This window comes from Winslowiella iniecta, assembly GCF_001267535.1.
Taxonomy (GTDB): Bacteria; Pseudomonadota; Gammaproteobacteria; order Enterobacterales; family Enterobacteriaceae; genus Erwinia; species Erwinia iniecta.
This window is the reverse complement of record NZ_JRXE01000026.1, coordinates 1-57,671: the sequence shown is the minus strand read 5'-3', so window position 1 is coordinate 57,671 and position 57,671 is coordinate 1. Positions and strand designations below refer to the sequence as shown.

General features: G+C 54.0%; 44 protein-coding genes and 3 pseudogenes (1 of these 47 running past the window's edge). 38 read left to right on the top strand and 9 right to left on the bottom strand.

Features of this window, described 5'->3' with window-relative positions; all coding sequences use genetic code 11:
* The 7 genes from lepA to acpS all read left to right on the top strand — a co-directional run.
* A protein-coding gene (gene lepA, locus NG42_RS17135; RefSeq protein ID WP_052901316.1) for a translation elongation factor 4 crosses the window boundary here: on the top strand, positions 1 to 1,257 show its 3' portion. Its footprint begins 543 nt before the window's first position; only the last 1,257 of its 1,800 coding nucleotides appear in the window; the start codon falls outside the window, past its left edge; it ends in the stop codon at positions 1,255 to 1,257.
* Between the two features lie 12 nt (positions 1,258 to 1,269).
* Positions 1,270 to 2,244: a signal peptidase I gene (gene lepB / locus NG42_RS17130; protein WP_052901314.1), complete on the top strand. Its 975-nt coding sequence runs from the start codon at positions 1,270 to 1,272 to the stop codon at positions 2,242 to 2,244.
* A gap of 146 nt (positions 2,245 to 2,390) precedes the next feature.
* A complete protein-coding gene (gene rnc / locus NG42_RS17125) occupies positions 2,391 to 3,071 on the top strand; it encodes a ribonuclease III (RefSeq protein ID WP_052901312.1) in 681 nt (226 codons plus the stop codon).
* A gap of 56 nt (positions 3,072 to 3,127) precedes the next feature.
* Positions 3,128 to 4,033 carry a GTPase Era gene (era, locus tag NG42_RS17120; RefSeq protein WP_052901310.1) on the top strand — a complete coding sequence of 302 codons (906 nt, stop codon included), beginning with the start codon at positions 3,128 to 3,130 and terminating at the stop codon, positions 4,031 to 4,033.
* Between the two features lie 7 nt (positions 4,034 to 4,040).
* Positions 4,041 to 4,778: a DNA repair protein RecO gene (gene recO, locus NG42_RS17115; RefSeq protein ID WP_052901308.1), complete on the top strand. Its 738-nt coding sequence runs from the start codon at positions 4,041 to 4,043 to the stop codon at positions 4,776 to 4,778.
* A 74-nt stretch (positions 4,779 to 4,852) separates the two neighbouring features.
* A complete protein-coding gene (gene pdxJ, locus NG42_RS17110; protein WP_052901306.1) occupies positions 4,853 to 5,584 on the top strand; it encodes a pyridoxine 5'-phosphate synthase in 732 nt (243 codons plus the stop codon).
* Entirely contained in the window at positions 5,584 to 5,964 is a 381-nt protein-coding gene (gene acpS / locus NG42_RS17105) for a holo-ACP synthase (protein WP_052901304.1), read from the top strand. Before pdxJ ends, acpS begins: the two co-directional genes overlap by 1 nt.
* 43 nt (positions 5,965 to 6,007) lie before the next feature.
* On the opposite strand, the gene NG42_RS17100 is transcribed toward acpS, so the two are convergent.
* The gene (locus tag NG42_RS17100) at positions 6,008 to 6,262 is read right to left on the bottom strand and encodes a YfhL family 4Fe-4S dicluster ferredoxin (RefSeq protein ID WP_052901303.1); all 255 of its coding nucleotides are present in this window, start codon (positions 6,260 to 6,262) and stop codon (positions 6,008 to 6,010) included.
* A gap of 358 nt (positions 6,263 to 6,620) precedes the next feature.
* Here NG42_RS17100 and NG42_RS17095 point away from each other — a divergent pair.
* A pseudogene (locus NG42_RS17095) lies at positions 6,621 to 7,502 on the top strand (Rpn family recombination-promoting nuclease/putative transposase).
* 121 nt (positions 7,503 to 7,623) lie between these two features.
* On the opposite strand, the gene NG42_RS17090 reads toward NG42_RS17095, so the two are convergent.
* Positions 7,624 to 8,463 (bottom strand): MurR/RpiR family transcriptional regulator, encoded by an 840-nt coding sequence (locus NG42_RS17090; RefSeq protein WP_052901301.1) that lies wholly within the window; start codon positions 8,461 to 8,463, stop codon positions 7,624 to 7,626.
* 246 nt (positions 8,464 to 8,709) lie between these two features.
* Here NG42_RS17090 and yfhb point away from each other — a divergent pair, with 246 nt between their 5' ends.
* Complete coding sequence (gene yfhb / locus NG42_RS17085; protein WP_052901299.1) at positions 8,710 to 9,348, top strand: phosphatidylglycerophosphatase C; 639 nt, start codon at positions 8,710 to 8,712, stop codon at positions 9,346 to 9,348.
* 108 nt (positions 9,349 to 9,456) lie between these two features.
* Complete coding sequence (gene tadA / locus NG42_RS17080; RefSeq protein WP_052901297.1) at positions 9,457 to 9,948, top strand: tRNA adenosine(34) deaminase TadA; 492 nt, start codon at positions 9,457 to 9,459, stop codon at positions 9,946 to 9,948.
* 27 nt (positions 9,949 to 9,975) lie between these two features.
* Here the strand turns inward: tadA and mltF are convergent, their stop codons facing one another.
* Complete coding sequence (gene mltF / locus NG42_RS17075; RefSeq protein WP_052901295.1) at positions 9,976 to 11,433, bottom strand: membrane-bound lytic murein transglycosylase MltF; 1,458 nt, start codon at positions 11,431 to 11,433, stop codon at positions 9,976 to 9,978.
* A 268-nt stretch (positions 11,434 to 11,701) separates the two neighbouring features.
* On the opposite strand from mltF, the gene purL reads away from it, so the two are divergent.
* The 5 genes from purL (at position 11,702) to glnB (ending at position 20,207) form a co-directional block, all read left to right on the top strand.
* Positions 11,702 to 15,592 carry a phosphoribosylformylglycinamidine synthase gene (gene purL, locus NG42_RS17070; RefSeq protein WP_052901293.1) on the top strand — a complete coding sequence of 1,297 codons (3,891 nt, stop codon included), beginning with the start codon at positions 11,702 to 11,704 and terminating at the stop codon, positions 15,590 to 15,592.
* A gap of 601 nt (positions 15,593 to 16,193) precedes the next feature.
* Positions 16,194 to 17,621, top strand: coding sequence for a sensor histidine kinase (locus NG42_RS17065; RefSeq protein WP_052901291.1), 1,428 nt, complete (start codon positions 16,194 to 16,196; stop codon positions 17,619 to 17,621).
* Positions 17,622 to 17,625: 4 nt separating this feature from the next.
* The gene (gene qseG / locus NG42_RS17060) at positions 17,626 to 18,396 is read left to right on the top strand and encodes a two-component system QseEF-associated lipoprotein QseG (protein ID WP_072133257.1); all 771 of its coding nucleotides are present in this window, start codon (positions 17,626 to 17,628) and stop codon (positions 18,394 to 18,396) included.
* On the top strand, positions 18,393 to 19,730 hold the full coding sequence (gene glrR / locus NG42_RS17055; protein ID WP_052901290.1) for a two-component system response regulator GlrR: 1,338 nt from the start codon (positions 18,393 to 18,395) through the stop codon (positions 19,728 to 19,730). Before qseG ends, glrR begins: the two co-directional genes overlap by 4 nt.
* 138 nt (positions 19,731 to 19,868) lie before the next feature.
* Positions 19,869 to 20,207, top strand: a complete 339-nt coding sequence (gene glnB / locus NG42_RS17050) for a nitrogen regulatory protein P-II (protein ID WP_052901288.1) — start codon at positions 19,869 to 19,871, stop codon at positions 20,205 to 20,207.
* 85 nt (positions 20,208 to 20,292) lie between these two features.
* Here glnB and hmpA read toward each other — a convergent pair whose 3' ends face one another.
* The gene (gene hmpA, locus NG42_RS17045) at positions 20,293 to 21,477 is read right to left on the bottom strand and encodes an NO-inducible flavohemoprotein (protein WP_052901286.1); all 1,185 of its coding nucleotides are present in this window, start codon (positions 21,475 to 21,477) and stop codon (positions 20,293 to 20,295) included.
* Positions 21,478 to 21,819: 342 nt separating this feature from the next.
* On the opposite strand from hmpA, the gene glyA reads away from it, so the two are divergent.
* Positions 21,820 to 23,073: a serine hydroxymethyltransferase gene (gene glyA, locus NG42_RS17040; RefSeq protein ID WP_052901283.1), complete on the top strand. Its 1,254-nt coding sequence runs from the start codon at positions 21,820 to 21,822 to the stop codon at positions 23,071 to 23,073.
* A 122-nt stretch (positions 23,074 to 23,195) separates the two neighbouring features.
* Positions 23,196 to 24,353 (top strand): 3-phenylpropionate MFS transporter, encoded by a 1,158-nt coding sequence (locus tag NG42_RS17035; protein WP_052901280.1) that lies wholly within the window; start codon positions 23,196 to 23,198, stop codon positions 24,351 to 24,353.
* Here the strand turns inward: NG42_RS17035 and csiE are convergent.
* A complete protein-coding gene (gene csiE / locus NG42_RS17030; RefSeq protein WP_052901391.1) occupies positions 24,339 to 25,607 on the bottom strand; it encodes a stationary phase inducible protein CsiE in 1,269 nt (422 codons plus the stop codon). The genes NG42_RS17035 and csiE overlap by 15 nt on opposite strands.
* A 138-nt stretch (positions 25,608 to 25,745) precedes the next feature.
* On the opposite strand from csiE, the gene NG42_RS17025 reads away from it, so the two are divergent.
* Together NG42_RS17025 and NG42_RS17020 are read left to right on the top strand one after the other, a co-directional pair.
* Positions 25,746 to 26,396 carry a DUF1007 family protein gene (locus NG42_RS17025; RefSeq protein WP_052901388.1) on the top strand — a complete coding sequence of 217 codons (651 nt, stop codon included), beginning with the start codon at positions 25,746 to 25,748 and terminating at the stop codon, positions 26,394 to 26,396.
* The gene (locus NG42_RS17020; RefSeq protein ID WP_052901277.1) at positions 26,387 to 27,391 is read left to right on the top strand and encodes a nickel/cobalt transporter; all 1,005 of its coding nucleotides are present in this window, start codon (positions 26,387 to 26,389) and stop codon (positions 27,389 to 27,391) included. Before NG42_RS17025 ends, NG42_RS17020 begins: the two co-directional genes overlap by 10 nt.
* A gap of 38 nt (positions 27,392 to 27,429) precedes the next feature.
* On the opposite strand, the gene suhB is transcribed toward NG42_RS17020, so the two are convergent.
* The gene (gene suhB, locus NG42_RS17015; protein WP_052901275.1) at positions 27,430 to 28,233 is read right to left on the bottom strand and encodes an inositol-1-monophosphatase; all 804 of its coding nucleotides are present in this window, start codon (positions 28,231 to 28,233) and stop codon (positions 27,430 to 27,432) included.
* A 122-nt stretch (positions 28,234 to 28,355) separates the two neighbouring features.
* Here suhB and trmJ point away from each other — a divergent pair, with 122 nt between their 5' ends.
* The 5 genes from trmJ (at position 28,356) to sseB (ending at position 33,474) form a co-directional block, all read left to right on the top strand.
* Complete coding sequence (gene trmJ / locus NG42_RS17010; RefSeq protein WP_052901273.1) at positions 28,356 to 29,084, top strand: tRNA (cytosine(32)/uridine(32)-2'-O)-methyltransferase TrmJ; 729 nt, start codon at positions 28,356 to 28,358, stop codon at positions 29,082 to 29,084.
* A 173-nt stretch (positions 29,085 to 29,257) separates the two neighbouring features.
* On the top strand, positions 29,258 to 29,764 hold the full coding sequence (gene iscR / locus NG42_RS17005) for a Fe-S cluster assembly transcriptional regulator IscR (RefSeq protein ID WP_052901271.1): 507 nt from the start codon (positions 29,258 to 29,260) through the stop codon (positions 29,762 to 29,764).
* 131 nt (positions 29,765 to 29,895) lie between these two features.
* On the top strand, positions 29,896 to 31,068 hold the full coding sequence (locus NG42_RS17000) for an IscS subfamily cysteine desulfurase (protein ID WP_052901269.1): 1,173 nt from the start codon (positions 29,896 to 29,898) through the stop codon (positions 31,066 to 31,068).
* Between the two features lie 265 nt (positions 31,069 to 31,333).
* Positions 31,334 to 32,620: an aminopeptidase PepB gene (pepB, locus tag NG42_RS16995; protein ID WP_052901267.1), complete on the top strand. Its 1,287-nt coding sequence runs from the start codon at positions 31,334 to 31,336 to the stop codon at positions 32,618 to 32,620.
* An 86-nt stretch (positions 32,621 to 32,706) separates the two neighbouring features.
* Complete coding sequence (gene sseB, locus NG42_RS16990; protein WP_052901265.1) at positions 32,707 to 33,474, top strand: enhanced serine sensitivity protein SseB; 768 nt, start codon at positions 32,707 to 32,709, stop codon at positions 33,472 to 33,474.
* 40 nt (positions 33,475 to 33,514) lie between these two features.
* Here the strand turns inward: sseB and sseA are convergent, their stop codons facing one another.
* Entirely contained in the window at positions 33,515 to 34,363 is an 849-nt protein-coding gene (gene sseA / locus NG42_RS16985) for a 3-mercaptopyruvate sulfurtransferase (RefSeq protein ID WP_052901262.1), read from the bottom strand.
* Between the two features lie 265 nt (positions 34,364 to 34,628).
* On the opposite strand from sseA, the gene NG42_RS16980 reads away from it, so the two are divergent.
* The 11 genes from NG42_RS16980 (at position 34,629) to der (ending at position 51,960) form a co-directional block, all read left to right on the top strand.
* A complete protein-coding gene (locus tag NG42_RS16980; RefSeq protein ID WP_052901259.1) occupies positions 34,629 to 39,593 on the top strand; it encodes an alpha-2-macroglobulin family protein in 4,965 nt (1,654 codons plus the stop codon).
* A 37-nt stretch (positions 39,594 to 39,630) separates the two neighbouring features.
* Positions 39,631 to 41,952: a peptidoglycan glycosyltransferase PbpC gene (gene pbpC / locus NG42_RS16975; protein ID WP_052901257.1), complete on the top strand. Its 2,322-nt coding sequence runs from the start codon at positions 39,631 to 39,633 to the stop codon at positions 41,950 to 41,952.
* A gap of 240 nt (positions 41,953 to 42,192) precedes the next feature.
* Positions 42,193 to 42,624, top strand: a complete 432-nt coding sequence (gene ndk / locus NG42_RS16970) for a nucleoside-diphosphate kinase (RefSeq protein ID WP_052901254.1) — start codon at positions 42,193 to 42,195, stop codon at positions 42,622 to 42,624.
* 193 nt (positions 42,625 to 42,817) lie between these two features.
* Entirely contained in the window at positions 42,818 to 43,984 is a 1,167-nt protein-coding gene (gene rlmN, locus NG42_RS16965; protein ID WP_052901251.1) for a dual-specificity RNA methyltransferase RlmN, read from the top strand.
* A 95-nt stretch (positions 43,985 to 44,079) separates the two neighbouring features.
* Positions 44,080 to 44,814: a type IV pilus biogenesis/stability protein PilW gene (pilW, locus tag NG42_RS16960; protein WP_052901248.1), complete on the top strand. Its 735-nt coding sequence runs from the start codon at positions 44,080 to 44,082 to the stop codon at positions 44,812 to 44,814.
* Positions 44,804 to 45,814: a cytoskeleton protein RodZ gene (gene rodZ / locus NG42_RS16955; RefSeq protein WP_052901245.1), complete on the top strand. Its 1,011-nt coding sequence runs from the start codon at positions 44,804 to 44,806 to the stop codon at positions 45,812 to 45,814. Before pilW ends, rodZ begins: the two co-directional genes overlap by 11 nt.
* 39 nt (positions 45,815 to 45,853) lie before the next feature.
* A complete protein-coding gene (gene ispG, locus NG42_RS16950) occupies positions 45,854 to 46,975 on the top strand; it encodes a flavodoxin-dependent (E)-4-hydroxy-3-methylbut-2-enyl-diphosphate synthase (protein ID WP_052901242.1) in 1,122 nt (373 codons plus the stop codon).
* Between the two features lie 192 nt (positions 46,976 to 47,167).
* The gene (gene hisS, locus NG42_RS16945) at positions 47,168 to 48,442 is read left to right on the top strand and encodes a histidine--tRNA ligase (RefSeq protein ID WP_052901385.1); all 1,275 of its coding nucleotides are present in this window, start codon (positions 47,168 to 47,170) and stop codon (positions 48,440 to 48,442) included.
* A 34-nt stretch (positions 48,443 to 48,476) separates the two neighbouring features.
* Positions 48,477 to 49,094: a YfgM family protein gene (locus NG42_RS16940; RefSeq protein ID WP_052901239.1), complete on the top strand. Its 618-nt coding sequence runs from the start codon at positions 48,477 to 48,479 to the stop codon at positions 49,092 to 49,094.
* Positions 49,095 to 49,113: 19 nt separating this feature from the next.
* A complete protein-coding gene (gene bamB / locus NG42_RS16935; RefSeq protein ID WP_052901236.1) occupies positions 49,114 to 50,295 on the top strand; it encodes an outer membrane protein assembly factor BamB in 1,182 nt (393 codons plus the stop codon).
* Positions 50,296 to 50,460: 165 nt separating this feature from the next.
* On the top strand, positions 50,461 to 51,960 hold the full coding sequence (gene der / locus NG42_RS16930) for a ribosome biogenesis GTPase Der (protein ID WP_052901233.1): 1,500 nt from the start codon (positions 50,461 to 50,463) through the stop codon (positions 51,958 to 51,960).
* Positions 51,961 to 52,013: 53 nt separating this feature from the next.
* Here der and xseA read toward each other — a convergent pair whose 3' ends face one another.
* Positions 52,014 to 53,375, bottom strand: a complete 1,362-nt coding sequence (gene xseA / locus NG42_RS16925; protein WP_052901230.1) for an exodeoxyribonuclease VII large subunit — start codon at positions 53,373 to 53,375, stop codon at positions 52,014 to 52,016.
* A gap of 169 nt (positions 53,376 to 53,544) precedes the next feature.
* Between xseA and guaB the strand changes: the two genes are divergently transcribed.
* The 3 genes and pseudogenes from guaB to NG42_RS16910 form a co-directional block, all read left to right on the top strand.
* A complete protein-coding gene (gene guaB, locus NG42_RS16920; RefSeq protein ID WP_052901228.1) occupies positions 53,545 to 55,011 on the top strand; it encodes an IMP dehydrogenase in 1,467 nt (488 codons plus the stop codon).
* Between the two features lie 78 nt (positions 55,012 to 55,089).
* Positions 55,090 to 56,670 (top strand): glutamine-hydrolyzing GMP synthase, encoded by a 1,581-nt coding sequence (gene guaA, locus NG42_RS16915; protein WP_052901225.1) that lies wholly within the window; start codon positions 55,090 to 55,092, stop codon positions 56,668 to 56,670.
* Between the two features lie 308 nt (positions 56,671 to 56,978).
* A pseudogene (locus tag NG42_RS16910) lies at positions 56,979 to 57,590 on the top strand (tyrosine-type recombinase/integrase); the annotation flags it as partial.
* Here the strand turns inward: NG42_RS16910 and NG42_RS22145 are convergent.
* Positions 57,590 to 57,671, bottom strand: a pseudogene (locus NG42_RS22145) (helix-turn-helix domain-containing protein); the annotation flags it as partial. The pseudogenes NG42_RS16910 and NG42_RS22145 overlap by 1 nt on opposite strands.

Genomic DNA, 57,671 nt, shown 5'->3' with positions numbered 1-57,671 from the left:
GCACCGGAAGGCGATGCAGATGCACCTCTTCAGGCGCTGATCATCGACTCCTGGTTCGATAACTACCTTGGCGTAGTCTCGCTGGTTCGTATTAAAAACGGCACCATGCGTAAAGGCGACAAAATTAAAGTGATGAGCACCGGTCAGGTGTATAACGCCGACCGTCTGGGTATTTTTACTCCGAAACGTGTCGATCGCGATGTGCTGAACTGCGGCGAAGTGGGCTGGCTGGTCTGTGCGATTAAAGACATTCTCGGCGCGCCAGTGGGGGATACCCTGACTCAGTCGCGCAATCCGGCGGATAAAGCGCTGCCAGGCTTCAAAAAAGTGAAGCCGCAGGTTTATGCCGGTCTGTTCCCAATCAGCTCTGACGATTATGAAGCCTTCCGCGATGCGCTGGGCAAACTGAGCCTGAACGACGCTTCACTGTTCTATGAGCCAGAAAGTTCTACCGCGCTGGGCTTCGGCTTCCGCTGTGGCTTCCTCGGCTTGTTGCATATGGAGATCATTCAGGAGCGTCTGGAGCGTGAATACGACCTGGACCTGATCACCACCGCACCAACGGTCGTGTATGAAGTGGAAACCACCAGTGGCGAAACGGTTTATGTCGACAGCCCATCGAAGCTGCCTGCGCTGAACAATATCGCTGAACTGCGTGAACCAATTGCAGAGTGTCATATGCTGCTGCCGCAGGAGTTCCTTGGCAACGTCATTACTCTGTGTATTGAGAAGCGTGGCGTGCAGACCAATATGGTTTATCACGGCAACCAGGTGGCACTGACCTACGAAATTCCGATGGCGGAAGTGGTTCTCGACTTCTTTGACCGTCTGAAATCCACCTCACGGGGTTATGCGTCACTGGATTATAACTTCAAGCGTTTCCAGACTTCTGACATGGTGCGTGTCGACGTCCTGATTAACGCCGAACGTGTTGATGCGCTGGCGTTGATTACTCACCGCGATAACTCGCAGTACCGTGGTCGTGAGCTGGTGGAAAAGATGAAAGATCTGATTCCGCGTCAGCAGTTTGATATCGCCATTCAGGCGGCGATTGGCACGCATATTATTGCCCGCTCAACCGTTAAGCAGTTGCGTAAAAACGTGCTGGCGAAATGCTACGGCGGCGACGTCAGTCGTAAGAAGAAACTGTTGCAGAAACAGAAAGACGGTAAGAAACGTATGAAGCAGGTCGGTAACGTTGAGCTGCCACAGGAAGCGTTCCTCGCTATTCTGCATGTCGGAAAAGATAGCAAATAAGGAAATCGGTTAATGGCTAATACTTTCGCCCTGATTCTGGCGCTGGCAACTCTGGTGACCGGCATTATCTGGTGTATCGATAAGTTCAAATGGGCGCCTGCGCGCCGTGCGAAGCAGGCTGAAGTTCGGGCACAAACCGGTACTGCCGTTGATGATAAAACGCTGGCCAAAGTGGCTAAACAGCCGGGTTGGGTCGAAACGGCCGCCTCGGTATTTCCGGTGCTGGCAGTGGTCTTTATTGTGCGTTCGTTTGTTTACGAACCCTTTCAGATCCCTTCCGGTTCAATGATGCCGACACTGCTGATCGGTGACTTTATCCTGGTGGAGAAATTCTCCTACGGGATTAAAGACCCGATCACCCAGACCACGCTGATCCCAACCGGGCATCCTAAACGCGGCGATGTTGCGGTGTTTAAATATCCGAAACAGCCCAGTGTGGATTATATTAAACGCGTGATCGGCGTGCCTGGCGACCGGGTCAGCTACGATCCGGACAGCAAAACGCTGACGATTAATCCGGCGTGTGACAACGGTCAGGCTTGTGACAAAGCGCTGGCGGTAACTTACACCGATGTTCAGCCAAGCGGCTTTATTCAGACCTTTAGCGGTTTTGATGGCAACGAGTCCGGCAGTGGATTCTTCCAGGTACCGCAGGGCGAATCGATGAAAGGTGGCCTGCGCCTCGCCACGCGTGATGAAACGCTGGGCGACGTGAAGCACCGCATTCTGATGACCCTTGAAGTGCCAAGCCAGCCGGGCGCGTACTATCGTCAGCCAGGTCAGCCACAGTCAACGTGGGTGGTGCCGCAGGGCCAGTACTTTATGATGGGCGATAACCGTGATAACAGCGCAGACAGCCGTTATTGGGGCTTTGTTCCGGAGAAGAATCTGGTCGGAAAAGCGACAGCAATCTGGATGAGCTTTGAGAAGCAAGAAGGTCAGTGGCCGACCGGCGTTCGCTTAAGCCGTATTGGCGGTATTCATTGATCGCGCCCGCAGTGATGCGGGCAACGAAGATTTAAAGGTTGGCTTCCTGCGGGAAGCCACTGCAAACGAAACTGTTTAGTGTTGGTCATTCAGTCAGCCCTGTTCCGTGTGCAGAATAATTGACGCATTCTTGAAATTGGTAACGCATGAACCCCATCGTAATTAACAGGCTGCAGCGAAAGCTGGGCTACACTTTTACTCATCAGGAATTGTTGCAGCAGGCCTTAACCCACCGTAGCGCCAGCAGCAAACACAATGAACGACTTGAATTCCTGGGTGATTCCATTCTTAGTTATGTGATTGCCAACGCCCTTTATCACCGTTTCCCGCGGGTGGATGAAGGTGATATGAGTCGTATGCGCGCCACTCTGGTGCGGGGAAATACCCTGGCGGAGATGGCACGCGAGTTCGATCTCGGTGAGTGCTTACGCCTGGGGCCGGGTGAACTTAAAAGCGGCGGCTATCGCCGTGAGTCGATTCTGGCGGATACCGTCGAAGCGCTGATTGGCGGCGTATTCCTGGATAGCGATATTCAGACCGTCGAACAACTGATCCTGAACTGGTATCAGTCGCGCCTTGACCAGATTAGCCCGGGCGACAAACAGAAAGATCCAAAAACGCGTCTGCAGGAGTATCTGCAGGGTCGCCATCTGCCGCTGCCATCCTATCTGGTGGTGCAGGTACGTGGCGAAGCGCATGACCAGGAATTTACTATTCACTGTCAGGTGAGCGGAATGGCAGAACCGGTGGTGGGCACCGGATCAAGCCGTCGCAAAGCAGAACAAGCAGCGGCCGAACAGGCGCTGATCAAGCTAGGACTTGAATAGGTGAATAACACACAAAAATCAGCAGCCACACAGGCGCTGATCAAGCCAGGACTCGAATGAGCGAACAACAGACCCATTGCGGCTTTATTGCTATTGTAGGCCGCCCAAACGTTGGTAAATCGACACTGCTGAACCAGTTACTGGGGCAGAAGATTTCCATCACCTCGCGTAAACCGCAAACCACCCGTCACCGTATTATGGGTATTCACACCGAAGGCGCTTATCAGGCGATCTACGTGGATACGCCGGGCTTGCACATGGAAGAGAAGCGCGCCATTAACCGTTTAATGAACCGCGCCGCCAGCAGCTCCATCGGTGATGTTGAGCTGGTGATCTTCGTGGTTGAAGGCACGCGCTGGACCGCTGACGATGAAATGGTGTTGAATAAACTTAAAGATGGCAAAGTGCCGGTACTGTTGGCGATCAACAAAGTTGATAACGTCACCGATAAAAGCATTCTGCTGCCCCATATCCAGTTCCTCTCTCAGCAGATGGACTTTATGGATCTGGTGCCAATCTCTGCCGAAAGCGGCAAAAATGTCGATACTATTGCCAGCATCGTGCGTAAACGTCTGCCGGAAGCGATTCATCACTTCCCGGAAGACTACATTACCGACCGTTCGCAGCGCTTTATGGCCTCTGAAATCATCCGTGAAAAACTGATGCGTTTCCTTGGTGCTGAACTGCCGTACTCGGTCACGGTTGAGATCGAGCGTTTTGTTACTAACGAACGCGGTGGCTATGATATCAATGGCCTGATTCTGGTAGAGCGTGAAGGCCAGAAGAAGATGGTGATTGGTAACAAAGGCGCCAAGATCAAAACTATCGGTATCGAAGCACGTAAAGATATGGAAGATATGTTTGAGGCGAAAGTACACCTTGAACTGTGGGTGAAAGTGAAGTCTGGCTGGGCGGATGACGAACGTGCATTGCGCAGCCTGGGCTACGTTGACGATCTGTAAACATTAAATGGAAGGCTGGCAACGTGCGTTTGTCCTGCATGGACGACCTTATAGCGAAACCAGTCTGCTGTTAGACCTGTTTACCGAAAGTCACGGCCGTGTGCGGGTACTGGCCAAAGGTGCCCGCTCAAAACGCTCCAGCCTTAAAGGTGCCTTGCAGCCGTTTACCCCGCTGCTGATCCGCTGGGGCGGACGCGGCGAAGTGAAAACGTTGCGCGGTGCCGAAGCGGTGTCGCTGGCGTTGCCGTTAAGCGGCATCACGCTCTACTGCGGCCTGTACGTCAATGAACTGGTCTCGCGCGTGCTTCAGCACGAAACCGCCTTTTCTGAGCTGTTCTTCGATTATCTTCACTGTATTCAGTCTTTAGCCGCATCCAGCGGTTCACCTGAACCCGCACTGCGTCGCTTTGAGCTGGCGATGCTCGGCCATCTTGGCTATGGCGTCGATTTTCTTCACTGTGCCGGCAGCGGGGAAGAGGTGGCCGATGAGATGACTTACAGCTACCGTGAAGAGAAAGGTTTTATCGCCAGTATGGTGATTAATAACCGCAGTTTTACCGGCCGCCATCTGCGCGCGCTGTCCGAGCGTGAGTTTCCCGATGCCGACAGTTTACGCGCCGCGAAACGCTTTACCCGCATTGCATTAAAACCCTATCTTGGCGGCAAACCGCTAAAAAGCCAGGAGCTTTTTCGCCAGTTTGTGCCGAAAAAACGTGCAGACGCAGCGCCACCCGCCGGGGAATAGCAGCAGGTCATACCGCCTCAGGCGCTGAACGTTGTAAACTGCATTTAACGTTGGCAAAAAATTTGAGGACTGTCATGGCTGAGTTGTTGTTAGGCGTCAATATCGATCACGTGGCTACCGTGCGTAATGCGCGTGGCACCAACTATCCCGATCCGGTTCAGGCGGCGTTTGTTTCCGAACAGGCTGGTGCAGACGGTATTACCGTGCATCTGCGTGAAGATCGTCGTCATATTACCGACCGCGACGTGCGCATTTTGCGTCAGACCATCCAGACGCGGATGAATCTGGAGATGGCAGTCACCGACGAAATGGTCGATATTGCCTGTGAAATCAAACCCCATTTTTGCTGCCTGGTGCCGGAAAAACGTCAGGAAGTCACTACGGAAGGCGGGCTGGATGTTGCCGGTCAGCTGGAAAAAATTACCGCCGCCGTGGCGCGTCTGCATGCTGTCGGCATTCTGGTTTCGCTGTTTATCGATGCTGATAAAGCGCAAATCGACGCCGCTGTCGCCTCTGGCGCGCCCTATATTGAGATTCACACCGGTGCCTATGCGGAAGCCGAAGAGGGCGCGGCGCGTGACGCTGAGCTGGCCAGAATCCGCGAAGCGGCTACCTATGCGGCAGGTCAGGGTCTGAAGGTGAATGCCGGACACGGTCTGACCTACCACAACGTGTTGCCGATTGCTGCGCTGCCGGAAATGCATGAACTTAATATCGGCCATGCAATTATTGGTCGGGCGGTAATGAGTGGACTGGCGGATGCGGTGAAAGAGATGAAGCAGCTGATGCGGGAAGCGCGTCGCTAATGGCTATTCTTGGCCTTGGCACCGATATCGTCGAGATTGCGCGCATTGAAGGGGTGATCTCCCGTTCTGGCGATCGTCTGGCTCAGCGCGTGCTGAGCGCGAACGAGTGGGCGCAATATCAGGCGCATAAGCAGCCGCTACGCTTTCTTGCCAAGCGTTTTGCCGTCAAAGAAGCCGCCGCCAAAGCCTTTGGCACCGGTATCCGCGGGGGTTTAGCGTTTAATCAGTTTGAAGTGTATAACGATGAACTGGGCAAGCCGGGGCTGCGTTTTTTCCAGCATGCGGCGGAAGTGGCAGAAAAGCTTGGCGTCAAATATGTACATGTGACGCTGGCGGATGAGCGCAACTATGCCTGTGCGACGGTGATCATCGAAAACTGACTGCAATCTCTGGAGCGGCGTTCGCGCCGCTGTTGCTAAGCCATCAAACCGGGTGATGCATCACCACAAACTTCTCCCACAGCGCTTCCCGGGCTTCGATATGTTGCGGATCGATAATAATTGTGTTGTCGATCGGACACACCTGCTGGCAGGTCGGCGTATCGTAATGGCCAACGCATTCGGTGCAGCGATCGGCATCGATCTGATAGATCTCATCTCCCATCGAGATCGCCTGATTCGGACACTCCGGCTCGCACATATCACAGTTGATACAGCGCTTGGTTATTAATAAAGCCATTTCAGTTGTTTACGCTTTAATTTATTTAAAATCAGTGAGTAGATGGTGAACTTCCTGTTGAAAAAACTTCTGTAGCAACCCACACGGAAAAATCTCGTCGGGTCACCTTTATGCGTGAGCACAATGGTTAAGCCGGCAAAGAACAGGAAGTTTCTATGTTGCGAACCATAACACAAAAAGAAAATGCCCCCCAATGATCCCCGTCATAAGGCAGTGACTTCACGCCGGGATGAGTGTAAGCCCGCAAACACAAGCAACGAAGATGTTTTATGTCTGCCAGACGCACTGAACATATTTTACCCACTGATGAACTGTGCCAGGGTCATTACATGTCAAACTGGATGACAGGTTACGGAAAATGGGCTCCACTCCAACCCCGCATGATGCTGTATTTAAATACTTTCTTTCTGATGTAGAAACGGCGCGTGACTTTCTGCAAATTCATTTGCCTCCGGCACTGCTGCAGCGTTGCAATCTTGATACGCTGCAAATCACCTCTGGCAGTTTTATTGAGGATGATCTGCAAGCGTTTTGCTCGGATATCCTGTATTCACTGAAAGCGGGTAGCCGCGAAGGGTATATTTACTGCCTGATTGAACATCAGAGTTCCGCCGATAATCAGATGAGCTTTCGTTTGATGCGTTATGCCATCGCGGCCATGCATCAGCACCTCAGGGCCGGGCATAAACAGCTGCCGCTGGTGATCCCGATTCTTTTCTATCATGGGGAAAAAACGCCCTGGCCGTATCCGATGAGCTGGCTACAAGGCTTCAGCGCTCCGGAGCTGGCCGGACAGATTTATGGCGGCGACTTTCCGCTGGTGGATCTCACGGTTATTCCTGATGATGAAATCATGACTCACCGGCGTATGGCGGCGCTCGAGCTACTACAGAAACATATTCGTTTGCGCGACCTGTCGGAGTTGTGCAAGCCTCTGGCAACGTTGTTTTGCAGCTAATACACTACTAACAAGCAGCTGGACGTGTTGATAAATTACATGATCCAGGCAGGAGAAACGGCTGACCTGAAATCTTTTCTCCGGGAGCTGGCAGAACGTTTACCGCAACATAAGGAAACACTGATGACTATCGCAGAGAAGCTTCAACAGGAAAGCCGCCAGCAAGTAAAACAGGAAGGAAAACAAGAAGTGGCGCGTAAGATGCTGGCGAAAGGGATGGATTTTTCGGTGGTTCAGGAAATGATCGGCCTGACAGCAGATGAGCTGAAACAGCTTCACTGATAAATAAGCCCGGCGGACTTGCTAAATCAGCACAATAGTACTGCGCGGTCGGCTTAGAATGTCCCTCAGCGCAAAGCATGTCAGATCGTCCGCAGTTGTTTATAGTTTTATCAATAACTTATCAGACCAGCTTTTTCACCAGCGCTTCGCTGTGCCGAATATGGCTGGAGGCTCGCTCCGGATCGTTCTGGATCAACGCCATAAACAGCAGATCGGTCAGCGCCAGCTGAGCCGTGGTTGACGAAATGGCCGCGCTGCGCGTGCTTTGCTCTTCCGCCACGGTGTACAAACAGTGGGTGGCACACTGCTGCAGGGTATTGGGCGTAAAGCCGGTAAACGCCAGCACACTCGCCCCGGCACGCTGGGCTTCCTGGGCGGCAAGATTGATTTCACGTCGTTCTCCGGTGTAGGAGATCGCCAGCAGTAAATCGCCGGTTGTCAGCGCCTGCACGCTGGCCAGCAACGCGTGCATATCCTGCTCCGCCACCGCGCTGATACCAATTTTCATCAGCTTCCATGAAAAATCCTTTGCCACCAGGCCGGACGCGCCGATGCCGACCAGCACAATACGCTGAGCCGATTTCAGCAGCCGCAGAGTTTCCAGCAGCTTCTCTTCACTGTTGATATCCAGTGTGGCACGTATCGCCGACTGCTTTTCAGCAAACAATTTTTCGCCCACCACTTTCAGCGGGTCATCGCTCAAAATCTGATTGTGTACGGTAATGGCATCTTTATCGGCCAGCGATTCACTTAGCGCCAGTTTCAGCGCCGGAAAGCCTTTATATCCCAACTTTTGTGCAAACTTCACCACGCTGGACTGGCTGACGCCGGACTCTTCCGCTAATTTTTGCGAACTGAGATGACGTGCGCGATCCGGCTGTGACAGCAAAAAATCCGCCAGCCGCCGTTCGTTCAGCGCCAGTCTGGGATACAACTGACGAATGCGCAGCAGTGAACTCATTCTGTTTTCCTCTGATTGATGCTACGTGATGATAATCATGATGCCCTGAATATGAATAACTTAGTCTAACGGGCCACACTGTGCGATCCATGATTAAAGCAGGTAAAAAGCTTCAGTGGTATGGAAAACATCATCGGCATAAACCCCGGCCAGCTTTACGGCTTCTGACTACACTTGTTACTGTAACCCTGGCGACGGCAACGCAGATTGCCCGATTAATGGATTCATTATCCTGAGGAGAGATGCTTGACTAAGGGAACACCAAGGCGCGTAGTATTTTTTGATTTAGATGGCACGCTACATCAGCAGGATATGTTTGGCACCTTTATGCGCTACTTGCTGTGGCGTCAGCCGATTAACCTGTTGTTAGTGGTGCCTTTGTTACCCGTCATCGGTCTGGCGCTGTTAATTAAAGGTCGTGCGGCCCGCTGGCCGATGAGCCTGCTGTTGTGGTCGATCACTTTTGGCCATAGTGAAGCACGATTACAGCAGCGTGAGAAAGCCTTCGCGCAGTGGTTCCGCCAGCGCGTGACGGCCTTTCCGGTGGTACAACAACGCCTGACGGACTATCTTAGCAGCGAAGATGCCGATGTCTGGTTGATTACCGGCTCACCGCAGCCGCTGGTGGAGCAGGTTTACTATGATTCGGCGTTTCTGCCGCGAGTGAAGTTGATCGCCAGTCAGATGACACGCGGTTATGGCGGACGGGTACTGTCAATGCGCTGTTTAGGCCATGAAAAAGTTGCCCAGCTGGAAGATCAGATTGGTACACCGCTACAGCTTCACAGTGGTTACAGCGACAGCAAGCAGGACAACCCACTGCTGTTCTTCTGCCAGCATCGCTGGCGCGTCACGCCGGAAGGTAAGCTGCAACAGCTGGAATAAAGAAAACTCCCGATGGGCGGCGTTCTCGTCGCCCGTAACAGGTTTCAGTCAGTCTCCCCGCCGTTTTATGTATAATGCCCCGCGCTTTTTGCCCCACTGGAGACTCAGGTGACCGATTACAACGATGAATTTTGGATGCGTCATGCCTTAACGCTGGCACAGCGTGCCTGGGATGAGGGCGAAGTGCCGGTCGGCGCAGTGTTGGTGCAGGGCAATCGGGTGATTGGCGAAGGCTGGAATCGTCCTATCGGACATCACGATCCTACTGCGCATGCGGAAATTATGGCGTTGCGTCAAGGGGGGAAAGTGCTGGAGAACTATCGTCTGATCGATACCACGCTGTATGTCACCCTCGAACCTTGCGTGATGTGTGCCGGAGCTATTGTACACAGCCGCATCGGGCGTCTGGTGTTTGGCGCGCGCGATGAGAAAACCGGTGCTGCCGGTTCGTTACTGGATGTGCTGGGGCATCCCGGTATGAATCATCAGGTGAAAATGACCGAAGGGATTCTGGCGCAACAGTGCGCTGGCATGTTAAGTGATTTTTTCCGCATGCGTCGCGAGCAGAAAAAAGCGCTACGCAAGTCGGTGAAGCAGTAAAGCGGCACCGTCGCGCCGCCTTAATAATCAATGCATGGCAATATCCGGTTGTACCGCCGGATAACCTTTACCCAGTTCCGCTTCCAGCGCCGCACGCTGAGCAATTTTCCGCTCCTGCTCCTGCAGATATCCCACCAGGCTAATCTGATATTTACGGATATTTTCTACATACGCATAGGCTTCATGCCCGCGCGCATAGCCGTAAGTCGTCTGGCTGTAATAGCGTTTCTGGCTCAGCATCGGCAGGCGCGTTTTTACGTCGGCCCAGCTGTCGGGGTTACCTTTTTGTTTTTCGGTCAGTCGGCGGGCATCCAGCATATGCGCGTATCCCATATTATAAGCCGCCAGCGCAAACCAGATACGCTCATCCTCCGGGATGGTCGACGGCACTTTTTCCATCATGCGCTGTAAATATTCGCTGCCCCCGCGAATGCTCTGCTCGGGATCAAGCCGGTCATCGACATTAAGACTGTCGGCGGTGTTGCGCGTCAGCATCATCAGACCACGCACGCCGGTAGGAGAGGTTGCCTGCGGGTTCCAGTGTGACTCCTGGTACGAGATCGCGGCCAGCAAGCGCCAGTCAATATTATTGGCGTAACGTTGAAACAGCGGCTTGATATCCGGTAAAACCCCGTCAATGGCGCGCAGGAAAGTACGGGTATCGACATAGTCAAAGGTGCCGACATGGCCGAGATACTTCTCTTCCAGCCGCGCCATGCTGCCTTCTTCACTCATCTGGCTAAAGAAGTCCAGCATCGCCGCATTGAGACTGTCATCCTGATTGCGCTGCATATACCAGGTGACCGGCTCTTCATCGGTAATATCAAACGCCACCGCCAGCTGCGGATGAATGCGTTGCAGCAATCCGATGGTGACGGAATCGGCAACGGTGTATTCAAGTTTGCCGTCGGCTACCGCTTCCAGCAGCGCTTTTGGGCTTTGATCGGTTGAAATGGCCCAGTCGAGATCGGGAAACTGGCTCTGTTTCATGGTGCGCAGTGTGGATAAGTAGGCGGAGCCGGAAGCCACCGTCAGACGTCCTTTCAGGTCGCCGAGACTTTTTGGCCGCGGCTTACCGAGGCGGTACACCAGCTGTTGTGAAACCGAATAGTAAGCCGGACCGGCACGGAATCGTTCCAGTCTTTCACTGTTGTAAATCAGTCCGGCGGCCAGCACATCCGCTTTATCATCATCAAGATCGTCAAACAGGTCGTTAAGGTTCTGACGAACCGTCACTTCCAGCCTGACACCAAGATAATCGGCGAAGCGCTTTGCCAGCTCGTAATCCATACCCGCCGGTGATTTATTGATGGTGAAATAAGTTAGCGGGGAATTTATGGTGCTGATGCGTAATACGCCCCGCGATTTTATCTGTGCAATTCGGTCTTCCGAACTCCCGTACCAGGGGATCGACGGCCACAGCGCAAGCGCGAGCAGCACGGTGATCAGCCCGATCAGCAGATAATTAATTTTTAGGCGTTTCAAATAGTTATCTCTCGGTAGCCCGCGGGCCTCTGTCTCTTACGGCAGTATTAGTTATGGTAGATTTCCCAGAGCGTGGGGCATTTTGCGCAACAAAGTGCCGCGCCGCAACTTATTCAGCAGGATTTGCGCAAATTTAAGCCGATTCTGGTATCCGAGAAATTATGCGCAAACGGTTTCGTTGGCAGCGCGGATTCTTTATAATAGCGCCCGTTTTCCCTGTTGCGCCCAAAGAAGCGTCGCCCGGCGCTTCGAAGACGAGAGATCTTTGATGATGGAAATTCTGCGTGGTTCGCCCGCTCTGTCGGCATTTCGTATTAACAAACTGCTGACCCGCTTTCAGGACGCTCACCTGCCGGTGAGTGATATTTACGCCGAGTACGTCCATTTTGCTGATGTCAGCGCGCCGCTAAACGCTGACGAAAAGAGCCGCCTTCAGCGTCTGTTGAAGTACGGTCCGTCTCTCGCTGAGCATACGCCGGAAGGGCGCTTATTGCTGGTGACCCCGCGTCCAGGCACGATTTCTCCCTGGTCTTCTAAAGCGACCGATATTGCCCATAACTGCGATTTACCGCAGGTGTTGCGTCTTGAGCGCGGTCTGGCTTTCTATATTCAGGCACCGAAACTGACCGAAGCTCAGTGGTCACAGCTGGCCGGATTACTGCATGACCGCATGATGGAAACGGTATTTGTCGAACTGGAGCAGGCGCAACAACTGTTTGCTCATCATCAGCCACAGCCGCTGCAAAGCGTGGATGTGCTGGGTGAAGGCCGCAATGCGCTGGTGCAGGCTAACCAGAAGCTCGGTCTGGCGCTGGCCGACGATGAAATTGACTATCTGCAGGCTGCATTTGAAAAACTGGGGCGCAACCCGAACGACATCGAGCTGTATATGTTTGCCCAGGCAAACTCCGAGCACTGTCGTCATAAAATTTTCAACGCCGACTGGATTATTGATGGTCAGCAACAGCCTAAATCGCTGTTTAAAATGATTAAAAACACCTTCGAGAAAACCCCGGACTACGTGCTGTCAGCTTATAAAGACAACGCCGCAGTGATGGAAGGCTCGCAGGTTGGCCGCTTCTACGCCGATGCGGATAAAGGTGTCTACGACTTCCATCAGGAAGACGCCCATATCCTGATGAAGGTAGAAACCCATAACCACCCAACGGCGATTTCGCCATGGCCGGGTGCCGCGACCGGTTCCGGTGGTGAAATTCGTGATGAAGGTGCAACCGGACGTGGCGCGAAACCGAAAGCGGGCCTGGTCGGTTTCTCGGTATCTAACCTGCGTATTCCGGGCTTTGAACAGCCGTGGGAAGAAGATTTCGGTAAGCCCGATCGCATCGTGACCGCGCTGGATATTATGACCGAGGGCCCACTGGGCGGCGCGGCGTTCAATAACGAATTTGGTCGTCCGGCGCTGACGGGCTACTTCCGTACCTATGAAGAGCGGGTTAACAGCCATAACGGCGTTGAGCTGCGCGGTTACCACAAGCCGATTATGCTGGCGGGCGGTATCGGCAATATCCGTGCTGACCACGTGCAGAAAGGTGAAATCACCGTCGGTGCCAAACTGATTGTACTGGGTGGCCCGGCGATGAATATCGGTCTCGGCGGCGGTGCGGCGTCATCAATGGCCTCAGGCCAGTCTGATGCCGATCTTGATTTCGCCTCCGTGCAGCGTGATAACCCGGAAATGGAGCGTCGTTGCCAGGAAGTGATCGACCGCTGCTGGCAGCTGGGCGAAGATAATCCGATTCTGTTTATTCATGATGTCGGTGCGGGGGGGCTTTCCAACGCCATGCCTGAACTGGTCAGCGATGGTGAGCGCGGTGGTCAGTTTAACCTGCGTGATATTCTCAGTGACGAAGCTGGCATGAGTCCGCTGGAAGTATGGTGTAACGAGTCGCAAGAGCGCTATGTGCTGGCGGTTGCACCGGAAAAACTGGCGCAGTTCGACCGCCTGTGCAAACGCGAGCGCGCACCTTATGCGGTCATCGGTGAAGCCACCGAAGAACTGCATCTGACACTGTCTGACAGCCATTTCGATAACAAACCTATCGATATGCCGCTGGACGTGCTACTGGGCAAAACGCCGAAAATGACCCGCGATGTCACCAGCCAACAGGCGAAAGGCGACACGCTGGTACGTGATGGCATCACCGTTGCCGATGCGGTTAACCGCGTGCTGCATCTGCCAACTGTTGCTGAGAAAACCTTCCTGATTACCATCGGTGACCGTAGCGTGACCGGTATGGTGGCACGCGATCAGATGGTCGGGCCGTGGCAGATTCCGGTGGCGAACTGTGCCGTGACCACCGCCAGCCTCGACAGCTACTATGGTGAAGCGATGTCACTGGGCGAACGTGCGCCTGTGGCACTGCTGGACTTTGCCGCATCAGGCCGTCTGGCGGTAGGCGAAGCGCTGACTAACATTGCCGCGACCCAGATTGGTTCGCTGAAGCGCATCAAACTGTCGGCAAACTGGATGGCGGCGGCCGGACATCCTGGCGAAGACGCGGGTCTGTACGAAGCGGTGAAAGCGGTGGGCGAAGAGCTGTGTCCGGCGCTGGGGATTACCATTCCGGTGGGCAAAGATTCCATGTCGATGAAAACCCGCTGGCAGCAGGATAGCGAACAGCGCGAAATGACCTCGCCACTGTCGCTGGTGATCACCGCGTTTGCCCGCGTCGAAGATGTGCGCCGCACCGTAACGCCACAGTTGCAGCCGCAGCAGGATAACGCGCTGCTGCTGATCGATTTAGGTCAGGGCCAGAATGCACTGGGCGCTACCGCGCTGTCACAAGTCTATCGTCAGTTGGGTGATAAGCCTGCCGACGTGCGCGATGCACAACAGCTGGCTGGCTTCTTCAACGCCATTCAGACGCTGGTTGCCGATGAGAAACTGCTGGCATACCACGACCGCTCCGACGGCGGCCTGCTGGTGACGTTGGCCGAAATGGCCTTTACCGGCCACTGCGGCGTTGATGTGGATATTGCCGCGCTGGGCAGCGATGCGCTGGCGGCGCTGTTTAACGAAGAGCTGGGTGCGGTGATTCAGGTTGCTGCGCAGGATCGTGCACTGGTCGAAAAAGTGCTGGCGGACAACGGTCTGGCAGCTTGCGTACACTACCTGGGTCACGCGCAAACCGGCGACCGTTTTGTTATCCGTTCTGGTGACAGCGCGGTGTACAGTGAAAGCCGTACCACGCTGCGTACCTGGTGGGCAGAAACCACCTGGCAGATGCAGCGCTTGCGTGACAACCCACAGTGTGCCGATCAGGAACACGACGCGAAGAAAGATGACAACGATCCGGGTCTGAACGTTAATCTGACCTTTAAACCGGAAGACGATATTGCCGCTCCGTTTATCGCCACCGGTGCGCGTCCTAAAGTGGCCGTGCTGCGTGAGCAGGGCGTTAACTCCCATGTTGAAATGGCTGCGGCCTGGCATCGTGCCGGTTTTGATGCCGTCGACGTGCATATGAGCGATCTGCTGGCGGGACGTCGTGGTCTGGAAGATTTCCAGGCGCTGGTGGCCTGTGGTGGATTCTCTTATGGCGACGTGCTGGGTGCGGGTGAAGGCTGGGCGAAGTCGATTCTGTTCAACAGCCGGGTACGCGACGAGTTCGAAACCTTCTTCCATCGTCCACAGACGCTGGCGCTGGGCGTTTGTAACGGTTGTCAGATGATGTCTAATCTGCGTGAACTGATTCCGGGTAGCGAAAACTGGCCGCGTTTCGTGCGCAACCAGTCAGAGCGTTTTGAAGCGCGTTTCAGCCTGGTAGAAGTAGCCGCCAGCCCGTCGCTGCTGCTGGAAGGCATGGCCGGTTCGCGTATGCCAATCGCCGTCTCTCACGGCGAAGGTTTTGTTGAGGTGCGTGATAATGCGCATCTGGCCGCGCTGGAACATCAGGGACTGGTGGCGCTGCGCTATGTCGATAACTTCGGCAAAGTAACGCAAAACTATCCCGCGAACCCGAACGGTTCACCAAACGGCATTACTGCGGTATCCAATGAAAGTGGTCGTGTGACCATTATGATGCCGCATCCGGAGCGCGTGTTCCGTACCGTCAGCAACTCCTGGCATCCGGCCGAGTGGGGCGAAGACAGTCCGTGGATGCGTATTTTCCGTAATGCGCGTAAGCAGCTGGGCTAAGTCACCAGCGCAATAAAAAGGCCGGATTTCCGGCCTTTTTATCGACTGAAACCCGGCGGGTGTTGCAGATTTGCGACAATTAACGCTGTTACCTGTCTCCAGAAGGTGACACTTAAATTATTGAAATAAATCGCTTTTCACTGATTTGCTGGTTGTTGTTTCTTTTTGGCGACACTTTGTCAGACCATCTGGTAAAACTTCGCAGCGTGGCAACGTTGATTTTATTTATTAATCAATAAAATCAGGTTGTTATAATTTAATTTTAAAGTTGGCACGACGATTGCAATATTGTTGTCAGTGGCTCATTCACCCTGTTATGACAGCCCTGCGAAAGCGGACAAGCGCTTCATAAAACTTCGAATGACGCACAATACGGTGCCTGCCGTCCACCAAACCGATAACAGATCACTTTGTGACTTTATCAAGCATCGGACGCAACGTTGAGTTAGGCACCACCTCTTCAGTTGCGGTGACCAATGTGTCATCGTGATAAAAAAGGCAGATTCCTTGAATCTGCCTTTTTTCTTTTCCGCTCTCACGCTTTCCTCAGGCTGCGCACTCAGCTAGCATCAACAGCAGAATGTGCTCAGGAATCAACTTCGTGAAGAAATGGCGTCTCTTTCCGCGTTCGCTGCGGCAACTGGTTTTAATGGCTTTTCTGCTGGTGCTGTTACCGCTGCTGGTATTGGCATGGCAGGCATGGGAGAGTCTGGCGGCGCTGAGTGACCGCGCGGCCGATACCAACCGAACCACGCTCACTGATGTGCGTCGTAGCGAGGCGATGGCGCGTACTGCGCTGGAGCTGGAGCGTAGCTATCGCCAGTATTGCGTGCTGGATGACCCGATGCTGGCGCGCCTGTATCAGACTCAGCACAGCCGCTATTCACAAATGCTTGATGCGCATGCACCGGCGCTGCCTGATATTCGTTATTACCGTAGCCTGCGACAATTTCTTACCCAGCTGTCACAGTTACATTGCCAGAACAGCAATCCGCGGCAGGAAGCAGCGGAGAATCTGGACGGTTTTTCCAATGCGAATGCGCAAATGGTGCAGGCGACGCGTGAAGTGGTGTTCTCACGCGGTTTGCAGTTGCAGCGTGAGATTGCCGATCGTGGCCAGTATTTTGGCTGGCAGGCGCTGATTCTGTTTCTGGTCAGCCTGGCGCTGGTGCTGCTGTTTACCCGCATGATTATCGGCCCGGTAAAAGGGGTGGAGCGCATGATCAACCGGCTGGGGGAAGGGCGGCCACTGGGCAACAGCGTGTTGTTTAAAGGCCCGCGTGAGATCCGTTCCCTGGGGCAGCGTATTATCTGGCTAAGTGAACGTCTGGCGTGGCTGGAGTCGCAGCGCCATGAGTTTTTACGTCATATCTCGCATGAGCTAAAAACCCCGCTGGCCAGCATGCGCGAGGGCACCGAACTGCTGGCCGATCAGGTGGCCGGCCCACTGACAGCCGATCAGCAAGAGGTCGTCAGTATTCTTGATCACAGCAGCCGTCATTTGCAGAAGCTGATTGAGCAACTGCTGGATTACAACCGCAAACTGGCGGATGGCCCGACCGAACTGGAAGACGTGGCGTTGGATGAAATTATCGATATTGTGCTCTCGTCACACAGCCTCACCGCACGCGCTAAGCTAATTCACACTGCAATCGATCTGCAGGTGACCCGCTGTCGCGCGGAGCCAACCTTATTAATGCGCGTCATCGATAATCTCTACTCTAACGCGGTGCACTACGGTAGCGAATCCGGTAACATCTGGCTGCGCAGTTACCAGCAGGGGCAGCGCATTTTTATTGATGTGGCGAATACCGGCACGCCGATCCCGCCCGAAGAGCAGGCGATGATTTTTGAACCCTTTTTCCAGGGAAGTCTGCAACGCAAAGGTGCGGTGAAGGGCAGTGGTCTGGGGCTGAGTATTGCCAAAGATTGTATACGGCGAATGCAGGGTGATCTTCACCTGGTGGCGGCAGACGATGCAGATGTCTGCTTCCGTATCGAATTGAATTTAACCGCCGGGAAAGAATAATCGAATGAAATTTCAATTTTTTTCTGCCGTGGTCTTGCGCCGGTTTGGCAGGATCACGGCGATGTTTGTGCCAGCACTGCTGGCCGCATGCAGTCAGCAGCCTCACCAGCCGCAATTCAACAGTAAAAAAAATGCGGTGGTGGAGCCGGAAATCAAAATCGTCGACTATCTGGCAGTAGGCTGCGATCGTGTCTGGCAAATAGAAGACGAAGAGAGCATGAAAAACCCGCTTTACTGGATGCGGGCGATGGATTGTAGCGCCCGGCTTACGCCTGCCGAAGCGCGCACGCAAGCACGCAAGTGGCCGGCAGAAAGCTGGCAAAATACCTTTAAACAGGGTGTGTTGCTGAGCAACGGTAATGTGACGCCGGTGGAGCGCCGCCAATATATGGTACGGCTGGACAGCTACAGCTTCGATTATCCGTCATCGATCCGGCCATTACTGCAACTGTGGCGCGACAATCAGGCGGCGCAGTTACAGCTGTCTCAGGAGCGAACCCGCTACTATCATCTGCAACAAACCAGCGACAGCGAGCTTGATGCTTTGCGACAGCATCAACATCTGCTGGCGCGTGAACTGGCTGATACGCGGCGTAAACTGGAAACGCTGACCGATATTGAACGCCAGCTGTCATCCCGTAAATCTGCTGATGTTTCTGATAACAGTCACGTGACAGAGAAGGAGAACACCCCAGGCGCGGTGCAGGCGGATGAGACCTATGTGCCGTCGACATCCGATAACACAGCGAGCGCAGCGGAGAGTGAGACCCCATGATTCAAGGTAAATCAGCCCGTTTACTGCTGGTCGATGATGACCCGAGCTTACTCAAACTGCTCGGCATGCGCCTGACCAGCGAGGGATTCCAGGTGACTACGGCGGCCAGCGGCCCGGAAGCCCTGCGCCAGTTAGCCAAAGAGAAAGTGGAACTGGTGATTAGCGATCTGCGTATGGACGAAATGGACGGACTGGCGCTGTTCAGTGAAATCCAGAAGCTGCATCCAGGGATGCCGGTGATTATTCTCACTGCCCACGGCTCGATTCCCGAAGCAGTCTCTGCCACTCAGCAGGGCGTGTTCAGCTTTCTGACTAAACCGGTCGATCGTGACGCGCTATATAAGGCGATTGATGAAGCGCTGGCACATAGCGCGCCCGCTTCCGACGATACCTGGCGCGACTCGATTGTGACGCGCAGTCCGTTGATGCTGAAGCTGCTTGAGCAGGCGCGGATGGTGGCGCAGTCGGATGTCAGCGTATTAATTAACGGCCAGAGCGGCACCGGTAAAGAGGTGCTGGCCCAGGCGATTCATGCTGCCAGCCCGCGCGCCGGAAAGGCGTTTATTGCGATTAACTGCGGCGCTCTGCCCGAACAATTGCTGGAGTCGGAGCTGTTTGGTCACGCGAAAGGCGCATTTACCGGCGCGGTCAGCGCCCGTGAAGGGTTGTTCCAGGCGGCAGAAGGCGGCACGCTGTTTTTAGATGAAATTGGTGATATGCCGCAGGCGTTGCAGGTGAAATTACTGCGCGTATTGCAGGAGCGCAAAGTGCGGCCGCTGGGCAGTAACCGCGATCTGGATATTAATGTCCGCATTATTTCCGCCACCCATCGCGATCTGCCGAAAGCGATGGAGAAGAAAGAGTTTCGTGAAGACCTGTTTTATCGCCTGAATGTGGTGAATCTGCGTATTCCGGCACTGCATGAACGCGCGGAAGATATTCCGCTGCTGGCCAATCATTTGCTGCGGCAGTCGGCGGATCGCCATAAACCTCAGGTACGAAGTTTCTCCACTGACGCGATGAAACGACTGATGGCGGCCAGCTGGCCAGGAAATGTCCGTCAGTTGGTCAACGTGATTGAACAGTGCGTGGCGCTGACGTCATCGCCGGTGATCGGTGATGCGCTGGTGGAGCAGGCGCTGGAAGGCGAAAACACCGCGTTACCGACCTTTGTTGAGGCGCGCAATCAGTTTGAACTTAACTATCTGCGTAAACTGCTGCAAATGACCAAAGGCAATGTGACCAATGCTGCCCGTCTTGCCGGACGTAACCGTACCGAGTTTTATAAGCTGCTGTCGCGCCATGAGCTGGATGCCGCCGATTTTAAAGAATAGTTTTTAGTGCCGCTTCGACGTCGAGTTATGTTAGCTTAGCTGCCACACAGAGAGACAGGCCGCCCGACGGTATCTGTCCGTAGCTTGTATACTGAATGTTACCCTTCCGGCCACGGAGGGAGCGAAAAAGGGTCTGCCATGAAAAAGATTGATGCGATTATTAAACCGTTCAAACTCGATGACGTGCGTGAGGCACTGGCCGAAGTCGGCATCACCGGGATGACCGTGACGGAAGTGAAAGGTTTTGGTCGTCAGAAAGGCCACACCGAACTGTATCGCGGCGCGGAATATATGGTCGATTTTCTGCCAAAGGTTAAGATTGAGATTGTGGTTGCCGACGATATCGTTGATACCTGCGTCGAAACCATTATGCAGACCGCGCAAACCGGTAAAATTGGCGACGGTAAAATCTTTGTATTTGATGTTGCTCGCGTGGTTCGTATCCGCACCGGCGAAGAAGACGAAGAAGCGATTTAATCACCCGCATGGGCGGCGTTATCGCCGCCCGTGTCAATGATTTGCACTGGCAGTACTGGCGGCGTTCTCGCCGCCCAAATCCCGCTTAAACCACTTTATGTGGGCCAAACACTTCATAGTGAATATTGGCCGACTTTATACCCGCATCCAGTAACTGTTTCACGGCAAACTGCATAAAACCAATCGGACCGCAGACATAGAATTGCATCTCAGCACTGGCGAGGCTGGCTTCGGTTGCCGCCATATCCATCCACCCGGCGCTGTCATAGCGGCCATCGTCCGCAGCTTCAGGCTGGTTATACCAGACGTGTTTGTAGAAAGCGGGCAGCTTCGCGCCCAGCGCGTTGACTTCATCACTGAACGCATGCACCTGACCATTTTCTGCCGCGTGCAACCAGTTCACCGCCGCGCGATGTTGGTTATCCGCAAGGTTATGCAGCATCGCCAGCATCGGTGTCTGACCGACGCCTGCTGAAATCAGCGTTACCGGCGTATCGGCGCTGACCTCCATAAAGAAATCCCCGGCCGGAGCCGCCAGCTGAACCTGGTCGCCAACGCGGGCTTTCTGATGCAGCCAGCCAGAGACAGTGCCCATCGACTCGCGTTTTACCGCTATACGATAGCTCTGACCATTCGGAGAGCGGGTCAACGAGTACTGACGAATTTCCTGATTATCAAAGCTTTCGTCATTGATAGTGATACCGAGATACTGTCCTGGGCGATAATCGGCTACCGGCTGGCCATCAACCGGCGTCAGTACAAAGCTTTTAATCAGAGTGCTTTCTGCGGTGATCGCGCTGATAGTAAATGCGCGGGTATTACGCCAGCCGCCGGTTTTCTGCTCTGACTCCTGATAAATCGCCTCTTCGCGCTGAATAAACACGTTAGCCAGCACACCATACGCCTTACCCCAGGCCTCGAGCACCTCATTGCCCGGACTCATCAGCTCATCAATGGTGGCCAGCAGATGCTGACCGACGATCTGATACTGCTGCGGCTGAATATTGATGCTGGCGTGCTTCTGCGCAATGCGTTCAACCGCCGGTAAAATCGCTGAAAGATTCTCAATATTGGTCGCATAAGCGCAGATAGCATTAAACAACGCTTCACGTTGATCGCCGTTACGCTGGTTGCTCATATTGAACACATCTTTCAGTTCAGGGTTATGGGCAAACATGCGGTCATAAAAGTGGGCGGTCAGTTTCGGGCCGGTAGCAGCGATGGCCGGAATGGTTGATTTGATGGTGGCGATGGTATGTGCGTCTAACATGGTGTCACTCCTCACAAAGAGAAAACTTTAAAGATGTATTTTAAATACATCTTATAGCGAAGCGCCGAGAGTTGTAAATAACCACGAGTTAAAAATGGTTTTTTATCCGCTTACCAAAATCCGCTGGACATGAAAAAAGCGCGTCTGGTGGTGAAGAACTCTCGCGCAGCAAAAGCTTGCAAAAATTCGAATAAAGCCTTGCCAGCATTGAAGCCAATCGTTTGCGTAAAAAGCTGTGTTTGGCGCTATCCATCACCCGGTAAAACAGTTTAAACTGTGGGCCTTCGCCCTGCGGGGCCATTCACTGCCGTTTTTTTATGTTAGCTGAGTCAGGAGATGCGGATGTTAAAGCGTGATATGAACATTGCCGATTATGATGCCGAGTTGTGGCAGGCGATGGAGCAAGAGAAAGTGCGTCAGGAAGAGCACATTGAGCTGATTGCTTCTGAAAACTACACCAGCCCGCGTGTTATGCAGGCGCAAGGTTCACAGCTGACTAACAAATACGCCGAAGGGTATCCGGGCAAACGTTACTATGGCGGCTGCGAATATGTTGATATCGTCGAGCAACTGGCGATTGACCGTGCAAAAGAGCTGTTTGGTGCGGATTACGCCAACGTGCAGCCGCACTCAGGTTCGCAGGCTAACTTCGCGGTCTACACTGCGCTGCTGCAGCCGGGCGACACCATCCTCGGTATGAACCTGGCGCACGGTGGTCACCTGACCCACGGTTCCCCGGTTAACCTGTCCGGTAAGCTGTATAACGTGGTGCCTTACGGTATCGACGAAACCGGCAAAATCGATTACGAAGAGCTGGCAGCACAGGCGCAGAAACATAAACCAAAAATGATCATCGGTGGTTTCTCGGCTTACTCTGGCGTTTGCGACTGGGCAAAAATGCGTGAAATCGCCGACAGCATCGGCGCTTACCTGTTCGTTGATATGGCACACGTTGCTGGTCTGATTGCGGCAGGCGTCTACCCTAACCCGGTACCTCATGCTCATATCGTGACCACCACCACGCATAAAACGCTGGCGGGTCCGCGTGGCGGCCTGATCCTGGCGAAAGGCGGTGATGAAGATCTGTATAAGAAGCTGAACTCTGCTGTGTTCCCTGGTGGACAGGGCGGCCCGCTGATGCACGTGATTGCCGGTAAAGCGGTAGCGCTGAAAGAAGCGATGGAGCCTGAGTTTAAAGTTTATCAGCAACAGGTTGCCAAAAACGCCAAAGCGATGGTTGAAGTGTTCCTTGAGCGAGGCTACAACGTGGTTTCTGGCGGTACGCACAACCACCTGTTCTTGCTGGATCTGGTTGATAAAAACCTGACCGGTAAAGAAGCGGATGCCGCGCTGGGTCGTGCTAACATCACCGTTAACAAAAACAGCGTGCCGAACGATCCGAAAAGCCCGTTTGTCACTTCCGGTATCCGTATTGGTTCTCCGGCCGTCACCCGTCGTGGCTTCAAAGAAGCTGAAGTGCGTGAGCTGGCAGGCTGGATTGTTGATATCCTCGACAATATCAATGACGAAGCCAATATCGAACGTGTTAAGCAGAAAGTACTGGAAATCTGCGCACGCTTCCCGGTTTACGCATAAGTAAATCGCGGCCGGTCTGGCAAAAAAGCGTATCAACGGGGCATTTCGTGCCTCGTTTTTTTTTGCCGATTGCTTATTAAATGCCTGTCTGCCAAAGTGTTACCCTCATTGTCGGAGGGAAAATGGCAATTCGTTCTGCATACTGGCTGGGTCTGGCCTACTTCACATACTTCTTCGCTTATGGCGTCTACTTACCTTTCTGGGCCGTCTGGCTGAAAGGCACCGGGCTGGAAGCGGAAAAAATCGGCTTACTGCTTGGCGCTGGAATGATTGCGCGTTTTGTCGGTAGCTTACTGATCGCCTCTCAGGTTAAAAATCCTTCTCAGTTAGTGACCGCGCTGCGCTTGCTGGCGTTGATGACCGTGCTGTTTGTGCTGGGATTCTGGTTCAGTGCCGGGTGGGTTTGGCTGTTGCTGGTGATGATTGGTTTTAACCTGTTTTTCTCGCCGTTAGTGCCGCTCAGCGATGCGCTCGCCGCCACCTGGCAACAGCAAATCTCGTTGGTTTACGGTCCGGTACGGCTGTGGGGATCGCTGGCGTTTGTGGTCAGTTCAGCCCTGACCGGCGTGCTGGTTAGCGCATATTCTTCGCAGGCGATACTGTTGCTGCTGACGGTCGGTGTTGTCAGCTTGTTTAGCGGGATGATGTTTAAGCCCGCCGCGATGCCGGAGGGGGTCACCAGGCAGGGAGAACATGCCGGCTGGCAAGTCTGGTTGACGATGCTGAAAGAGAATGCGGTATGGCGCTTTTTGCTCTGCGTTACGCTGTTGCAGGGCGCGCATGCAGCCTATTACGGTTTCAGCGCCATTTACTGGCAAGAAGCCGGTTACTCGGCCAGCACCGTCGGCTACTTATGGTCACTGGGCGTGGTGGCGGAAATCATTATCTTTGCCTCAAGCGGACGGCTGTTTCGCCGCTGGAGCGCGCGCGATCTATTATTACTGTCAGCGGTATGCGCGCTGGTGCGCTGGAGCCTGATGGCTTCCACTACCGCATTGCCGTGGCTGATTGTGGCGCAGATCCTGCATTGCGGCAGCTTTACCATTTGTCATTTAGCCGCGATGCGCTTTATCGCCGCGCGCGAGGGCAGTGAAGTTATTCGTCTGCAGGCGGTCTATTCGGCGCTGGCGATGGGTGGCGGAATTGCAGTGATGACCATGATTTGCGGCGTTTTATTTCAGCATCTGCAGGGCGGCGTATTCTGGGTAATGGCGTTGGTGGCTCTGCCGGCACTGTTACTGCGTCCGAAGGTGACCGCGAAATCTTCAGGTCTCAAGTAACGACTGGATACGAAGCTGCTGGGTTTCACTGAGCGGCAACTCCGCATGAATTAGCGGCGGTGAGAAAAGCGGCAATGAGGTGGCATAGGGAGAGATCACCAGCGTAATCTCTTTAGGTGTGCCATCGCGCTGAAATTCATGCATATCCAGATATTTGATATTGAGCGGCAACAGCGTCAGTTCGCGCAGTTGCTGCTCAATTTCCTGCTCAAGCTGTTGATTATCACCGGTCAGCAGCAGCACCTGTTTCTCCTGCATCACGCTTTCCTGCATCAGCCAGGCGCCAAAGATAATCGCAATCAGCCCGGACTCCTGCGGCGAAAACTGTACGCCATACTCTGCTTCAAACGGCACCATAGCATGGCAGGTAGTACGCAGCAGGCGCGGATAAAGGCGGACAATCTCTTCCGTCAGGGTGTTGTCGATACCAATGGCAAAATGGCTGCGATCGAGCGCCTGTGCCAGATGGGTATAGAGCTGACCGGCCAGCCCCAGTTGATTACCAAATTGCTTGCCTGACAGCGTCTGAAAACGCGTAATCAACTGCTGCACCGACTGCACCAGCTGGCGCTCATTTTCATGGCGGATATCGTCGAGAGTCGGCGCATGCAGAATGCTGAACAGCAGGGCATAAAATTCGATTTCATTCGCGTGTGGCGCGGTGCGGCACCGCTTTTGCCAGTGAATGACCACATCCTCGGCCGCCAGCCGCTCGGCTTTACTGGCCAGCCACTGTTGCTGGCCCGGGGTGAATTCGGCATAGCTTTGCTGACAGAGTGAAAACTGCATAAACAGCTGCAATAACTGGCGGTCACGCTCGGTGAAGCAACGGTTCAGCCGGGCAGCGCAGTGCTGTATTAACGCCTGCAAATTCTTCTCGTCGCAGACGGCTTTTTCTATCTGCCGTGCTTTCAGCCACTGGCGAATAGCCGGAGCAAACTGCTGTTCGACAAACGCCGGTGACTGCCGCAATGCGCGGCGCAGCCAGTGCAGCAGGCAGAGGCGGAGATCCAGTTCAGCGCCCTTAAGCTGGTAGTGGCCATCGTGAAGCGGATGAATATCAAGCTGATGATAGCGCTGGATTTCTTCACCAACCTCGGCTATATCTTGCCGGGCAAGCTGCCGATCCACGCCGTTTAGCTGGCTGAGTGAATCCAGTGTGACCGGGAAGTCAGGCAGATAAAGTGCTAATAGCAGATGGCAACGACGCTGTGAACCGGAGAAGAGAGGTGCAGAAGGTGGCTCATCACGCATCATTCGCTATCCCAGTTGGTCATAACAGAGCTAAGAGTAGACAAAAAGCGTTAGATCGCGTGGTATACAGCCGTTTTTTGTTCAGACGTTTTAGGCTGGTCACAGAATTTTCTATCAGGAAAGCGGATGAACTGGATTTTGTTACATTATAACATTAAGCTGTCTCGCGCCCTTGGCATTATGATGGCATTGATCGCGCCGGTTGCCTGGGCGCATCCGCATAGCTTTATTTCGATCAATACCACCCTGATAAGTAATCAGCCTGACACCCTCAATGGGTTACGGATGGTGTGGAAGATGGATGAAATCACTTCCGCCGACCTGTTGTACGATGCCGGAAAGGCAAAACCTGATTCGGTAGTATGGAAGAAGCTGGCGGCGGAAGTCATGGCGAATGTCCTGGGGCAACACTACTTCACCGAGTTTTGGCATAACGGCAAGCCGGTGAAATTTGAGAATCTGCCCACCGAGTATCATCTGACGCGTGAAGGGCATCAGGCGGTACTCACTTTTGTGCTGCCGCTGGCAGAGCCGCAAAAGGTGAAGGGGCAGAGCTACACTTTTTCAACCTTTGACCCGACGTACTTTGTAGATATGTTTTACGACGACGAAAAATCACTGAAATTACCCGATGGCTGGCAGGATAACTGCAAACTAAGTTTAAAAACGCCGAAACCGGATGCGTCGATGCAGGCGTACGCGCTGTCACTGGATAAAGCGGATGCGCCGCCGGAAGATTTGGATCTGGGTCGCCAGTTTGCCCAGACGGTGACACTGACATGTCAGTAAATTCGCTGCCGGGTAAAGTCAGGCGGCATTGGCTAAGAAGCGCCTGGCCACTTCTGCTGCTGACGCTGGTACTGATCGCCGCCGGAAGCTGGATATGGCAGCAGTGGCCGCAGCTGTTATTTCAGAGCGTGCAGTGGCAAAAGATTCTGCATCAGCAACTGACCGCACTGCTCCAGCAAGTAGAGCTAAATCCGCATCAGGCCGGGCTGGCGCTGCTTGGTTTTAGCCTGCTGTACGGCATCCTGCACGCCGCAGGCCCCGGTCACGGCAAAGTGGTGATCGCCACTTTTTTAGCCACCCATCCGACCAAAATCAAGACCAGTCTACAACTGACGCTGGCAGCCGCCCTTGTGCAGGGCGTAATGGCGATTGCGCTGGTGACGATTTTGCTGGTGGGATTAAAACTCTCTTCGCGCCAGCTCCATCTCAGTAGCTATTGGCTGGAAAAAGGCAGTTATCTGATGGTGGCACTGCTGGGGGCATGGCTGTCGCTACGCGCATTACGCAAACTGTGGTCGCTGTTGCGCCCGCCGGCAACGACGCTAAAAATCTCCGCTATCCGCGCCGCCGATCATACGCATGATGCCAACTGCGGCTGTGCTCATCAGCATGTGCCTGATAACGCGATGCTGGCGCAGGCGGTGGGCTGGAAAACCAAAGCGATAGTGGTGCTGTCGATGGGGTTGCGACCCTGTTCCGGCGCAATAATGATGCTACTGTTTTCTAAAGTTATTGGCGTCTATCTGTGGGGCGTGTTATCGGCAGTAGCCATGGCGCTGGGTACCGCGGTGACGGTCTCGGCGATGGCGCTACTGGTGCAAAGCTCGCGCGCACTGGCAAGCAGGCTCAGCCGTCATTCGGCTGCCGCTGGCTGGCAAAAAGTGGCACTGCAAAGTCTGGGTCTGGCAGGAGGCGTGGTGTTAATTGTCGCGGGCATTATATTGTGGCAGAGCGCACAACCGGCTATGTCTGGCGGGATTCGTCGTATTTTTTAAGTCTGCGGGCCAGCATTCACTGGCCCGCGCGCAACGGATTAACGCTTCAGCGCTTCACTCAGTTCATCACGCATATTCGCCAGCAGGGCTTTGACGACGCGTGGGTTTCCGGCAACGATATTGCCAGAAGAGAGATAGTTGTGGCCACCAACAAAGTCGGTTACCAGACCGCCAGCTTCACGCACCAGCAGTTCGCCAGCCGCGAAATCCCATGGCTTCAGGCCGATCTCAAAGTAACCATCAACACGACCCGCCGCAACATAAGCCAGATCCAGTGCCGCAGAACCGGTACGGCGGAAGTCTGCACACTGGGTGAACAGTTTGCCAACGATGTTGATAAATGGCGTAGCGTGCTGCTTCAGTTTGAACGGGAAGCCAGTCGCCAGAATGGTGCCGTCAAGGTCACGGGCGCTGCCGCCACGCAGACGGTAGCCATTCAGCTGCGCACCCTGGCCGCGCACTGCGCTGAACAGTTCGTTACGCATTGGATCGTAAACCACAGCCACTTCAGTACGGCCTTTAATGCGTACGGCGATAGAAACAGAGAAGTGTGGAAAACGTTTGATGAAGTTGGTGGTGCCATCCAGTGGATCGATAACCCATTGCACATCCTGGTCTTCACCCGGCAATTCACCACTCTCTTCGGTAACGATGGAGTGTTGCGGATAAGACTTGCGAATCACCTCGATGATCAGGCGTTCAGCGTCGCGGTCAACATTAGTTACGAAGTCGTTGCTGCCTTTCTGGCTCGCTTCAACTGCGTCCGGGGTTTCATAATTCTTGGCGATCAAATTTCCGGCCTTGCGCGCAGCGCGCACGGCGATGTTGAGCATCGGATGCATCAGTATCTCTCACTGGATGTTAAAGAACGGGGAAAACGGCGCGGAGTATAGCAGGGGGTTCGGAAAATGTCCTGCTTTTATGCTATTATTCGGCAACTATCTCACAGACGTCCCTAAAATCTATGCTGCAGAACATCCGTATTGTCCTGGTTGAAACCTCTCATACCGGTAACATGGGCTCCGTCGCGCGCGCGATGAAAACCATGGGCCTGACCAATCTTTATCTGGTCAATCCTCTTGTTAAACCTGACTCTCAGGCGATTGCCCTCGCTGCCGGAGCCAGTGATGTGATTGGCGATGCCAAAATTGTTGATACCTTTGACGAGGCGATTGCCGGTTGTCGGCTGGTGGTCGGCACCAGCGCGCGTTCACGTTCACTGCCGTGGCCGATGCTTGATCCGCGCGAATGTGGCCTGAAAAGTGTTGAAGAAGGGCAGCAGGCACCGGTCGCGCTGGTATTTGGTCGCGAGCGCGTTGGCCTGACTAATGAAGAGTTGCAGAAGTGTCACTATCACGTGGCGATTGCCGCTAACCCGGAATACAGCTCGCTGAATCTGGCGATGGCGGTGCAGATTATCGCTTATGAAGTGCGTATGGCGTTTCTGCAATCGCAGGAAGTGGCACAGGCGGAGTTTGCCGAATCACCTTATCCGCTGGTCGATGACCTGGAGCGTTTTTATCAGCATATGGAACAGCTGATGGTCGGCAGCGGCTTTATTCGGGAAGGCAATCCAGGCCAGGTGATGAGCAAAATGCGTCGTCTTTATACCCGTGCGCGCCCTGAACGTGACGAATTAAACATCCTGCGCGGTATGCTCTCTTCACTGGAAAAATCGAAGGGTGTTAAATAACCCTTTATTTTAAAAGGAATTTAGTTGCGGCAGCCTTGGTTTCAGCCTGACAATAATACTTGAGTGATTTACTTGGTTAAATAGTTGACCAAAACACTCGGGAATGTCAGACTTGTTTCCATAAATTTTGTTAACACCCCGACAACAGGGGTATAACCGAGGTTGCCAAAGCTATGAGACTGACATCTAAAGGTCGTTATGCCGTTACCGCTATGCTTGACGTTGCACTGCATTCTCACGAAGGTCCGGTGCCGTTAGCGGATATTTCAGAACGTCAGGGGATTTCTCTCTCCTATCTTGAGCAACTGTTCTCGCGTCTGCGCAAAAATGGCCTGGTGTCCAGTGTTCGTGGTCCGGGTGGCGGTTATCTGTTGGGTAAAGATGCTGATGCTATCGCAGTTGGCGCGGTGATTACCGCGGTTGATGAGTCAGTTGATGCGACCAAGTGTCAGGGTAAAGAGGGTTGCCAGGGCGGTGAGCGCTGCCTGACCCACGTACTGTGGCGTGATCTGAGTGAGCGCATCAGTGATTTCCTGAACAATATCACCCTGGCTGAACTGGTAAACAATCAGGAAATCCTTGATGTTGCCGATCGTCAGAACAGCGTGGAGACTCGCCGTATGCCAAACGGGCGTCCGCAGGAAACCATCAACGTTAATACGCGTTTGCTCGCCAGCTAATTTCGGTTTCTCTGATTTAATGGCGGTTGCCAGATCGCCAACGTATTGCCCCTTGCCACCTCGACGTGGCAAGGGTAAAAACAACAGCAGCATTTATTAATTTTGAAGCGAAGTACGGAGCTTAACGAGCAATGAAATTACCGATTTATCTGGATTACTCTGCAACTACCCCGGCAGACCCGCGCGTCGCCGAGAAAATGATGCAGTACCTGACTCTGGATGGCACATTCGGTAATCCGGCTTCCCGCTCTCACCGTTATGGCTGGCAGTCAGAAGAAGCGGTGGATATCGCCCGCAATCAGATTGCGGAACTGGTCGGCGCTGATCCGCGTGAAATCGTGTTTACTTCCGGCGCAACCGAGTCTGATAACCTCGCCATTAAAGGTGCCGCGACTTTCTATCAGCAGAAAGGCAAGCACATCATCACCTGTACCACCGAACATAAAGCGGTGCTGGACACCTGCCATCAGCTGGAACGTGAAGGCTTCGAGGTAACTTATCTGACACCACAGCGCAACGGCATTGTTGACCTGAAAGCGCTGGAAGGCGCGCTGCGTGAAGATACCGTGCTGGTTTCCATTATGCATGTTAACAATGAAATCGGTGTGATTCAGGATATCGCCGCCATCGGCGAATTGTGCCATGCGCGTGGTGTGCTGTATCACGTTGATGCGACGCAGAGCGTTGGCAAACTGCCGATCGATCTCAACCAGCTTAAAGTCGATTTGATGTCTTTCTCTGCGCATAAAATCTATGGACCGAAAGGTATCGGCGCGCTTTACGTACGTCGTAAGCCACGCATCCGTCTGGAGGCCCAAATTCACGGTGGCGGACACGAGCGCGGCATGCGTTCCGGCACGCTGCCGGTGCATCAGATCGTCGGCATGGGCGAAGCCTATCGCATCGCGAAAGAAGAGATGACCAGTGAAATGGCACGTCTGCGCACCCTGCGTAATCGTCTGTGGAATGGCATCAGTCAGATTGACGATGTTTACCTGAACGGTGAGCTGGACAATATCGCGCCAAATATTCTCAACGTGAGTTTCAACTACGTTGAAGGTGAGTCACTGATTATGGCGCTGAAAGATCTCGCGGTTTCGTCTGGCTCGGCATGTACCTCTGCCAGTATGGAGCCCTCTTACGTGCTGCGCGCGCTGGGGATAAACGATGAGCTGGCACACAGTTCGATTCGTTTCTCGCTCGGCCGCTTTACCACTGAAGAAGAGATTGATTACACCATCGGGCTGGTGGCTAAATCAATTGCTCGCCTGCGTGAGCTTTCGCCGCAAACATCAGGCAACTGATTCGTTATTGAAAGCCGATTATCGAGGGCCGATCTTATGATGCGGCCCTTTTTATATTTGAAGAAATAACCTGAAAAGCACTGACATTCGCGAAATGGCTCAAGCGCGGTATGATGCTTGTCCGGCAGCATCCAATGAAAAGATTCTGTAAGCGATCCTGTTAGTCTGGCTGTATAAATACTTTCAGGGGCGGCACTGATGCTGCCCGTGCTGTAACTATGTACCGATATCCTATTTAAAAGATAAAAGAACAAGGAGCCATGCGATGACAACACAAGCAATGAACATCACACTGTCAACGGCAGCGGCAGATGCACGCTGGGGCGAAAAAGCGATCCTCAGTACTAATGATAGCGGTATGACCATTCATCTGAATGGCAACGATCCGCTGGCAACCATTCAGCGCGCAGCGCGCAAGATTGATGGTCAGGGTATTCGTCAGGTCACTCTGAGCGGTGCTGACTGGGATTTAGAAAAAAGCTGGGCATTCTGGCAGGGCTATCGTGGCCCGAAAGGCGAGCGCAGTGTGGAGTGGGCACAACTGAGCGATAACGATCGTGCTGAGTTCAATCGTCGTCTGAAGATTATTGACTGGGTACGTCATACGATCAACCTGCCAGCGGAAGAACTTAGCCCGTCAACGCTGGCGCGCAGCGCGGTTGACCTGCTGAGCGATGTCGGCGGCGATGCGGTGAGCTATCGCATCACCAAAGGTGACGATTTGCGCGAGCAGAAGTATATGGGCATTCACACCGTCGGACGCGGTTCGCAGCGCAGCCCGGCGCTGCTGGCACTGGACTACAACCCGACCGGTGATGAAAACGCGCCGGTATATGCCTGCCTGGTAGGTAAAGGTATTACCTTTGATACCGGTGGCTACAGCCTGAAGCAGAGCGCCTTTATGGATTCGATGAAATCCGATATGGGCGGTGCAGCAACGGTAACTGGCGCACTGGCGCTGGCGATTTCTCGTGGTCTGAAAAAGCGCGTCAAACTGTACCTCTGCTGTGCAGAAAATATGGTCAGTGGCAATGCGTTCAAACTGGGCGACATTATCCGCTACCGCAATGGTAAGACCGTTGAAGTGATGAACACCGATGCCGAAGGGCGTCTGGTGCTGGCGGATGGTCTGATTGACGCCAGCGAACAGAATCCTGAGCTGTTAATCGATGCAGCGACGTTGACCGGCGCGGCGAAAACAGCACTGGGTAATGATTATCACGCACTGTTCAGCTTTGACGACGAGCTGGCGCAACAGTTGATGGAAAGCGCGGCCAGTGAGAATGAGCCATTCTGGCGTCTGCCGCTGGCGGAGTTCCATCGCAGCCATCTGCCGTCAAACTTTGCTGACCTGAACAACATTGCCAGCCCGGCTCATGCCGCAGGTGCCAGCTCTGCTGCCGCATTCCTGTCATACTTTGTGAAAAACTATCAGAAAGGCTGGCTGCATATTGACTGTTCCGCGACCTATCGCAAAGGGGCGGTTGAGCAGTGGTCCGCAGGCGCGACCGGTTTAGGCGTACGCACTATCGCGAATCTGTTATTAAAATAATGGTTAACGGGCCGGAGCGATCCGGCTCGTTTGTCACCGGGCGGCGCTGATGCTGCCCGGGCAAATTATTGCCCCGGAATGTAACCATGAACCAATCGAATAATCGCCTGGAAGAGGTGCTGAAACTGGCAGCTACCGAGGCGGCGCATCGTCCTGAATTTTTTGAACTGTTGATGAGTGCCAGCGTATGGGTACCCGGTGAAAGCGAGTCAGGGCAGCCGGATGCCAACTCAGCCGTAGAGCTCCAGCACTGGGAGAAAGAAGACGGTGCCAGCATCATTCCTTTTTTCACCTCTGTCGAAGCGTTGCAGCAGGCCGTTAAAGATGAACAGGCTTATCTGATCCTGCCGGTACGCACCTTGTTTGAAATGACGTTGGGCGAAACCCTGTTCCTGAATCCTAAATTGCCGACCGGAAAAGAGTTTTCTCCCGGTGAAATCGCCAGGCTGATCGGTGAGGGCGGAGATGCCCTGAGCCAGCAAACGGTGCTGGAAGGCGGCACGCCGCTGTTGCTGTCAGAAATCGCTGAACCACCGGCGCAGGTTATTGATTCATTGACGCAACTGTTTGCCAAACATAAACAGGTTCGCCGTGCTTATGTTGCACAGATCAAAGAATCTGCGGAGGAAGCACCTAACCTTTTGATTGGCATTGAAGCCGACAGCAATATTGAGGCAATCATTCGCGCGGCGGGCAGCGTGGCTACCGATACCATGCTGGAAGATGAACCCGTTGATATCTGCGAAGTGGTTGACGGCGAAAAAGGCATCAGCCACTTCTTTACCGCTCATATCACGCCGTTTTACGAACGTCGCTGGGGCAGCTTTTTGCGCGAGTTTAAAAACGCCAACTAAATTGCTGGCGAACCGGCCGGGTCAGCCCCGGCCAGATTATTCAGACGTTTTTCTGAACCGGTAAATCGTCGCGGCTGCCCCATTCTCCCCAGGAGCCGTCATACAGTTTGACGTTCGCCACTCCCAGCGTGGCCAGTGCCAGAATTACCACCACCGCAGTCACGCCGGAGCCACAGCTGGCAACAATCGGTTTTTTCAGATCCACGCCCTGGCGCTGGAAAATAGCTTCCAGTTCCGCTGCCGGTTTCAACTGACCATTAATCACCAGTTCATTCCACGGTACATTCAGGCTGCCCGGAATATGGCCGCGATGCAGACCCGGACGCGGCTCATCAACTTCACCGTTAAAGCGATTTGCCGCGCGCGCATCAATAATCTGTGCGGTACCTTCGTGGCTGATCAACAGCACATCGGTGACCCGACGGACTAAATCGCTGTCATATTGGGCTTCGAATTCACCTTCCGGCAGCGCGACTTTCCCGCTTTCAATCGGCAATCCGGCCGCTTTCCAGCCCTGCAAACCGCCAGCCAGAATCGACACCTGCGTTACGCCAAAGGCACGCAGCATCCACCATGCGCGCGGTGCGGAAAACAGGTTGCCTTCGTCGTAAACCACCAGATGCTTATCGCTGCTGATTCCCAGCTCCCGCATCGCCACGGCAAAACTTTCGGCACGCGGCATCATATGCGGATAAGCACTGGTATGGTCGGAAAGCGCTTCGATATTGAAAAAAGGGGCATCAGGCAGGTGTTCCGCCAGATATTCGGCAGTGATATCGCGCACCCGCTCCTGACCAGGTGGAAGCATTCGCGCATCAATAACCTGCACTTCATTTTCACTCTGATGTTCGGCAAGCCAGTCGGCGGTAACAAAGAAGGAGGTTGTCATAGCGGCCTCGTTAGGGTTCTGTGTCGAAGAAAAGCTTTGCCTGAGTGTCGGTGATCTCTTTGGACTCCACAAGACAATTTAGATTATGCGGATGATGTTAAATGAATTTTACGGGGCACCTCGAAAAAACGCTGCACTGCGCGGCGCGTATCGACACCCATCTGCGTAATCCCGCGCAAATTGATAAATTTACCTGGTCGTTTTGGCTATTTCTCCGCCATAATATCGCTCTCATTTCGCAGGCTTATCAGGCCATGGAGATCGTATGAACGGGTTGAGGAACGGGGCTGGTGTGGCGGCTTTTCTGGCGCTGGCGCTGCTGTCGGGTTGTGACAATGCGGATAAAAAAGCACCTGCTGCGACGGCAGCAGAAAAAAATACCACATTGCAGCAAAAAGTGGCGCTGACGGACGCACAACGCGCGGCGCAAGCTGAACGTGACAAGGACAAACCGCTTAAGGTGGTGGATCTGTCAGAAGTGCAACTGGAGGGAGCCAGTGCGCTGGTGGCAAGTTTTTCCGTCGCGCTGGATGATAAACAGAACTTTGCTGAACGCCTGCATCTGGTTGACAGTAAAAGCGGCGTGATTGACGGTGGCTGGGAGCTTTCCGCCAATCGCAAAGAGCTGCGTTTTCGTCACCTCGAACCCAACCGTAAGTTAATCGCCACCGTGGATAGCGGATTACAGGCCGCCAATGGTGCCACGCTGGAAACTGCCTTTGAGCAGGAAATCACTACTCGCGACGTACAACCCATGGTCGGTTTTGCCAGCCGCGGTTCACTGCTGCCGACGCGTGTCACGCAGGGATTACCGGTACTGGCGCTGAATGTTAACAGCGTCGATGTCGATTTCTTCCGGGTTAAATCAGCTTCCTTACCCTCATTCCTCTCCTCATGGGAGTACGGCAACAGTTTACAAAGCTGGCAGTCCGAAGAGTTGCTGAATAAAGCCGATCTGGTCTACAGCGGCCGCTTTGATCTGAATCCGGCTCGCAATACCCGTGAAAAACTGCTGCTGCCGTTGAGTGACATCGAAGCCTTCCGGCAGCCCGGTGTCTATCTGGCAGTAATGAAAAAAGCCGGTTCTTATAACTACAGTAACGCCGCGACGCTGTTTACCCTCAGTGATATTGGTGTGTCACTGCATCAGTTTCCGACGCAGATGGATATCTTCAGCCAGAGCCTGGAGAATGGCGCGGCGCTGTCGGGAATTACGCTGACCATGCTGGATGAAAAAGGGCAAACCCTACAGCAAGTGCAAAGCGATAAACAGGGGCATGCGCAGTTAAAACGCCCGGCCAAGGCGGCCTTATTGCTGGCGACCAAAGATCAGCAAACCACGCTGCTGGATCTTAGCCGTCCGGCGCTCGATCTGGCTGAATTTGCCGTGGCGGGCCCGGAAGGTTATGACAAGCAGCTGTTTATTTTTGGCCCGCGCGATCTTTACCGGCCGGGTGAAACGGTGATGGTGAATGCCCTGCTGCGTGACGCTGATGGTCAGCCACTGCCTGCACAACCGGTCAGGCTTGAAGTGGTTAAACCCGATGGCGAAGTGGCGCGCACGCTGGTGTGGCAACCGGAAAATGGTCTTTATCAGTATCGTTATAGTCTGCCTGAATCGGCCGCAACCGGCAGCTGGACGCTGCGAGTAAATACCGGCGACGATCGTCCGCGCAGCTGGCGTTTTAATGTTGAAGATTTCTTGCCGGAGCGCATGGCGCTGTCACTGAAGGCTGATGAGCGTCCGTTGCTGCCATCTGATGACGTGACATTCCAGGCTAATGGCCGCTATCTGTATGGTGCGCCGGCGGCGGGCAACCGTCTGCAAGGCCAGCTGTTTTTACGTCCTGACCGTGAGGCTGTCGCCGCGCTGCCAGGTTACCAGTTTGGCGATATCACTGAAGAAGGGCTGAAGCGCAGCCTTGATGAACTTGACCAGACGCTGGATGCCGATGGCAATACCACGGTGGCCGTGGAGTCGGGCTGGAAAGAGGTACATTCGCCAATCAATTTAATTTTGCAGGCCAGCCTGCTGGAAACCGGCGGGCGTCCGGTCACGCGCCGTGTCACGCAGTCGATCTGGCCTGCCGAAGCATTGCCGGGGATTCGCCCGCTGTTTGGTAATAAAGATGTCTACGACTACCGTAGCGACAGCTATCGCAGCCAGCCAATGGTGGAAGAGAACACTACTGCCGCCTTTGATATTGTGCTGGCCAGTGCCAGTGGGCAAAAACTGGCCGCGCAAAATATGGATGTGCGCCTGATCCGAGAGCGTCGCGACTATTACTGGAGCTTCTCAGATGGCGAAGGCTGGCAGTCGCGCTATGAGCAGAAGGATCTGCAAGAAGACCAGCAACAGATTTCACTGGCAGCGGATGGCACCGCGCGCGTCGAGTTCCCGGTCGACTGGGGTTCATACCGTATTGAAGTGCGGACTGCCGATGAAAAAACCATGAGCAGCCTGCGTTTTTGGGCGGGTTACAGCTGGCAGGACAATACCGATGGCAGCGGCGCACTGCGCCCGGATCAGGTAAAACTCAAGCTGGATAAACCTGCGTATCGGCCGGGCGAAAAAGCCAGCGTGCATATTGAAGCACCGGCAGCAGGCAAAGGCTATCTGATGCTCGAGTCCAGTAATGGTCCGCTATGGTGGCAGGAGATTGATGTACCTGCGGGAGGCATTAACGTTGATGTGCCGGTTAACCCGCAGTGGCGTCGTCACGATCTCTATCTCAGCGCGTTAGTTATTCGTCCGGGTGAGAAAGAGAAAGGCACCACGCCAAAACGCGCGGTTGGTTTGCTGCATCTGCCGCTGGCTGATGACAACCGCAAACTGGCCTTAACGCTGGATGCGCCGCAAAAGATTCGTCCGAATCAGACGCTGACGGTCAAAGTGAAAGCCGCTATTGAGGGGGGCAAACTGCCAAAAAATATCCATCTGCTACTGTCGGCGGTAGATAGCGGTGTGCTGAGTATTACCGATTACCGGACGCCAGATCCGTTTGACGGCTTCTTTGGCCGGAAGCGCTATAACGCCGATCAATATGATGTCTATGGTCAGCTGATTGAAGGGCTGGGGCGTCAGGCGACGCTGCGTTTCGGTGGCGATGGAGATGAAGGCGATCCGCTGGCACGCGGCGGTAAAAAACCGGTGACGCACGTCAATATTGTGGCGCAGCAGGCGCAACCGGTGACACTTGATGAGAAGGGTGAAGGGCGTATTGAGCTGCAAATTCCTGAGTTTAACGGTGAGCTACGCCTGATGGCACAGGCATGGAGCGATGCCGAGTTTGGTCAGGGTGAGCAGAAGGTCGTCGTTGCCGCGCCGCTGGTGACGGAACTGGCGACACCGCGCTTTATGGCCGGAGGCGATACTGCTCGCCTGGCTCTGGATATCTCAAACCTGTCGGGTCTGCCGCAAACCCTGAATCTGCGACTGATGGCGCAGGGACTGGTGAAACTGGATGGTGCAGAAACCCAGAGCGTTTCACTTAAAGCCGGAGAGCGCACCACCGTATTCGTCCCTGTCAGCGCCCTGACCGGCTTTGGCGATGGCGAAGTTACGGTTGATATTACCGGCCTGAATCTGCCGGGAGAGAAGGTTAACCCTGGGCACCATAGCTGGAAAATAGGCGTACGTCCGGCATGGCCGGCAGAGACGCGTAATTTTGAGTCAGTGGTGCGGGCTGGCGAACCCTGGAGCGTACCGGCTGAGGCGCTGAGCGGGCTGGCTCCTGCCACATTACAGGGGCAGCTGGCTATCGGCAGCCGCCCGCCACTGAATATTGCCCGTTATATTCGCGAGCTGTATGCGTATCCGTATGGCTGCCTTGAACAAACCGCCAGCGGTCTTTATCCGTCACTGTTCACGAATCATGCACAGCTGGTGGCGCTGGGAATTAAAGGCAGCAGCGATAAGGCGCGCCGTGAGTCGATTGATGTCGGCATTGATCGCCTGGCGGGTATGCAGCGCTTCAACGGCAGCTTTGGTTTGTGGAGTAAAGACAGCCCGGAAGAGTTCTGGCTAACGGCTTATGTCACTGATTTTCTGATTCGTGCCAGCGAACAGGGTTACAGCGTGTCGAAACCGCTGCTGGATCGCGCCAATGAACGGCTGCTGCGCTACTTGCAGGATGCTAATCAGATTGAGGTGTATTACAGCAATGACCCGGCGGCAACGCGCTTTAGTGTACAGGCTTATGCCGCGCTGGTGCTGGCGCGTCAGCAAAAAGCACCGTTAGGGGCGTTACGTGCGCTGTATGATAAAAAAGAGAGTGCCAAAGCCGGGCTGCCGCTGGTGCAACTGGGACTGGCACTCAAACTGATGGGCGATGCGCCGCGTGGTACTGAACTGATCGCTCAGGGCATTAACAGCTCGCGTCCGGGTAATAATATCTGGCTGGAAGATTACGGTAGTGAGCTGCGTGACAACGCGTTGATCCTCAGTCTGCTGGCCGAAAATCAGCAACTGCCGGATGAGCAAGGTATGTTGCTGGTTAAACTGTCGCAGCAGCTGAACGGTAAACGCTGGCTCTCAACCCAGGAAAACAACGCGTTGTTCCTTGCGGGCAGAACGCTACAGGAAACGGCGGGTAAAAGCTGGCAAGCCAGCCTGAACGGGCAATCACCGGCATTAAGCGGCAGTGAAACCCTGACCACAACGCTGACAGCGGCTGAGCTGACTAAAGGCATCACTATCAGCAATCAGGGCAGCAGCAATCTTTATACCCGGCTGGATGCGGTAGGTTATCCGCAGAGTATGCCTGTTCCCTACAGCGATAATCTGCAAATCAGCCGCAGTTATATCGGGCTGGATGGTAAAGAGAAATCGCTGACCAGTCTGAAAAGCGGTGAGCTGGTGCTGGTACAACTTAAGGTTTCAGCGCAGGAGAGGGTGCCGGATGCGCTGGTAGTCGATCTGCTACCCGCCGGGCTGGAACTGGAAAATCAGAATCTGGGAGACAGCAGTGCCAGCCTTGGTGAGAGCGCGACCGAGGTACAGGAGCTGGTGAATGATATGCAACAGGCCAATATCAAACACCTCGAGTTCCGCGACGATCGTTTCGTTGCGGCGGTGGATGTGGATGGCTATCGGCCAGTGACGTTGCTGTATCTGGCACGTGCCGTAACGCCTGGCAGCTATCAGGTGCCCGCGCCGCAGGTTGAATCGATGTATGTACCGCAATGGCGCGCGCTGGGTGCCACTCCAGAGCGGCTGAATGTGCAATAAGCTCTGTCGCCCGGCAGCACGTCGGGCGCGATAAACGATGAAAAGTCGTTTCGTGCTGTTACGCGTGGTAATGGTATTGCTGGCGCTGCTTCTGCTGTTATTGGTGGGCGATCGTCTGTTTCCGCTGCCATTGCAGCAGGTGGAGCCTGCGCGCGTGGTGGTGGCTGAAGATGGCACGCCGCTGTGGCGCTTTGCCGATCGTAACGGCATCTGGCGCTATCCGGTTACTGTTGATGACGTGTCGCCTTATTATCTTCAGGCGCTGCTCACCTATGAGGATCGCTGGTTCTGGCACCATCCTGGCGTCAATCCACTGGCGATTTTCCGCGCAGCCTGGCAGGACATTACCGGCAGGGAAATTATCTCTGGTGGCAGCACCCTGACGATGCAGGTCGCACGGCTGATCGATCCGCAACCGCGTACCTTTAGCGGTAAACTGCATCAGGTATGGCGTGCATTGCAGCTGGAGTGGCATCTGTCGAAGCGCGAGATTCTGACACTCTATCTTAACCGTGCGCCATTCGGCGGCACCATTGAAGGCATCGGTGCCGCCAGCTGGACGTGGCTGGGCAAGCCGCCGTCTGAGATGACACGCAGTGAAGCGGCGCTGATGGCCGTGCTGCCTCAGGCTCCCAGCCGTTTACGCCCCGACCGCTGGCCGCTGCGTGCGCAGGCAGCTCGCAATAAAGTGTTGCAGCGCATGATCGATTATCAGGTCTGGTCATCACCACATGTTGAAGAGATTTTTGCTGAGCCGGTGTGGCTGGCTCCACGACAGATGCCGGAGCTGGCACCGTTGCTGGCAAGGCGACTGATTGCACAGTCACCTCAGCAAAAAGTGACCTCAACGATTGATGCCTCGCTGCAGCGTCAGCTGGAAGCGATGGCGCAGGGCTGGAAAAATCAGTTGCCACCACGCACGTCGATGGCAGTGATGGTGGTCGATCACACCAATATGAAAGTGCGCGCCTATATAGGTTCGGTCGATCTTAATGATGACAGCCGCTTTGGTCATGTCGATATGATTAGCAGCGTACGTTCGCCAGGATCGGTGCTGAAACCGTTCGTCTATGGGCTGGCGATTGACGACGGACTTATCCATGCGGAGTCGTTGCTCCAGGATGTTCCGCGGCGTTTTGGCGATTATCGGCCAGGCAACTTTGATACCGGATTTCACGGCCCGGTCAGCGCCAGCGAGGCGCTCTCACGTTCGCTTAATCTCCCTGCGGTACAGCTGCTCGACGCTTACGGACCAAAACGTCTTACGGCGGCGCTGCGTAATGTCGGCCTGAGGTTACATTTTCCGACAGCGGTGGAACCTAATCTGTCGCTGGTACTGGGCGGAACCGGCACACGGATGGATGAAATTGTCGCAGCATACAGCGCCTTTGCGCGCCACGGGAATGCTGCGCAGCTGCGTTTTCTGCCAGAGCAACAACTGGAGCAGCGTGCTTTGATGTCACCCGGCGCGGCGTGGGTCATTCGCCGGGTTCTGGCCGGTGAAGCGCAGCCACAGCCCGATGGTCAGCTGCCTGCGGTGGTCCCGCTGGCGTGGAAAACTGGTACCAGCTATGGTTACCGCGATGCCTGGGCGGTTGGCATCAATGCACGCTATCTGATTGGCGTTTGGGTCGGGCGCCCGGATGGTACGCCAGTGGCCGGACAGTATGGTAACGCCAGTGCGGTGCCGGTAATGAATCAGGTCAGTAATTTGCTGATGTCGTCACCGCGTTTGCGTGGCTCGGTATTACCGGCCGATCCGCGCCCGCCATCGGTCAGCGTTGCCTCGATCTGCTGGCCGGGCGGCCAAACCCTGCCTGTCGGTGATACCAATTGCCGTCAGCGGCGTCAAAGCTGGATAGTTAATCAAACCGTGCCGCCAACACTGCTGGCACCGGGGCAGGAGAGTTTATCCGGTATTCAGCAGCCGGTATGGTTGAATGCGCAAGGCAAACGCGTGGCGGCGGATTGTCGTAGTGCACGAGGGCAAACCGTGACCCTGTGGCCGCTGCCGCTTGAGCCGTGGCTGCCGCCCGGCGAACGGCGTGCCAGTCGATTGCCGCCGATTGATACGCAGTGTCCGCCATTAAGGCTGGGCAATGCAGCGCCACTGCTTTTATCTGGCGTGCGCGACGGACAGATTCTGCGCCGTTTACCGGGTCAGCCGTTACTGACGGTGACGGCCAGCGTGCAAGGCGGCCAGGGAAGTCAGCGCTGGTGGTTTCTTAATGGCGATCCGCTGGAAAGTCAGCAGGGTGTCATGTCACGGGTTTTGCCGTTCGAAAAGCCCGGTAATTATCAGTTAACGGTGCTGGATGAAGGGGGACAAGTGGCGAGCGCCGCTTTTACGGTAAGATGATTAATTTCCGACCGGAGATGCGGATATGCAGCAGACATGGCGACGGAGATCATGTTTTTTTAATGAATTGTTGAATCTTCGATAGGCAACCGCCGATCGCGCCCCTATAATCGGCGCCATTTTCTCGGGCCGGAACCCACATTTACTACCCGAAGCATTCAGAATGTGGCTGTTTAAGCGGCATTCTGAAGTATGAAGGGGAAAATCCGGCTTAATTTGGCAGTTAAAACAGAGGTCAACATGACAACAGAACGCACTTTTTCCATCGTTAAACCCAATGCGGTGGCAAAAAACGTAATTGGTGCTATCTACAACCGTTTCGAAAGCGCTGGCTTTAAAATTGTTGCTGCAAAAATGCTGCACCTGACCACTGAGCAGGCTCAGGGCTTCTACGCAGAACACGCTGGCAAGCCTTTCTTCGATGGCCTGGTTGAATTTATGACTTCAGGTCCAATCGTGGTTTCCGTACTGGAAGGTGAAAACGCCGTTCAGCGTCACCGTGACCTGATGGGTGCAACCAACCCGGCAAACGCACTGGCAGGTACTCTGCGTGCAGACTACGCTGACAGCTTCACCGAAAACGCGACCCACGGTTCTGATTCTGCTGAATCTGCAGCACGTGAAATCGCGTTCTTCTTCGGCGAAGGCGAAGTGTGCCCGCGTACACGTTAATTCGTGTCGGGTGAGTCAACAGGTAAGCGGCGTTTACAAAATTAATTTGTCCGCAAGCTGTCGTAAGTTGGCATCCCGTTAAAGATGTTTGTACAATAATGCGCCCCTGATGAGCATGCTCAGCGGGGGCGCTTCTTTTTTCATCATTCATCCCCCAACGCCATAACGTGTAATAACGAGGCGAGAGAATATTATGTCAGAACTTATTGTGACGCCGTCGTCCGAAACTCCTGTAGTTGTCAGCCAGAAACAAAAAATCAATCTGCTGGATCTTAACCGTCAGCAAATGCGCGAATTCTTCCTGTCTATTGGTGAGAAACCTTTCCGCGCTGATCAGGTCATGAAGTGGATTTATCACTATTGCAGCGATGATTTCGATCAGATGACCGATATCAACAAAGTGCTGCGCGGCAAGCTGAAAGAGCTGACCGAAATCCGTGCACCTGAAGTGGCCGAAGAGATGCGCTCAACCGATGGCACCATTAAATGGGCGATTCGCGTTGGCGACCAGCTGGTAGAAACTGTCTACATCCCGGAGAAAGACCGCGCCACACTCTGCGTCTCCTCGCAGGTAGGTTGTGCACTTGAGTGTAAATTCTGTTCCACTGCGCAGCAGGGCTTTAACCGTAACCTGCGCGTGTCGGAAATTATTGGTCAGGTATGGCGTGCCGCGAAAATTATCGGCGCGGCACGTGTCACCGGTCAGCGTCCTATCACCAACGTGGTGATGATGGGCATGGGCGAGCCACTGCTGAACCTGAACAACGTCGTTCCTGCTATGGAAATCATGCTGGATGACTTCGGCTTTGGTCTTTCCAAGCGCCGCGTTACTCTGTCAACTTCCGGCGTGGTGCCTGCACTCGACAAGCTGGGCGATATGATTGATGTCGCGCTGGCAATTTCACTGCACGCCTCGAATGACAAAGTGCGCGATGAAATTGTGCCAATTAACAAGAAATACAATATCGCCACCTTCCTTGATGCGGTGCAGCGTTATATTGGCAAATCAAACGCCAACCAGGGCCGCGTTACCATTGAGTATGTGATGCTGGATCACGTTAACGACAGCACCGATGATGCTCATGAACTGGCGGAACTGTTGAAAGATACGCCGTGCAAGATCAACCTGATCCCATGGAACCCCTTCCCGGGCGCACCTTATGGTCGCAGCTCCAACAGCCGGGTTGATCGTTTCTCCAAAGTATTGATGGATTACGGCTTTACCACGATTGTGCGTAAAACTCGTGGTGATGATATTGATGCTGCCTGTGGTCAGTTAGCGGGTGATGTTATTGACCGTACCAAGCGTACCCTGCGCAAAAAAATGGCGGGTGAAGCAATATCTGTGAAAGCGCTCTGAAACCGGTGATTTAATTGTTTTTACAACAATTCTCCGGTTTTGGGCTTGCTATGTTTGGCGTAACATAACAAGCTTCATAACATCAGGGAGAAGTTATGCGTAACGGATTACTCTGCGCGCTGCTGAGCGCTTTTCTTGTAAGTGGTTGTGTCACCAATCACGCGGCAAGTGGCTCAGCAGAGACACGCCTTCAGCTCGGTCTGGAATATCTTGCGCGCGGCGATATTGCCGCTGCGCAACGCAATTTGCAGCGAGCTGAAGCCGCTGCGCCGCAGGATTATCGCACTCAGCTGGCAATGGCGCGTTTATATCAGTTGAGCGGAGATAACCATTCTGCACAATTGCGCTATGATCAGGCATTACAGCTGGCACCGTTAAATAGTTTTGTTGTTAACAATTACGGTGCGTTTCTTTGCGGATTAGGGCAGTATGATGCGGCGCAACAGCAGTTTAGCCAGGCACAACGTCTGCCGCAGTCCGGTGCCAGAGCGGACAGCTTTGAAAATGCCGGCTACTGCTATCTGAACGCAGGAAAGCCTGAGCAGGCAAAAGCATCGCTGCTGCTGGCGATCCAGGCTGATGCACAGAAGGGGATACCCTTGCTGGCCGATGCCGAAAGGCGATTTGGAAAGGGAGAACGTGTCCAGGCGCGACTCTTATTAGATGTATATCAGCACAGCTTGCCTGCTTCGGCAGAGAGCTTGTGGTTAGAGATTCGTTTCGCCGCGTTGGTTGAGCGCAGCGCTGATGTTAAGCGTTACGGCCTGCAACTGGCGCGAAATTTTCCACAATCGATACAGTACCAGCATTTTTTAGCTAATGAATACTGAAGCCACTCAAGAAAAATCTGCAGTAAATTCCACGGGCGAACGCCTGCGTACTGCCCGTGAGCAAATGGGCCTTACGCAGCAGAACGTTGCTGAGCGTCTCTGCCTGAAACTTTCTACCGTTCGTGATATTGAGGAAGATAAGTCCCCAGCCGATCTCGCATCGACCTTCTTGCGTGGTTATATCCGCTCCTATGCTCGTCTGGTTCATGTACCAGAAGAGGAGCTGCTGCCAATGATGGCTAAGCAGGCGCCGGTTCGTGCGGCGAAAGTTGAGCCGATGCAAAGTTTCTCACTCGGCAAGCGTCGTAAAAAACGTGATGGCTGGCTGATGATCTTTACCTGGCTGGTGTTGTTTGTGGTGGTCGGTTTGACCGGCGCCTGGTGGTGGCAAAACCACAAGGCGGCGCAGGATGACCTGGTATCAATGGCTGACCAGAACGCTGGCGCAGAAGGCGATAACAGCCAGTCGATTCCGTTGACTGACAGCAGCAGCAGTGCTGATGACAGCGCGATCGATACGGCTGCCCAGCCTGCTGCACCTGCTGACAACAGCAGCGCTGCGGCAACCGACACGAGTGGCGCGGCAGCTAACAATGCCGCCGCACCTGCCACGACCTCAGCTGACACCGCCAATGCGGTGGTGTCACCGAGCCAGGCACCGATCAACAACGCCGCAGCACCTGCGGCGAACAGTCAACCGGCTAACGGCCAGCTGCCAACCGGCAATGCTGACGTTGCTGCACCGGCGGTTGATCCCAATGCTATCGTGATGAATTTTAACGCCGACTGCTGGCTGGAAGTGACTGACTCCGCAGGCAAAAAACTGTTCAGCGGAATGCAGCGCAGCGGTGGTAAACTGAGCCTTGCCGGTACCGCACCTTATCGTTTGAAAATTGGTGCCCCGAGCGCAGTACAGATTCAGTACCAGGGTCAACCTGTTGATCTGAGTCGTTTTATCCGTAGCAACCAGGTTGCTCGTCTGACCTTAGGTGCGCAATAACGCATCTTCTCTGGTCGCGAGTAATTGTGGAGAAAGAATATGCATAACGAAGCACCCATTATCCGTCGCAAATCAAAACGTATTTACGTCGGCAAGGTGCCGGTGGGCGATGGCGCACCAATAGCCGTTCAGTCCATGACCAACACGCGTACGACCGATGTCGCCGCGACGGTCAACCAGATTAAAGCGCTTGAGCGCGTAGGCGTCGATATTGTCCGCGTCTCCGTTCCTACCATGGACGCGGCAGAAGCCTTTAAACTGATCAAACAACAGGTCAATGTTCCGCTGGTAGCGGATATTCACTTCGACTATCGCATTGCGCTGAAAGTCGCAGAGTATGGCGTTGACTGTCTGCGCATTAACCCCGGCAATATCGGTAATAACGAGCGAATCCGTCAGGTAGTTGACTGCGCGCGTGATTACAATATTCCGATTCGTATCGGCGTGAATGCCGGTTCGCTGGAAAAAGATCTGCAGGAAAAATATGGCGAGCCAACGCCACAGGCACTGCTGGAATCAGCAATGCGCCATGTTGATCATCTCGATCGGCTGAACTTTGATCAGTTTAAAGTCAGTGTCAAAGCCTCCGACGTTTTCCTTGCCGTTGAATCTTATCGCTTACTGGCGAAACAGATCGATCAGCCGCTGCATCTGGGTATCACAGAAGCCGGTGGCGCACGCGCGGGCTCGGTGAAATCAGCGATTGGTCTCGGATTGCTGCTGGCAGAAGGTATCGGTGATACGCTGCGTATCTCACTGGCTGCCGATCCGGTCGAAGAGGTGAAGGTCGGGTTTGATATCCTCAAATCGCTGCGCATCCGTTCACGCGGCATTAACTTTATTGCCTGTCCGACCTGTTCACGTCAGGAATTTGATGTGATTGGTACGGTCAATGCGCTTGAGCAGCGACTGGAAGATATTATCACCCCGATGGATATCTCGATTATCGGTTGTGTGGTCAATGGTCCGGGCGAAGCGCTGGTTTCAACGCTGGGCGTGACCGGCAGCAATAAGAAGAGCGGTTTTTACGAAGATGGCGTGCGCCTGCGCGAGCGTCTCGATAACGACGATATGATCGATCAGCTGGAAGCGCGTATTCGTGCCAAAGCCGCCATGCTCGATGAAAGCCGTCGTATTGACGTTCAGCAGGTTGAGAAATAGTCATCATTTATCGCCCTGTCATTCAAAGATGAAGGGGATACCCAATTGAACCTGTTCGGTGCCATCCTCATGGGGTAAGATGCCGGGTCAGGTTCTTTTTTGTATTTAAGATACTGAATGTGATGCGTGGATGATACGCACTGCGCGCAGGCAGCGACGGCCGGTTCAGTATCCAATTTAGAGAGATTATTAGTGGCGAAGAATATTCAAGCTATTCGTGGCATGAACGATTACCTGCCTGCTGACACAGTGGTCTGGCAGCGTATTGAAGGCATCCTGAAACAGGTGCTGGCCGGTTATGGTTACAGCGAAATTCGTTTGCCGATTGTAGAGCAGACCCCATTATTCAAACGCGCTATCGGTGAAGTCACCGACGTGGTTGAAAAAGAGATGTATACCTTCGAAGACCGCAACGGCGAAAGCCTGACGCTGCGTCCGGAAGGGACGGCGGGCTGCGTGCGTGCCGGTATCGAACATGGTCTGCTGTACAATCAGGAACAGCGTATGTGGTACATCGGGCCGATGTTCCGCTACGAGCGCCCACAGAAGGGGCGCTATCGCCAGTTCCATCAGCTGGGCGCCGAAGTCTTTGGCTTGCAGGGGCCGGACATTGACGCGGAACTGATTCTGCTGACCGCTCGCTGGTGGAAAGCGCTGGGTATTGCCGATCATGTGGCGCTGGAGCTGAATTCTATCGGTTCGCTGGAAGCACGAGCCAACTATCGTGACGCGCTGGTGGCCTTCCTTGAACAGCACAAAGAGGTGCTGGACGAAGACTGTAAGCGCCGTATGTACAGCAATCCGTTACGCGTGCTGGACAGCAAAAATCCTGACGTGCAAAAACTGCTAAACGATGCGCCAACGCTGGGTGACTACCTGGATGTCGAATCGCGTGAACATTTCGCGGGTCTTTGCGCGATTCTGGACGAAGCTGGTATCGCGTATACCGTCAATCAGCGGTTGGTTCGTGGTCTCGACTACTACAACCGCACGGTGTTTGAGTGGGTGACCACCAGTCTCGGCGCGCAGGGCACAGTCTGTGCCGGTGGCCGTTACGATGGACTGGTTGAACAGTTGGGTGGTCGTGCTACCCCGGCGGTAGGTTTTGCCATGGGCCTCGAGCGTTTAGTATTGTTGGTTCAGGCAGTTAATCCAGAATTTGAACCGACGCGCGTTGTTGATGTCTATGTTATCGCTTCTGGTCAGGGTGTTCAGTCCGCAGCGATGCTGCTGGCAGAGAAACTGCGTGATGCCTCGCCAGAATTGAAGTTGATGACCAACTACGGCGGCGGCAACTTTAAGAAGCAATTTGCCCGTGCCGATAAGTGGGGCGCTCGCGTTGCACTGGTGGTGGGTGAAGATGAAGTCAAAACCGGCCAGGTAGTGATTAAAGATCTGCGCACCGGTGAACAGCAAACGCTGGCACAAAGTGAAGCGGCAGCCGCGTTGTCTGCGCTGTTAAAATAAGCGCGGCAGGAAACAAGTTAAGGAGAAGGATTGCGTGGAAGTCTATAGCAACGAGAACGAACAGGTTGATGCACTCCGTCGTTTCTTTGCCAATAACGGCAAAGCGCTGGTGGTTGGCGTGGTATTGGGCGTGGGCGCACTGGTGGGCTGGCGTTTCTGGAGTAACAGCCAGGACGGTAATGCCCGAGTGACTTCTGCTGCTTATCAGCAGGTAACCTCTGCGCTGGATGCCAGCAAGCCACAAACGCTGGCAGCGGCGAGCAAGTTCGCCAGTGAAAACAACAACACCTACGGTGCGCTGGCTTCACTGGATCTCGCCAAACAGTTTGTTGAAAAAAACCAACTGGATGAAGCGGCTACGCAATTGCAGAACGGCCTGAAAAATACGGATGATGCGAATCTGCAGGCGGTACTGAATCTGCGCCTGGCGCGCATTCAGCTACAGCAGAAGAAAGCCGATGACGCGCTCAAAACCCTCGACACCATTAAAGGTGATGGCTGGGTAGCGATTATTGCTGATATCCGTGGCGAAGCGCTGTTAAGTAAAGGCGATACCCAGGGTGCGCGTGATGCATGGAGCAAAGGTATCGAGTCTGATGCTTCTCCAGCGCTGAAAGAAATGATGCAGATGAAGATGAATAACTTAGGCTAAGCCATTCAAGAGAGAGCGCATGGAATTACGTAAATACCTGCTGCCCGGGCTGATTTCAGTCACGTTACTCAGCGGTTGTTCGCTGTTCAGCGGCGAAGAAGATGTAGTGAAAATGGCCCCGTTGCCGAAAGTTGAAAACCAGTTCACACCGGAAAAAGTGTGGAGCACTTCGGTCGGTGATGGTATCGGTGATTTCTATTCCAATCTGCACCCTGCATGGCAGGACAGCACGGTATTTGCTGCCGATCGCCATGGTGTGGTGAAAGCGCTTGATGCGGCTGACGGCAAGCAGAAGTGGAAAGTGGATCTGTCAGAAAAAACCGGTTTCTTCTCCCGCAATCGTCCTGCGCTGCTGTCGGGCGGTGTAACGGCAGGTGGTGAACATATCTACATCGGCAGTGAGCGCGCGCAGGTTTACGCGCTGAACAGCGCTGATGGTTCCGTTGCCTGGCAGACCAAAGTGGCGGGCGAAGCGCTGTCACGCCCGGTGGTCAGTGATGGTTTAGTACTGATTCATACCAGCAACGGCATGTTGCAGGGACTGGATCAGGCAAGCGGTGCGGTAAAATGGTCGGTTAACCTTGATATGCCAGCCCTGTCGCTGCGCGGCGAATCTGCCCCAACCACCGCCTTTGGCGCGGCGATTGTCGGCGGTGATAACGGTCGTGTCAGTGCGGTGATGATGAATCAGGGACAACTGATTTGGCAGCAGCGTATCTCTCAGCCAAGCGGTGCCACCGAGATCGATCGTCTTAGCGACGTTGATACCACCCCGATTGTGGTTAACGGTGTGGTGTATGCGCTGGCGTATAACGGCAATCTGACAGCACTGGATCTGCGCTCTGGTCAAATCCTGTGGAAGCGTGAGATTGGTTCCGTCAGCGATCTGATCGTTGATGCAGGTCGTATCTACCTGGTTGATCAGGATGATCGCGTGATGGCGTTGAGTGCCGAGGGGGGTGTTTCCATCTGGCGTCAAAGCGATCTGCTGCATCGCAACCTGACTTCACCGGTGCTGTACAATGGTTACATTGTTGTCGGTGACAGCGAAGGTTATCTGCACTGGATCAATACCGACGACGGTCGTTTTGTCGCTCAGCAAAAAGTTGACAGCTCTGGCCTGCAAAGCGAGCCGGTAGTTGCCAGTGATAAGCTGTTGATTCAGGCCAATAACGGAGAAGTTTACGCCTTTACGCGTTAATTTCTGACCTGAAAAGCATTAGTTTGGCGGCTCCTGATTATCAGGGGCCGTTTCGTTTTTTAGCAGGCGTGTTATCCTTAGCGTCTTCAGCCTGACCATAACGGGATAACCCGTTTATAATACTCCATCGAGTCAGGCATTTAATATTAGTAATGAGGCTTCAATATGGTACCTGTGGTCGCGCTGGTTGGGCGTCCCAATGTGGGCAAATCCACCTTGTTTAACCGTTTAACGCGTACGCGAGATGCGCTGGTGGCGGATTTCCCCGGGCTGACACGCGATCGCAAGTACGGTCGTGCCGAAGTAGAAGGGCGCGAATTTATTGCTATTGATACCGGCGGTATTGATGGCAACGAAGAGGGCGTTGAAACCCGTATGGCGGAACAGTCGCTGCTGGCGATTGAAGAAGCCGACGTGGTGCTGTTCCTCGTCGATGCGCGTGCTGGTCTGATGCCTGCCGATCAGGCAATTGCTAAGCATTTGCGTTCACGTCAGAAACCGACGTTCCTCGTCGCCAACAAAACCGATGGCCTCGACGCGGATTCTGCCGTTGGTGATTTCTACTCTTTAGGTCTGGGCGAAATTCATGCCATCGCCGCTTCACACGGTCGCGGTGTCACCAGCCTGCTGGAAACCGCATTGCTGCCGTGGATGGAAGTCGTTGATCCTAAAGAGCTGACGGAAGAAGAAGAGAACGAAGCTTACTGGGCCGAGCTGGCTGCCAAAGAACGCGGTGAAGATCCGGACGCGGAAATGGAAGAAGAAGAAGATGACTTCGATCCACGTACGCTGCCGATCAAGCTGGCGATTGTTGGCCGTCCTAACGTTGGTAAGTCCACACTGACTAACCGCATCCTCGGTGAAGATCGCGTTGTGGTCTTCGATATGCCGGGCACCACCCGCGACAGTATCTATATTCCGATGGAACGTGACGATCGTGAATATATTCTGATCGATACTGCGGGTGTACGTAAGCGCGGCAAAGTTACCGATACTGTAGAAAAGTTCTCGGTAATCAAAACGTTGCAGGCGATTGAAGACGCCAACGTGGTGATGCTGGTTATTGATGCCCATGAAGGTATTTCCGATCAGGATCTCTCGCTGCTCGGCTTTATCCTTAACAGTGGGCGCTCACTGGTTATCGTGGTGAACAAGTGGGATGGCCTGTCGCAAGAAGTCAGGGATGAAGTGAAAGAGACGCTGGACTTCCGTCTGGGCTTTATCGATTTCGCCCGCATTCACTTTATCTCCGCGCTGCATGGCAGCGGTGTGGGCAACCTGTTCGAGTCAGTGACTGAAGCGTATGACTGCTCAACTCGCCGCGTAAACACCTCGATGCTGACGCGTATCATGACCATGGCAGAAGAAGATCATCAGCCACCACTGGTACGTGGACGTCGTGTGAAGCTGAAATATGCCCATGCCGGGGGTTATAACCCGCCAATCGTGGTGATTCACGGGAACCAGGTGAAAGATCTGCCGGATTCCTACAAGCGTTATCTGATGAATTACTTCCGTCGTTCACTGAATGTGATGGGCACGCCGATTCGTATCCAGTTTAAAGAGGGTGATAACCCGTTTGCTGGTAAACGTAACCTGCTGACACCAAACCAGCAGCGTAAACGTAAGCGTCTGATGTCGCATCTGAAAAAGAACAAGCGTTAATACAAAACGGGAGCCTGAACAGGCTCCCGTTTTTTTATGCTGCATCGGCGGCTTTAACGCGTTTTTTTCTTGATGGCACTGACGCGGGTCACCTGACTTTCTACCCAGCCATCGTCGAGGCGGGTTTTAAGCGTGTCACCACGCTTTATCTGTCTGGTTTTACGCACCACCTGGCCGTCGCCGGCGGTGGTGACGCTAAAACCACGCGCCAGCGTCGCCAGCGGGCTGACGCCTTCCAGCTGCGCGGCCAGCGTGCCAAAGCGCTGCTTATCGCGGCTTAACTGACTTTGCATGCCCTGTTGCAGACGATATTGCCACTGTTGAAGCTGCTGCTGGGCGCGATGGAGGCGACCTTGGGGCTGTTGTGCCGCCAGACGCTGCTCAATGCGCTCCTGCTGGCGTAACGACTGACGGAGGCGTGACTGCATGGCATCATCCAGACGTCGCTGTAGCCTGAACAGGGATGTCTGCTGACGTGCCAGCCGTAGCTGTGGATGTTGCTGCTGCAAACGGTGGTGGAGTTGGGTAAACGCGCGCTGTTTTTGCGCCAGATAGTAATCCAGCGCCATTTCCATCCGCTGCTGTTGCGATTGCAGCTGACGTAACCGTTCAATCTGATTGCGACTGACCAGTTCAGCTGCGGCAGACGGGGTCGGCGCACGCAGGTCGGCAACAAAATCGGCGATAGTGACATCGGTTTCGTGCCCGACCGCGCTGACCACCGGAATACGGCTGGCAAAAATCGCGCGCGCCACACGCTCGTCGTTAAAGCTCCACAGATCTTCCAGCGAACCACCGCCGCGCCCGACTATCAGCACATCGCATTCGCCACGCTGGTTGGCGAGTTCAATCGCGCGCACCAGACTGGCAGGGGCATCAGCGCCCTGCACCTGCGTGGGATAAATGATCACTGGCAGTGAAGGATCGCGACGATGTAATACGCGCAACACATCGTGCAATGCGGCACCGGTTGCGGAGGTAATCACGCCGACCTGGCGCGCCGGGTCAGGTAAAGGCTGTTTGAACTGCTGATCAAAAAGTCCCTCGGCCGCCAGACGCTGCTTAAGCTGCTCAAACTGCTGTTGCAGCAAGCCGTCACCGGCGGGCTGCATACTTTCGGCAATCAGCTGATAATCACCACGCGGTTCATACAGCGTAATACTGGCGCGAACCAATACCTGCTGACCGTTTTGTGGGCGGAAGGTGACGCGTCGGTTGCTGTTGCGAAACATGGCGCAGCGCACCTGGGCACCATCATCTTTCAGCGTGAAGTACCAGTGACCGGAAGAGGGCTGAGAAAAATTTGAGATCTCCGCGCTCAGCCAGATTTGACCCATCTCCATTTCCAGCAGCTTGCGCACTGTCGTATTAAGACGGCTGACGGTAAAAATATTTGCAGATGGCGGTAGCGACATGTGACGAAGATCAAATTTCAAATCAGAGAGTTAATCAGTCGATACTACATGGCTGATACAGAGGATCAAGAGTTTTTCTTAAATAATGCTGGAGGCAATCGATTACGCCCTGTATAATGCCGCGGCAATATTTTATCTGTTCTCATTCACCCCAGGTTGAGATATTGCCATGCTAAGAATCGCTAAAGAAGCACTCACATTTGACGACGTTTTACTCGTTCCAGCACACTCTACTGTCCTGCCAAACACGGCAGATCTCAGTACCCAGCTGACAAAATCCATCCGTCTGAATATCCCAATGCTGTCCGCTGCTATGGACACGGTCACCGAAGCGGGTCTGGCAATCGCCCTGGCTCAGGAAGGCGGCTTAGGCTTTATCCACAAAAATATGTCTATCGAGCGCCAGGCGGAAGAAGTTCGCAAGGTGAAGAAACATGAGAGCGGAGTGGTCACCGATCCACAAACCGTTCTGCCTACCACCCCGCTGCGCGATGTACAGGCACTGACTGAACGCAATGGCTTTGCCGGTTATCCGGTGGTGAACGGCGAAAACGAACTGGTCGGTATTATTACCGGTCGTGACGTGCGCTTTGTGACCGATTTAAGCCTGCCGGTTTCAGCAGTGATGACGCCGAAAGAGCGTCTGGTCACGGTGAAAGAAGGCGAAGCACGCGAAGTCGTGCTGCAGAAAATGCACGAAAAACGTGTTGAAAAAGCGCTGGTCGTTGATGACAGCTTCCATCTGCTGGGCATGATCACCGTTAAAGATTTCCAGAAAGCCGAACGTAAACCTCACGCCTGTAAAGATGAGCATGGCCGTCTGCGCGTTGGTGCGGCGGTAGGTGCCGGTGCCGGTAACGAAGAGCGCGTTGATGCGCTGGTCGCTGCCGGTGTGGACGTGCTGCTGATTGACTCTTCTCACGGCCATTCTGAAGGCGTACTGCAACGTATTCGTGAAACCCGTGCTAAATATCCTGACTTGCAGATTCTCGGTGGCAACGTCGCTACCGGTGCTGGTGCTCTGGCGCTGGTTGAAGCCGGCGTAAGCGCGGTTAAAGTCGGTATTGGCCCTGGCTCAATCTGTACCACACGTATTGTTACCGGTGTCGGTGTACCGCAGATTACCGCGGTTTCCGACGCGGTTGCTGCGCTGGAAGGTACCGGTATTCCGGTTATCGCTGACGGCGGTATCCGTTTCTCCGGTGATATCGCGAAAGCTATCGCTGCGGGCGCATCCTGTGTGATGGTTGGATCGATGCTGGCAGGTACTGAAGAATCTCCGGGTGAAATCGAGCTGTACCAGGGCCGTTCATTCAAGTCTTATCGCGGTATGGGTTCACTGGGCGCAATGTCCAAAGGCTCTTCTGACCGCTACTTCCAGACTGACAATGCGGCAGACAAACTGGTGCCGGAAGGTATCGAAGGCCGTGTGGCATACAAAGGCCGTCTGAAAGAGATCGTTCATCAGCAGATGGGTGGCTTGCGTTCCTGTATGGGCCTGACCGGCTGTGGTACTATCGATGACCTGCGCACCAAAGCGGAATTTGTTCGCATCAGCGGAGCAGGTATCTCCGAAAGCCACGTGCATGATGTGACCATCACCAAAGAGTCGCCTAACTACCGTATGGGTTCTTAATCGCGCATCAGATTCACCGCCCGGCTTTTCAGTCGGGCGATTTCATTATCAGTTATACATCGCTCTGGAATAGCCTCAATGACGACGGAAAATATTCATAAACATCGCATTCTGATCCTCGATTTCGGTTCTCAGTACACTCAGCTGGTTGCACGTCGTGTGCGTGAACTGGGTGTCTATTGTGAACTGTGGGCGTGGGACGTCACCGAAGAGCAAATTCGTCAGTTCAATCCTAGCGGTATCATTCTGTCCGGCGGCCCGGAAAGCACCACCGAACACGACAGCCCACGCGCACCTGATTACGTTTTCACTGCTGGTGTGCCGGTTCTGGGTGTTTGCTACGGTATGCAGACCATGGCGATGCAGCTGGGCGGTAAAGTTGAAGGTTCCACCGAGCGTGAATTTGGTTATGCGCAGGTTGAAGTGAAAGTGGCCAGCGCGCTGATTCGTGATATCGAAGACGCTATCAGCGATGCCGGCAAGCCGCTGCTGGACGTCTGGATGAGCCATGGTGACAAGGTTACCGCTATCCCGTCTGACTTCGTTACCGTTGCCAGCACCGAAACCTGCCCGTTTGCCATTATGGCCAACGAAGAGAAGCGTTTCTACGGTGTGCAGTTCCACCCGGAAGTGACCCATACCCGTCAGGGTCTGCGCATGCTGGAGCGTTTTGTGCTCGATATTTGCCAGTGCGAAGCGCTGTGGACGCCAGCCAAAATTATCGAAGATGCGGTTGAGCGTCTGCGTGAGCAGGTCGGTAACGATAAAGTGATCCTCGGCCTGTCCGGTGGTGTCGACTCATCGGTAACGGCGATGCTGCTGCACCGCGCTATTGGCGATCGTCTGACCTGTGTCTTCGTCGATAACGGTCTGCTGCGCCTGAATGAAGCGGAGCAGGTGATGGATATGTTTGGTGACCACTTCGGTCTGAACATCATCCATGTACCAGCGGAAGCGCGCTTCCTTGATGCACTGGCTGGTATTGATGAGCCAGAAGCCAAGCGTAAAACTATTGGCCGGGTGTTTGTTGAACTGTTCGATGAAGAAGCCACCAGGCTGACCGATGTGAAATGGCTGGCGCAGGGAACTATCTATCCTGACGTTATCGAATCTGCGGCTTCCGCGACCGGTAAAGCGCATGTGATCAAGTCACATCACAACGTGGGCGGTCTGCCGAAAGAGATGAAGCTGGGTCTGGTCGAGCCGCTGAAAGAGCTGTTTAAAGACGAAGTGCGTAAAATCGGCCTGGAACTTGGCCTGCCGCACAGCATGCTGTTCCGTCACCCGTTCCCGGGTCCGGGTCTGGGCGTGCGGGTACTGGGCGAAGTGAAGAAAGAGTATTGCGATCTGCTGCGCCGTGCGGATGCGATTTTTATCGAAGAGCTGCATAAAGCCGATCTTTACAACAAAGTCAGCCAGGCATTTACCGTGTTCCTGCCCGTCCGTTCCGTGGGCGTGATGGGCGATGGCCGTAAGTACGACTGGGTGGTTTCCCTGCGTGCCGTCGAGACTATCGACTTTATGACCGCACACTGGGCGCATCTGCCGTATGAGTTCCTTGGCCGCGTTTCTAACCGCATTATCAATGAAATTGATGGTATCTCCCGCGTGGTCTATGACATCTCTGGTAAGCCACCGGCTACGATTGAGTGGGAATAATTTCGCGTCTGGCAACAGCCTGCACGTAAAAGCAGTAAAGTACCTCTAAGCCCGCGTAACTGCGGGCTTTTTTGTTTTTGTGTCTGGCACTTTCTGGCAGCTGTTAGCAACGGGAAGCACGGTTTTTTCAATGGGATTTTTGATGGTACTCTCTGGTTTCGAATTCAGGTTTGAAAAAGTACCATGTGATAAATTTCGGTTGAGTTATGGTATTTGTTTTTTATAACTCAATTAAAAACAGAGGGTTAAATAACTTTTCTGAATTTTTTACAACATGGTATTTTTTGATTAAAGGAAAACAATAAACCATGTTGACTGATACCAGGCTGCGTCACCTTAAGCCGAAGGAGAAACTCTATAAAGTTAATGACCGTGATGGTCTGTATGTTGCGGTGACTCCGGCTGGAACGATCTCATTTCGTTATAACTATTCAATAAACGGAAGACAGGAGACCGTTACTTTTGGCCGCTATGGTGTTGGAGGGATCACGCTTGCAGAAGCGCGTGAACGGCTCAATGAAGCCAAAAAAATGGTTGCCAGTGGAAGATCGCCTGCTAGGGAAAAAGCCAGAGATAAAGCGAGTATCAAAGATGCGGAGACTTTTGGTGCGTGGGCTGAGAAATGGTTACGCGGTTATCAAATGGCTGAATCGACGCGTGATATGAGGCGTTCGGTATATCAAAGGGAGTTGAAGTCAAAATTTGCCCAGCAGAAACTTAGTGAGATTACACATGAAGACTTACGCGCATTAACCGATAACATTGTCGAGAGAGGGGCACCGGCGACAGCTGTACACGCCAGAGAGATTGTATTGCAAGTCTATCGCTGGGCTATTGAGCGCGGTCAGAAGGTGGAGAATCCAGCTGATCTGGTACGGCCTGCAAGCATAGCGAAATTTGAGCCACGTGACAGGGCATTGATAGCCCGTAGCCACTTGTAGAGGCTGTGCGCAGAAACGCCCAGACGGTCGGATACTTCGGCAACGGAATAACCGCGTTCC

Excerpts from the sequence above, each read along its gene's own strand:
- pdxJ (WP_052901306.1), top strand. The coding sequence starts at position 4,853 with ATGGCTGAGTTGTTGTTAGGCGTCAATATCGATCACGTGGCTACCGTG.
- hmpA (WP_052901286.1), bottom strand. The coding sequence starts at position 21,477 with ATGTTAGACGCACATACCATCGCCACCATCAAATCAACCATTCCGGCC.
- era (WP_052901310.1), top strand. The coding sequence starts at position 3,128 with ATGAGCGAACAACAGACCCATTGCGGCTTTATTGCTATTGTAGGCCGC.
- sseB (WP_052901265.1), top strand. The coding sequence starts at position 32,707 with ATGAACCAATCGAATAATCGCCTGGAAGAGGTGCTGAAACTGGCAGCT.
- guaB (WP_052901228.1), top strand. The coding sequence starts at position 53,545 with ATGCTAAGAATCGCTAAAGAAGCACTCACATTTGACGACGTTTTACTC.
- xseA (WP_052901230.1), bottom strand. The coding sequence starts at position 53,375 with ATGTCGCTACCGCCATCTGCAAATATTTTTACCGTCAGCCGTCTTAAT.
- glrR (WP_052901290.1), top strand. The coding sequence starts at position 18,393 with ATGATTCAAGGTAAATCAGCCCGTTTACTGCTGGTCGATGATGACCCG.
- ndk (WP_052901254.1), top strand. The coding sequence starts at position 42,193 with ATGACAACAGAACGCACTTTTTCCATCGTTAAACCCAATGCGGTGGCA.
- suhB (WP_052901275.1), bottom strand. The coding sequence starts at position 28,233 with ATGCATCCGATGCTCAACATCGCCGTGCGCGCTGCGCGCAAGGCCGGA.
- NG42_RS17035 (WP_052901280.1), top strand. The coding sequence starts at position 23,196 with ATGGCAATTCGTTCTGCATACTGGCTGGGTCTGGCCTACTTCACATAC.
- recO (WP_052901308.1), top strand. The coding sequence starts at position 4,041 with ATGGAAGGCTGGCAACGTGCGTTTGTCCTGCATGGACGACCTTATAGC.
- rlmN (WP_052901251.1), top strand. The coding sequence starts at position 42,818 with ATGTCAGAACTTATTGTGACGCCGTCGTCCGAAACTCCTGTAGTTGTC.
- NG42_RS17000 (WP_052901269.1), top strand. The coding sequence starts at position 29,896 with ATGAAATTACCGATTTATCTGGATTACTCTGCAACTACCCCGGCAGAC.
- trmJ (WP_052901273.1), top strand. The coding sequence starts at position 28,356 with ATGCTGCAGAACATCCGTATTGTCCTGGTTGAAACCTCTCATACCGGT.
- purL (WP_052901293.1), top strand. The coding sequence starts at position 11,702 with ATGATGGAAATTCTGCGTGGTTCGCCCGCTCTGTCGGCATTTCGTATT.
- qseG (WP_072133257.1), top strand. The coding sequence starts at position 17,626 with ATGAAATTTCAATTTTTTTCTGCCGTGGTCTTGCGCCGGTTTGGCAGG.
- NG42_RS17020 (WP_052901277.1), top strand. The coding sequence starts at position 26,387 with ATGTCAGTAAATTCGCTGCCGGGTAAAGTCAGGCGGCATTGGCTAAGA.
- rodZ (WP_052901245.1), top strand. The coding sequence starts at position 44,804 with ATGAATACTGAAGCCACTCAAGAAAAATCTGCAGTAAATTCCACGGGC.
- pepB (WP_052901267.1), top strand. The coding sequence starts at position 31,334 with ATGACAACACAAGCAATGAACATCACACTGTCAACGGCAGCGGCAGAT.
- NG42_RS16980 (WP_052901259.1), top strand. The coding sequence starts at position 34,629 with ATGAACGGGTTGAGGAACGGGGCTGGTGTGGCGGCTTTTCTGGCGCTG.
- csiE (WP_052901391.1), bottom strand. The coding sequence starts at position 25,607 with ATGCGTGATGAGCCACCTTCTGCACCTCTCTTCTCCGGTTCACAGCGT.
- acpS (WP_052901304.1), top strand. The coding sequence starts at position 5,584 with ATGGCTATTCTTGGCCTTGGCACCGATATCGTCGAGATTGCGCGCATT.
- glnB (WP_052901288.1), top strand. The coding sequence starts at position 19,869 with ATGAAAAAGATTGATGCGATTATTAAACCGTTCAAACTCGATGACGTG.
- pbpC (WP_052901257.1), top strand. The coding sequence starts at position 39,631 with ATGAAAAGTCGTTTCGTGCTGTTACGCGTGGTAATGGTATTGCTGGCG.
- bamB (WP_052901236.1), top strand. The coding sequence starts at position 49,114 with ATGGAATTACGTAAATACCTGCTGCCCGGGCTGATTTCAGTCACGTTA.
- rnc (WP_052901312.1), top strand. The coding sequence starts at position 2,391 with ATGAACCCCATCGTAATTAACAGGCTGCAGCGAAAGCTGGGCTACACT.
- iscR (WP_052901271.1), top strand. The coding sequence starts at position 29,258 with ATGAGACTGACATCTAAAGGTCGTTATGCCGTTACCGCTATGCTTGAC.
- sseA (WP_052901262.1), bottom strand. The coding sequence starts at position 34,363 with ATGACAACCTCCTTCTTTGTTACCGCCGACTGGCTTGCCGAACATCAG.
- glyA (WP_052901283.1), top strand. The coding sequence starts at position 21,820 with ATGTTAAAGCGTGATATGAACATTGCCGATTATGATGCCGAGTTGTGG.
- pilW (WP_052901248.1), top strand. The coding sequence starts at position 44,080 with ATGCGTAACGGATTACTCTGCGCGCTGCTGAGCGCTTTTCTTGTAAGT.
- lepB (WP_052901314.1), top strand. The coding sequence starts at position 1,270 with ATGGCTAATACTTTCGCCCTGATTCTGGCGCTGGCAACTCTGGTGACC.
- NG42_RS17090 (WP_052901301.1), bottom strand. The coding sequence starts at position 8,463 with ATGAGTTCACTGCTGCGCATTCGTCAGTTGTATCCCAGACTGGCGCTG.
- ispG (WP_052901242.1), top strand. The coding sequence starts at position 45,854 with ATGCATAACGAAGCACCCATTATCCGTCGCAAATCAAAACGTATTTAC.
- guaA (WP_052901225.1), top strand. The coding sequence starts at position 55,090 with ATGACGACGGAAAATATTCATAAACATCGCATTCTGATCCTCGATTTC.
- NG42_RS17100 (WP_052901303.1), bottom strand. The coding sequence starts at position 6,262 with ATGGCTTTATTAATAACCAAGCGCTGTATCAACTGTGATATGTGCGAG.
- der (WP_052901233.1), top strand. The coding sequence starts at position 50,461 with ATGGTACCTGTGGTCGCGCTGGTTGGGCGTCCCAATGTGGGCAAATCC.